This window comes from Streptococcus sp. 'group B', assembly GCF_002073795.1.
Lineage (GTDB): Bacteria > Bacillota > Bacilli > Lactobacillales > Streptococcaceae > Streptococcus > Streptococcus agalactiae.
Genome location: NZ_CP020432.1, coordinates 477,501 through 535,171, shown reverse-complemented (window position 1 = coordinate 535,171; position 57,671 = coordinate 477,501). Strand labels below are relative to the sequence as shown.

General features: G+C 35.1%; 53 protein-coding genes, 8 tRNA genes, 1 other RNA gene and 2 pseudogenes (2 of these 64 cut by a window edge). 11 read left to right on the top strand and 53 right to left on the bottom strand.

All coding sequences use genetic code 11. The annotated features are described in order from the left end of the window. Nucleotides 1-380, bottom strand: the beginning of a protein-coding gene (locus tag A6J68_RS03050) for a ribonuclease Y (RefSeq protein WP_000481839.1). It extends 1,228 nt beyond the left edge of the window; 380 of the gene's 1,608 nt are visible here — the first part of the coding sequence; it begins with the start codon at nt 378-380; its stop codon lies beyond the left edge, outside the window. Nucleotides 381-568: 188 nt separating this feature from the next. Between A6J68_RS03050 and A6J68_RS03045 the strand changes: the two genes are divergently transcribed. Further along, nucleotides 569-1,051, top strand: coding sequence for an S-ribosylhomocysteine lyase (locus A6J68_RS03045; protein WP_000159882.1), 483 nt, complete (start codon nt 569-571; stop codon nt 1,049-1,051). Nucleotides 1,052-1,275: 224 nt separating this feature from the next. Here A6J68_RS03045 and A6J68_RS03040 read toward each other — a convergent pair whose 3' ends face one another. From A6J68_RS03040 to A6J68_RS03015, 5 genes are all read right to left on the bottom strand, one after another. After that, the gene (locus tag A6J68_RS03040; RefSeq protein WP_001287858.1) at nt 1,276-2,763 is read right to left on the bottom strand and encodes a cell division site-positioning protein MapZ family protein; all 1,488 of its coding nucleotides are present in this window, start codon (nt 2,761-2,763) and stop codon (nt 1,276-1,278) included. A 12-nt stretch (nt 2,764-2,775) separates the two neighbouring features. Further along, nucleotides 2,776-3,930, bottom strand: coding sequence for a THUMP domain-containing class I SAM-dependent RNA methyltransferase (locus A6J68_RS03035; protein ID WP_000664851.1), 1,155 nt, complete (start codon nt 3,928-3,930; stop codon nt 2,776-2,778). 82 nt (nt 3,931-4,012) lie between these two features. Next, nucleotides 4,013-4,381: RNase P RNA component class B (rnpB, locus tag A6J68_RS03030), an RNA gene on the bottom strand. A gap of 18 nt (nt 4,382-4,399) precedes the next feature. Then, complete coding sequence (gpsB, locus tag A6J68_RS03025; RefSeq protein WP_000146544.1) at nt 4,400-4,732, bottom strand: cell division regulator GpsB; 333 nt, start codon at nt 4,730-4,732, stop codon at nt 4,400-4,402. A 120-nt stretch (nt 4,733-4,852) separates the two neighbouring features. Continuing rightward, nucleotides 4,853-5,371, bottom strand: coding sequence for a DUF1273 domain-containing protein (locus tag A6J68_RS03015; protein ID WP_000843096.1), 519 nt, complete (start codon nt 5,369-5,371; stop codon nt 4,853-4,855). A gap of 74 nt (nt 5,372-5,445) precedes the next feature. On the opposite strand from A6J68_RS03015, the gene recU reads away from it, so the two are divergent. Beyond that, nucleotides 5,446-6,045, top strand: coding sequence for a Holliday junction resolvase RecU (gene recU, locus A6J68_RS03010; RefSeq protein ID WP_000248792.1), 600 nt, complete (start codon nt 5,446-5,448; stop codon nt 6,043-6,045). Then, nucleotides 6,032-8,272, top strand: coding sequence for a penicillin-binding protein PBP1A (gene pbp1a / locus A6J68_RS03005; protein WP_000628365.1), 2,241 nt, complete (start codon nt 6,032-6,034; stop codon nt 8,270-8,272). The genes recU and pbp1a overlap by 14 nt, the downstream gene beginning before the upstream one ends. A gap of 46 nt (nt 8,273-8,318) precedes the next feature. Here pbp1a and pepC read toward each other — a convergent pair whose 3' ends face one another. The 15 genes from pepC to proB form a co-directional block, all read right to left on the bottom strand. Then, nucleotides 8,319-9,653, bottom strand: coding sequence for an aminopeptidase C (gene pepC / locus A6J68_RS03000; protein WP_001293160.1), 1,335 nt, complete (start codon nt 9,651-9,653; stop codon nt 8,319-8,321). Between the two features lie 112 nt (nt 9,654-9,765). Continuing rightward, complete coding sequence (gene nadE, locus A6J68_RS02995) at nt 9,766-10,587, bottom strand: ammonia-dependent NAD(+) synthetase (RefSeq protein WP_000174855.1); 822 nt, start codon at nt 10,585-10,587, stop codon at nt 9,766-9,768. Then, a complete protein-coding gene (locus A6J68_RS02990; RefSeq protein WP_000276178.1) occupies nt 10,584-12,044 on the bottom strand; it encodes a nicotinate phosphoribosyltransferase in 1,461 nt (486 codons plus the stop codon). The genes nadE and A6J68_RS02990 overlap by 4 nt, the downstream gene beginning before the upstream one ends. 157 nt (nt 12,045-12,201) lie before the next feature. Continuing rightward, nucleotides 12,202-13,116, bottom strand: a complete 915-nt coding sequence (gene trxB / locus A6J68_RS02985; protein WP_000272353.1) for a thioredoxin-disulfide reductase — start codon at nt 13,114-13,116, stop codon at nt 12,202-12,204. Nucleotides 13,117-13,184: 68 nt separating this feature from the next. Further along, nucleotides 13,185-13,409 carry a DUF4059 family protein gene (locus A6J68_RS02980; RefSeq protein ID WP_000478227.1) on the bottom strand — a complete coding sequence of 75 codons (225 nt, stop codon included), beginning with the start codon at nt 13,407-13,409 and terminating at the stop codon, nt 13,185-13,187. A gap of 121 nt (nt 13,410-13,530) precedes the next feature. Continuing rightward, on the bottom strand, nt 13,531-14,274 hold the full coding sequence (locus A6J68_RS02975) for an amino acid ABC transporter ATP-binding protein (RefSeq protein ID WP_000593862.1): 744 nt from the start codon (nt 14,272-14,274) through the stop codon (nt 13,531-13,533). Beyond that, nucleotides 14,274-15,077, bottom strand: coding sequence for an amino acid ABC transporter permease (locus A6J68_RS02970; protein WP_001071297.1), 804 nt, complete (start codon nt 15,075-15,077; stop codon nt 14,274-14,276). The genes A6J68_RS02975 and A6J68_RS02970 overlap by 1 nt, the downstream gene beginning before the upstream one ends. A 94-nt stretch (nt 15,078-15,171) precedes the next feature. Then, nucleotides 15,172-15,984: an amino acid ABC transporter substrate-binding protein gene (locus A6J68_RS02965; RefSeq protein ID WP_000473467.1), complete on the bottom strand. Its 813-nt coding sequence runs from the start codon at nt 15,982-15,984 to the stop codon at nt 15,172-15,174. Between the two features lie 137 nt (nt 15,985-16,121). After that, nucleotides 16,122-17,465 (bottom strand): DEAD/DEAH box helicase, encoded by a 1,344-nt coding sequence (locus tag A6J68_RS02960; RefSeq protein WP_000008544.1) that lies wholly within the window; start codon nt 17,463-17,465, stop codon nt 16,122-16,124. Nucleotides 17,466-17,562: 97 nt separating this feature from the next. Next, a complete protein-coding gene (gene mraY / locus A6J68_RS02955) occupies nt 17,563-18,573 on the bottom strand; it encodes a phospho-N-acetylmuramoyl-pentapeptide-transferase (protein ID WP_000480024.1) in 1,011 nt (336 codons plus the stop codon). A gap of 1 nt (nt 18,574) precedes the next feature. Further along, on the bottom strand, nt 18,575-20,833 hold the full coding sequence (pbp2X, locus tag A6J68_RS02950; RefSeq protein ID WP_000142549.1) for a penicillin-binding protein PBP2X: 2,259 nt from the start codon (nt 20,831-20,833) through the stop codon (nt 18,575-18,577). 3 nt (nt 20,834-20,836) lie between these two features. Beyond that, nucleotides 20,837-21,163: a cell division protein FtsL gene (gene ftsL / locus A6J68_RS02945; RefSeq protein WP_000180568.1), complete on the bottom strand. Its 327-nt coding sequence runs from the start codon at nt 21,161-21,163 to the stop codon at nt 20,837-20,839. 14 nt (nt 21,164-21,177) lie between these two features. Next, a complete protein-coding gene (gene rsmH, locus A6J68_RS02940) occupies nt 21,178-22,125 on the bottom strand; it encodes a 16S rRNA (cytosine(1402)-N(4))-methyltransferase RsmH (protein WP_000180267.1) in 948 nt (315 codons plus the stop codon). 82 nt (nt 22,126-22,207) lie between these two features. Then, the gene (locus A6J68_RS02935; RefSeq protein WP_000221011.1) at nt 22,208-23,461 is read right to left on the bottom strand and encodes a glutamate-5-semialdehyde dehydrogenase; all 1,254 of its coding nucleotides are present in this window, start codon (nt 23,459-23,461) and stop codon (nt 22,208-22,210) included. 9 nt (nt 23,462-23,470) lie between these two features. Then, nucleotides 23,471-24,274 carry a glutamate 5-kinase gene (gene proB, locus A6J68_RS02930; protein ID WP_000820348.1) on the bottom strand — a complete coding sequence of 268 codons (804 nt, stop codon included), beginning with the start codon at nt 24,272-24,274 and terminating at the stop codon, nt 23,471-23,473. Between the two features lie 140 nt (nt 24,275-24,414). On the opposite strand from proB, the pseudogene A6J68_RS02925 reads away from it, so the two are divergent. Then, nucleotides 24,415-25,801 (top strand): annotated as a pseudogene (locus tag A6J68_RS02925) (PTS transporter subunit EIIC). A 207-nt stretch (nt 25,802-26,008) separates the two neighbouring features. Here the strand turns inward: A6J68_RS02925 and A6J68_RS02920 are convergent. The 17 genes from A6J68_RS02920 to A6J68_RS02840 form a co-directional block, all read right to left on the bottom strand. Beyond that, on the bottom strand, nt 26,009-27,613 hold the full coding sequence (locus A6J68_RS02920) for a hypothetical protein (protein ID WP_001104593.1): 1,605 nt from the start codon (nt 27,611-27,613) through the stop codon (nt 26,009-26,011). 3 nt (nt 27,614-27,616) lie between these two features. Next, the gene (locus A6J68_RS02915) at nt 27,617-28,351 is read right to left on the bottom strand and encodes an ABC transporter ATP-binding protein (RefSeq protein ID WP_000589158.1); all 735 of its coding nucleotides are present in this window, start codon (nt 28,349-28,351) and stop codon (nt 27,617-27,619) included. Between the two features lie 19 nt (nt 28,352-28,370). Continuing rightward, nucleotides 28,371-28,676: a bacteriocin immunity protein gene (locus A6J68_RS02910; protein ID WP_000711207.1), complete on the bottom strand. Its 306-nt coding sequence runs from the start codon at nt 28,674-28,676 to the stop codon at nt 28,371-28,373. A 211-nt stretch (nt 28,677-28,887) separates the two neighbouring features. Further along, nucleotides 28,888-30,873, bottom strand: a complete 1,986-nt coding sequence (tkt, locus tag A6J68_RS02905; protein ID WP_000141859.1) for a transketolase — start codon at nt 30,871-30,873, stop codon at nt 28,888-28,890. A gap of 124 nt (nt 30,874-30,997) precedes the next feature. After that, a complete protein-coding gene (locus tag A6J68_RS02900) occupies nt 30,998-32,428 on the bottom strand; it encodes a helix-turn-helix domain-containing protein (RefSeq protein ID WP_001217289.1) in 1,431 nt (476 codons plus the stop codon). Beyond that, nucleotides 32,419-33,756, bottom strand: coding sequence for an FAD/NAD(P)-binding oxidoreductase (locus A6J68_RS02895; RefSeq protein ID WP_000137255.1), 1,338 nt, complete (start codon nt 33,754-33,756; stop codon nt 32,419-32,421). Before A6J68_RS02895 ends, A6J68_RS02900 begins: the two co-directional genes overlap by 10 nt. Before the next feature lie 87 nt (nt 33,757-33,843). Further along, nucleotides 33,844-34,542 (bottom strand): MIP/aquaporin family protein, encoded by a 699-nt coding sequence (locus A6J68_RS02890; protein WP_000350761.1) that lies wholly within the window; start codon nt 34,540-34,542, stop codon nt 33,844-33,846. 11 nt (nt 34,543-34,553) lie between these two features. Then, the gene (glpO, locus tag A6J68_RS02885) at nt 34,554-36,383 is read right to left on the bottom strand and encodes a type 1 glycerol-3-phosphate oxidase (RefSeq protein WP_000396087.1); all 1,830 of its coding nucleotides are present in this window, start codon (nt 36,381-36,383) and stop codon (nt 34,554-34,556) included. Nucleotides 36,384-36,395: 12 nt separating this feature from the next. After that, a complete protein-coding gene (gene glpK, locus A6J68_RS02880) occupies nt 36,396-37,904 on the bottom strand; it encodes a glycerol kinase GlpK (RefSeq protein ID WP_000093530.1) in 1,509 nt (502 codons plus the stop codon). Nucleotides 37,905-38,018: 114 nt separating this feature from the next. Then, nucleotides 38,019-38,282: a DUF1294 domain-containing protein gene (locus A6J68_RS02875; RefSeq protein ID WP_000571497.1), complete on the bottom strand. Its 264-nt coding sequence runs from the start codon at nt 38,280-38,282 to the stop codon at nt 38,019-38,021. An 88-nt stretch (nt 38,283-38,370) separates the two neighbouring features. Continuing rightward, a complete protein-coding gene (locus A6J68_RS02870; RefSeq protein ID WP_000371297.1) occupies nt 38,371-38,628 on the bottom strand; it encodes a DUF896 family protein in 258 nt (85 codons plus the stop codon). Between the two features lie 11 nt (nt 38,629-38,639). Next, entirely contained in the window at nt 38,640-40,679 is a 2,040-nt protein-coding gene (gene glyS / locus A6J68_RS02865; protein WP_000159096.1) for a glycine--tRNA ligase subunit beta, read from the bottom strand. Nucleotides 40,680-40,682: 3 nt separating this feature from the next. Further along, nucleotides 40,683-41,324 carry an FMN-dependent NADH-azoreductase gene (locus tag A6J68_RS02860; RefSeq protein WP_105253158.1) on the bottom strand — a complete coding sequence of 214 codons (642 nt, stop codon included), beginning with the start codon at nt 41,322-41,324 and terminating at the stop codon, nt 40,683-40,685. Continuing rightward, nucleotides 41,324-42,238 carry a glycine--tRNA ligase subunit alpha gene (gene glyQ / locus A6J68_RS02855; RefSeq protein ID WP_000038755.1) on the bottom strand — a complete coding sequence of 305 codons (915 nt, stop codon included), beginning with the start codon at nt 42,236-42,238 and terminating at the stop codon, nt 41,324-41,326. The genes A6J68_RS02860 and glyQ overlap by 1 nt, the downstream gene beginning before the upstream one ends. 312 nt (nt 42,239-42,550) lie before the next feature. Continuing rightward, nucleotides 42,551-43,093: an isoprenylcysteine carboxyl methyltransferase family protein gene (locus A6J68_RS02850; RefSeq protein WP_000022342.1), complete on the bottom strand. Its 543-nt coding sequence runs from the start codon at nt 43,091-43,093 to the stop codon at nt 42,551-42,553. Nucleotides 43,094-43,210: 117 nt separating this feature from the next. Beyond that, nucleotides 43,211-44,359 carry an N-acetylglucosamine-6-phosphate deacetylase gene (gene nagA / locus A6J68_RS02845; protein ID WP_000170466.1) on the bottom strand — a complete coding sequence of 383 codons (1,149 nt, stop codon included), beginning with the start codon at nt 44,357-44,359 and terminating at the stop codon, nt 43,211-43,213. 277 nt (nt 44,360-44,636) lie between these two features. Beyond that, nucleotides 44,637-45,344, bottom strand: a complete 708-nt coding sequence (locus tag A6J68_RS02840; protein WP_000687000.1) for a hypothetical protein — start codon at nt 45,342-45,344, stop codon at nt 44,637-44,639. A gap of 190 nt (nt 45,345-45,534) precedes the next feature. On the opposite strand from A6J68_RS02840, the gene A6J68_RS02835 reads away from it, so the two are divergent. The 7 genes from A6J68_RS02835 to A6J68_RS02800 all read left to right on the top strand — a co-directional run bounded on the left by A6J68_RS02835 (nt 45,535) and on the right by A6J68_RS02800 (nt 51,277). After that, nucleotides 45,535-45,846 (top strand): PadR family transcriptional regulator, encoded by a 312-nt coding sequence (locus A6J68_RS02835; RefSeq protein WP_000613124.1) that lies wholly within the window; start codon nt 45,535-45,537, stop codon nt 45,844-45,846. A 20-nt stretch (nt 45,847-45,866) separates the two neighbouring features. Further along, nucleotides 45,867-46,550 carry a hypothetical protein gene (locus A6J68_RS02830; RefSeq protein ID WP_000359383.1) on the top strand — a complete coding sequence of 228 codons (684 nt, stop codon included), beginning with the start codon at nt 45,867-45,869 and terminating at the stop codon, nt 46,548-46,550. 263 nt (nt 46,551-46,813) lie between these two features. Further along, on the top strand, nt 46,814-47,530 hold the full coding sequence (locus A6J68_RS02825; RefSeq protein ID WP_000755574.1) for an ABC transporter ATP-binding protein: 717 nt from the start codon (nt 46,814-46,816) through the stop codon (nt 47,528-47,530). A gap of 2 nt (nt 47,531-47,532) precedes the next feature. Next, nucleotides 47,533-48,630 (top strand): ABC transporter permease, encoded by a 1,098-nt coding sequence (locus tag A6J68_RS02820; RefSeq protein ID WP_105253157.1) that lies wholly within the window; start codon nt 47,533-47,535, stop codon nt 48,628-48,630. Nucleotides 48,631-48,653: 23 nt separating this feature from the next. Beyond that, nucleotides 48,654-49,262 (top strand): TetR/AcrR family transcriptional regulator, encoded by a 609-nt coding sequence (locus A6J68_RS02815; RefSeq protein WP_000794361.1) that lies wholly within the window; start codon nt 48,654-48,656, stop codon nt 49,260-49,262. 579 nt (nt 49,263-49,841) lie between these two features. Continuing rightward, a complete protein-coding gene (locus tag A6J68_RS02805) occupies nt 49,842-50,333 on the top strand; it encodes an RNA polymerase sigma factor (protein WP_000025251.1) in 492 nt (163 codons plus the stop codon). After that, nucleotides 50,330-51,277: a sigma factor regulator N-terminal domain-containing protein gene (locus A6J68_RS02800; RefSeq protein WP_000598065.1), complete on the top strand. Its 948-nt coding sequence runs from the start codon at nt 50,330-50,332 to the stop codon at nt 51,275-51,277. The genes A6J68_RS02805 and A6J68_RS02800 overlap by 4 nt, the downstream gene beginning before the upstream one ends. Before the next feature lie 259 nt (nt 51,278-51,536). Here the strand turns inward: A6J68_RS02800 and A6J68_RS02795 are convergent, their stop codons facing one another. From A6J68_RS02795 to A6J68_RS02720, 15 genes and pseudogenes are all read right to left on the bottom strand, one after another. Further along, on the bottom strand, nt 51,537-52,217 hold the full coding sequence (locus A6J68_RS02795) for a GNAT family N-acetyltransferase (RefSeq protein WP_025194334.1): 681 nt from the start codon (nt 52,215-52,217) through the stop codon (nt 51,537-51,539). A gap of 74 nt (nt 52,218-52,291) precedes the next feature. Next, nucleotides 52,292-52,843, bottom strand: a pseudogene (locus A6J68_RS02790) (GNAT family N-acetyltransferase). Nucleotides 52,844-52,942: 99 nt separating this feature from the next. Continuing rightward, nucleotides 52,943-53,503, bottom strand: a complete 561-nt coding sequence (locus tag A6J68_RS02785; RefSeq protein WP_001031781.1) for a GNAT family N-acetyltransferase — start codon at nt 53,501-53,503, stop codon at nt 52,943-52,945. A gap of 447 nt (nt 53,504-53,950) precedes the next feature. Next, nucleotides 53,951-54,301: a hypothetical protein gene (locus A6J68_RS02780; RefSeq protein ID WP_000228624.1), complete on the bottom strand. Its 351-nt coding sequence runs from the start codon at nt 54,299-54,301 to the stop codon at nt 53,951-53,953. 9 nt (nt 54,302-54,310) lie between these two features. Then, nucleotides 54,311-54,583, bottom strand: coding sequence for a hypothetical protein (locus A6J68_RS02775; protein WP_000032104.1), 273 nt, complete (start codon nt 54,581-54,583; stop codon nt 54,311-54,313). Between the two features lie 18 nt (nt 54,584-54,601). Then, nucleotides 54,602-56,236 carry a DUF2974 domain-containing protein gene (locus A6J68_RS11395; RefSeq protein WP_000073530.1) on the bottom strand — a complete coding sequence of 545 codons (1,635 nt, stop codon included), beginning with the start codon at nt 56,234-56,236 and terminating at the stop codon, nt 54,602-54,604. A gap of 63 nt (nt 56,237-56,299) precedes the next feature. Continuing rightward, nucleotides 56,300-56,758, bottom strand: a complete 459-nt coding sequence (locus A6J68_RS02760) for a hypothetical protein (RefSeq protein ID WP_001233829.1) — start codon at nt 56,756-56,758, stop codon at nt 56,300-56,302. 309 nt (nt 56,759-57,067) lie between these two features. Next, nucleotides 57,068-57,151 (bottom strand) — tRNA-Leu (locus A6J68_RS02755). 10 nt (nt 57,152-57,161) lie between these two features. Continuing rightward, a tRNA-Gln gene (locus tag A6J68_RS02750) sits at nt 57,162-57,233 on the bottom strand. Nucleotides 57,234-57,239: 6 nt separating this feature from the next. Further along, nucleotides 57,240-57,312 (bottom strand) — tRNA-His (locus A6J68_RS02745). Between the two features lie 14 nt (nt 57,313-57,326). Further along, nucleotides 57,327-57,397, bottom strand: a tRNA-Trp gene (locus A6J68_RS02740). A gap of 6 nt (nt 57,398-57,403) precedes the next feature. Continuing rightward, nucleotides 57,404-57,484: transfer RNA gene (locus tag A6J68_RS02735), tRNA-Tyr, on the bottom strand. 11 nt (nt 57,485-57,495) lie between these two features. Continuing rightward, nucleotides 57,496-57,568: transfer RNA gene (locus A6J68_RS02730), tRNA-Phe, on the bottom strand. Between the two features lie 2 nt (nt 57,569-57,570). Next, nucleotides 57,571-57,644: transfer RNA gene (locus tag A6J68_RS02725), tRNA-Met, on the bottom strand. 10 nt (nt 57,645-57,654) lie between these two features. Continuing rightward, nucleotides 57,655-57,671, bottom strand: a tRNA-Ser gene (locus tag A6J68_RS02720) (it continues 73 nt past the right edge of the window).

Below are 57,671 nucleotides of genomic sequence, written 5' to 3'. Positions count from 1 at the left end.
AACATTTTTTCTTTGTTAGATAGATTTTCATCTTTACGATCAAGAGATGATGCACGATCTGTTAAACGTGCCTCCATCTGTTTCAACTCTTGTCTATCAGATTTAAATTCCTTTTCGATCTCTTCACGATATTTTCTAGCCTCTTCTTTTGCTTCTAAAAGTAATTCTTTTTGGTGAGCTTTACTTTCACGTTCCGCTGCTTTACGGATGTGTTCTGCTTCAATTTCTGCTTTACCACGTAAATCAACGGCATCTTGTTCTGCATTTAAAAGAGTTAGTTCTGCAGCTTCTTTTGATGATTTCATTTTCATTGAAATAGCCACATAACCAATAATCAAACCAATGAGTGCACAAACCATTGCTAATATAATATTAAACATGTTTATACCTCAATTTTTTTCTAGATTTCATATAGAAAGTCCACTTTTAAGTTTATCATAAAAAAGGCGTTTTCACAATTTAAAATTATAGACATTTATGATATGATTAGAATGTTATTTAAAGGGATTAGGAGAAATTTTCAACATCTCCTTTAGTCTCTAGAATGTAATACAAAAGGAGAAAACTTATGACAAAAGAAGTTGTCGTAGAGAGTTTTGAATTAGATCACACCATCGTTAAAGCACCCTACGTTCGTTTAATTTCAGAAGAAGTTGGACCGGTCGGAGACATCATTACTAACTTTGATATCCGCCTTATTCAGCCTAATGAAAATGCTATTGATACTGCTGGTTTACATACTATCGAGCACCTTCTGGCGAAGTTAATCCGCCAACAAATTAATGGTTTGATTGATTGTTCTCCTTTTGGTTGTAGAACTGGTTTTCACATGATTATGTGGGGAAAACAGGATGCTACTGAAATTGCTAAAGTCATCAAATCTAGTCTAGAGGCTATTGCTGGTGGGGTCACTTGGGAAGACGTTCCTGGAACAACCATTGAATCTTGTGGAAATTATAAAGACCACAGTCTCCACTCTGCTCAAGAATGGGCGAAATTAATTCTTTCCCAAGGGATTTCTGACAATGCTTTTGAGCGCCACATTGTCTGATCTAATAAAAAATAAAAGTCAACTTTTGGAATTCCAAAAGTTGTCTTATTAATTTAAACAAAGGATTTTGTTCTGTATCATAGAGAGCAAAATCCTTTTAATTTTTCCCTAATATCCTCATAGCAGTCGTACACATCTAAATGCGAATACAAAAAACACCCTAATCGTTAGACTGATTTTCTAACTTTTAGGGTGTAGACAAAAAACTGGTTTTGCTCTTTATATTAATAATCTAAACTATCAGCTCTTCCAGGAGCGTTACCTACAAAGTAACCTGTCTTGGCATTGATAGAGAACAAATAAGTGCCATCTAATTTAAACATATTGTAATAACCATTACCATTGATAATATTTACAGGTTCAAGAATATAGTTATTTCCAGAGAAATAGCCTCGCGCCTGTGAAGTGGCCACGATTTTCTCTAATACTCCTGGGTTAAATATCCAGGCAGGATTTCCTGTGTCCGCAATAGCAGCATTATTATACGGTACTCGGCTACGGTTACGTTCCAAATTACCTGATGCAGTGCCAGCTGCCTGATTATTTATTGTAGCAGCTGATGAGGAAGATTGACCGTTAGTTACGTTTGGTTGTTCAGTTGTTTGAGTGTCTGAAACCTTATTAGACGAAGACTGTTCTTCTTGAGTTTTTTTAGCCTGTTCTTCGGATTGTTTTACCTGATTACGACCAGTTGAAACGATGGAGTGAAGTAAACTATCTAGACTAGCATTACCAGTATTAAGAGTTTTACTATCTAAAGAGTCAAAATTCGCTCCATCTTTTACTTCTAATTTTTCACTCTTCTTACCATCAACTACAGCAGGCGACTTAAACTTGTCGTTAACAGCTTTAACAGCATCAATTTGACGTTTTAGACTATCAAATTTAACTTTTACTTTACCGTAGTATTTAGTTCCTTTTAAAGCATCAACTTTCTTTTCTAATTCTGACAATTTATCAAATTCGCTATTTTTGAGTTGGGTTTTCTTATCATCAACAAAAAAGTTAGCATAAGCTTTGTTGAAATTATCTAAGTTCTGACTAGCTTTTTTATCTTCTTCTGATGAAGTCGTCGTAGCCTTAGAACTAGAACTTTGACTTGTTGCAGTTTGAGAATTTGTCGAATTATTATTCTTGAAATAGTTGTAACCAAAGATTGTTACTATTAGAAGTAAAATAAGAGCAATCAATGTTCCTACAATACCTCCACGCTTCTTAGAAGAGGATTTATACTCCTCTGAATCAGCAATAGTCGAATCTGGTTCTGTTGCAGTTGGTTCTGCTTCCGTATTCAGAGGAGGAACTGGAGTTACACTATTTTCTTGTTCTTGTGAAGATTCTTCTTTAGGTGAGACAGCATTAGCTTCTATATCTTGTTCTTGAGAGACTGAATTATCCAACTTTTTAGAAAGCTCTTCTGCAGCTAACATCGCTGATAATTCTTCGCGCTGTTTCTTGATAAAATCATCTAAAGATGCCGTATCAAGGTTTGCAAAATCGCTTGATTTTGTCTCAAACTTTTGTGAAGCTACTTCATCACGATGTTGTTTGATGTATTTATCAAGAATACTATCTTCTTCGGTAATACCAGCCTTAATTTCAGAATCTTTTCTAACAGCCTCTTCTACTGTCATTTCTTTAGCATCTTTAAATTCAAGACCATCAGTTTCTTTTTCTGGTTCAAAAAATGGGTGTTTTTGATCTTCTGACATGAGTTCTCCCCGTTATTTTACTTGACGTCTCACACGTTCACCGTAATATTGGTACAAATCAACTTTTAAAGTACCATTGTAAAGCTTACGTTTTTTATCAGCTTGTGAGCCGTATTTTTTTTCAAATCCTTCGTCACTAGTTAGGATAAACTTGCTCCAAGTTTTTAAAGGCGCAAATGTTTGTCCCATCTCATTATACAAAATGTCCACTGCTTTGTCATCCAGGAGTCGTTCACCATATGGTGGGTTGGAGATAATAACACCGTTAATTTTATCTGTTTTTAAATCTTGAAGACGCATTTGTTTCAATTTGATAACATCTCCAAGTCCTGCTTCTTCTGCATTTTTTCTAGCAATTTCTACCATACGACCGTCTAAATCAAAACCTGAAATATCTAAATCAATATCATAGTTTGCTTTACTCTCAGCTTCATCGCGAACCTTTTGTACTTGACTTTGATCTACCCATGGCCACGCCTCAAAGGCAAAATCACGATTAAAACCAGGAGCTATATTCATTCCAATCATAGCGGCTTCAATACAAAAAGTACCTGAACCACAAGTTGGATCAATCAATGGCTTATCAGGGAACCAATTAGATAATTGAATAATAGCTGCTGCCATGTTTTCTTTAATTGGCGCACCACCTTTTTCTGCTCGGTAACCACGTTTGAAGAGACTTGATCCAGTCGTATCAATCATGACAGTCGCTTTATCTTTTAAAATAGAAACTTCTATTTTAAATTCAGCTCCATTTTCTTGTAAGGGAACTCCTTCAGGACGGTGAAAGACTTTTTGAAGTTTCTTAGCAACAGCTTTTTTAGAAATGGCTTGTACACTAGGTTCATTGTGCAATTTTGACTTGACACACTTTGCTTTAGCAATAGGAAATTTTGCCCCTAACGGTAAATAATTTTCCCAGTCAAGGCCATATACACCCTGAAAAAGTTCCTCAAAAGTACGTGCTGGAAACTCTCCTACAATAATCTTTATACGATCGGCAGCTCGTAGCCATAGGTTCGTTTCAATGATTGTTTTGATGTCTCCGTGGAAACGGACTCTACCGTTCTCAACTTGGCAGTCAATTCCTAGGTTTCTGATTTCTCTACCAACAATGGCTTCTAAACCAGCAGCAGCAGTTGCTATTAATTTGAATGATTCTTTCATTTTTCCTCTTTTACACTATCGTATTCATCACAGTTAAAAATTGGCTGAGATGTTATCTCAGCCACTAACCTATTATGCAATTTTCTATAAGCCATGTTTTGTTCCAGAAACAACTAGGAATTGTTTCTTTCGATAATCATCTGTCTACTGCAAAGCAGTCAGGATAGATTGTTCTCATTCCAACTATCCCATGCCCCTACCAAAGTTTGGGTTGCTAGCTTGAGGGGTTTACCGCGTTCCACTTTCTAGATTTCCCTAGAAACTACGTCACTGTGGCACTTTCAAAGCTATTCAGGCATATCCAAAGACTTAGCCCTTTTGCTTGCCGTAAGATAGCTAGCTATCTCCCTAGGCTTATTTTTTCGCCTAGCACAAACACTACTGGCATCACAGCCAGTGCTAGCATGGACTTTCCTCATAGTATATCAATACTACGCGATTATCCAAAAATTGCATATTTGAGAAATCCTTATTCTCTAATTTGTCTTCCAAAAACTTCTTTCTCAAGGCGGCTAATGCGTTTTAAAATATCAAAATTGGTTGCAGATTGGGCAATCGGTTTTTGATTATACATAGCTGTCCCTGAATTTCTTACATTTGAAGCTTCGCTTTCTTTTTTGTCTAAAGCTTGTTGTAGACGTCTATTTTCCATTTGGAGCTTCTCAATTTGCTCAAGATAATTTTCGTAATCTTTGATGACATCATCCAGAAATACATCGACTTCTTTCTTGTCATATCCCCGCATACTAACTTTAAAATCTTGCTCAAAAATATCTTTTGGGCTATAAATAATACTTGCCATTCTATTCTCCAAACCAGTCAAATCGTTTTAATATAAGTCCTATCCTTTATATCAAAGTAAATAATACCTAAATTAAATGGAAAAATCAAGCGTAAAACGTTCTCATATCCGAAAAAACGATCATTCCTCATATATTTCATTTAAGCGATCAAAAGTTAGGAAAGAAATATCATAAGCTTCCTTTTTTTCCATCATTTCTAGCAAAAATTTTAAATTAGTTTCATTTTCAGAATCATAAAAAAGATATGCACCTTGTGTGTTGTTAATGAGAAAATGATTGTATTGTTTAAATTGACCCGGGTTTTCATAGCTTGGGAAAGTATATTTAACAAAGTCAACTTGCTTAAAGAGTGCCAACTTAGCTTTATTAGCCTCATTCCAATTTTGGCCATGGTTCTCAAAGGTAAAAATTGTCGCAATTTGAAAATCATATTCTTTTTGTAAATCAAGAGCAACTTCCAAAGCCCAGTACTCAAACCCTAAATTTCCCATAAAAATAAACCAGTCTGCTCCATTTTCCAAGAAGCGTCTAAAATCCTTATCAATAGCCTTTTTTATAATAGTAATCCGAGGATCCTTATCCTGGAAAATCCCTAATTCAAAATTTTTGTAACCTGTTACAAGAATAGTTGACTTCATTTGTTGTCCATCCTAATTTTATGGTATAATAGTTTTGCTTATCTTAGCATTTTATTTGTAATGCAAGGAGAAAAATGGTTAACTATCCACATCAGCTTATTCGGAAAACAACAGTTACAAAATCAAAGAAAAAGAAAATCGATTTTGCCAACCGTGGTATGTCATTTGAAGCTGCTATCAATGCAACCAATGACTACTATTTGTCTCACGAATTAGCTGTCATTCATAAGAAACCAACGCCAGTACAAATCGTCAAGGTAGATTATCCTAAACGTAGTCGTGCCAAGATTGTAGAAGCTTATTTTAGACAAGCTTCTACTACTGATTATTCTGGTGTTTACAAAGGTTACTATATTGACTTTGAAGCCAAAGAAACCCGGCAGAAAACTGCTATGCCTATGAAAAATTTTCATGCTCACCAAATAGAGCACATGGCAAATGTATTACAGCAAAAAGGGATTTGCTTTGTCTTGCTTCATTTTTCCACACTTAAGGAAACCTATCTACTCCCTGCTAATGAGTTAATTTCATTTTATCAGATTGATAAAGGCAATAAATCAATGCCTATTGATTATATCAGAAAAAATGGATTTTTCGTAAAGGAGAGTGCCTTTCCTCAAGTCCCTTACTTAGATATTATTGAAGAAAAATTATTAGGCGGTGATTACAATTAAAAAGGAATCTGTTATCAAACTATTGAAGTATGCTTTTGGCATTATAATGGGATTTATTATCTTAGCTATTGTAATAGGTGGGCTCCTATTTGCATACTACGTTAGTCGTTCTCCGAAATTAACCGATCAAGCTTTAAAATCCGTTAACTCTAGTTTGGTTTATGATGGTAATAATAAACTTATTGCCGATTTAGGCTCAGAAAAGCGTGAAAGTGTTAGTGCGGATAGCATTCCACTAAATTTGGTTAACGCTATCACTTCTATAGAAGATAAACGTTTCTTTAAACATAGAGGTGTCGATATTTATCGTATTTTAGGTGCAGCTTGGCATAACCTTGTTAGTAGTAATACGCAAGGTGGTTCAACCCTTGATCAACAGTTGATTAAACTGGCTTACTTTTCTACCAATAAATCTGACCAAACGTTAAAACGTAAATCACAGGAAGTTTGGCTTGCGCTTCAAATGGAGCGTAAATACACCAAAGAAGAAATTCTTACTTTCTATATTAATAAAGTTTATATGGGAAATGGGAATTATGGTATGAGAACAACAGCTAAATCATACTTTGGTAAAGACCTAAAGGAATTATCTATTGCACAACTTGCTTTGCTCGCTGGTATTCCTCAAGCACCTACACAATATGACCCTTATAAAAACCCAGAATCTGCTCAAACAAGACGTAATACCGTTCTTCAGCAGATGTATCAAGATAAAAACATTTCTAAAAAGGAATACGACCAAGCTGTTGCAACTCCAGTAACTGATGGCTTAAAAGAATTAAAGCAAAAATCTACTTATCCAAAATATATGGATAACTACTTAAAACAAGTTATTAGTGAAGTTAAACAAAAAACTGGTAAAGATATCTTTACTGCTGGGCTAAAAGTGTATACTAATATCAACACTGATGCACAAAAACAACTATATGACATCTACAACAGTGATACTTACATCGCTTATCCAAACAATGAATTACAAATAGCATCTACCATCATGGATGCGACTAATGGTAAAGTCATTGCACAATTAGGCGGGCGTCATCAGAATGAAAATATTTCATTTGGGACAAATCAATCTGTCTTAACAGACCGCGATTGGGGTTCTACAATGAAACCTATCTCAGCTTATGCACCTGCTATTGATAGTGGTGTCTATAATTCAACAGGTCAATCATTAAACGACTCAGTTTACTACTGGCCTGGTACTTCTACTCAACTATATGACTGGGATCGTCAATATATGGGTTGGATGAGTATGCAGACCGCTATTCAACAATCACGTAACGTCCCTGCTGTCAGAGCACTTGAAGCCGCTGGATTAGACGAAGCAAAATCTTTCCTTGAAAAATTAGGCATATACTATCCAGAAATGAACTATTCAAATGCTATTTCAAGTAACAACAATAGCAGTGATGCAAAATATGGTGCAAGTAGTGAGAAAATGGCAGCGGCTTACTCGGCTTTTGCAAACGGCGGAACTTACTATAAGCCGCAATATGTTAATAAAATTGAATTTAGCGATGGAACCAATGATACTTATGCAGCGTCTGGTAGCCGTGCGATGAAAGAGACTACTGCCTACATGATGACGGATATGTTGAAAACAGTACTAACATTTGGTACTGGTACTAAAGCAGCTATCCCTGGTGTTGCACAAGCTGGTAAGACTGGTACTTCCAACTATACAGAAGATGAGTTAGCTAAAATTGAAGCAACTACTGGTATCTACAATAGCGCCGTTGGTACAATGGCTCCTGACGAAAACTTTGTCGGCTATACTTCTAAGTACACAATGGCAATTTGGACTGGTTATAAAAATCGCCTTACACCACTTTATGGTAGCCAACTGGATATTGCTACTGAGGTTTATCGTGCAATGATGTCCTACCTAACTGGCGGATACAGTGCAGATTGGACAATGCCAGAAGGGCTCTATCGAAGTGGAAGCTACTTGTATATCAATGGGACAACTACAACCGGCACTTACTCTTCTTCTGTCTATAAGAATATCTATCAAAATTCTGGACAGTCAAGTCAAAGCAGTAGTTCAACATCCTCTGAGAAACAAAAAGAGGATAAGAATACAGCAGATGATGCCAATTCATCATCCCCACAAGTCGAAACACCTAATAATGGTAATGCTACTACCCCTAATAATTCCAATCAAACTGTGCCAGGAACTGGACATGGTAATGGTAATAACAATACAGCACCTAACGGTAATTAAAAAAACTGGATAATATATCCAGTTTTTTAATTTATAATTACTATTACTAATTAGCTAGTGCTCCCATCGGATCCCACGGCGCTAAAGTAATTGGCTCTGCGTTGTAAGCCTCTAATTCTTCTTTAGTAAGCAATTCTTTACGAACGACTATTTGGTAAGTATATTCATCCATCCAAGCATCTGAAGCTACAAAATAACCATCCTTACCAACTTTCTCTCCCCAAGAGTTCTCAACTTTCCATTTTAAAGGTTGTCCAGATTCATCAAGGTCTACTCCCGTTAAGACCATAGCATGTGTCATTAAACTTTCACTATAATCTAGGCGGCCCGCTTTGTCTTGGCTAAGTTTAATATCCATAGATGAATTAAAATCATAAGTCGTAGTTGCTAGGATACCCTTTTGACGATTTGATACTTGACCTACGTCTGAACCAAACCACACAGTTTCTCCTGATTTCATTTGCGCAATCGCTAACTCTTTAAACCGTTTCATATCAAGGTTTAAATATTTAACAGCTGGGCCTCCGACAACATTTCCAAGCATCTCAACTGTATAGGATTGTCCATAAGGCTTATCTACAGTTGGAGCATTGATAATAGAAACATAATCTGATATGTCAAGATTAACATATTTTTGATAAAATGCTTTCGGTGTAATATTTTTATCAGACTGATAATGATTGTCTTTATCACGATAAGCAAAATCAAAAGATTGCGGTGGCAAGCCAAGGTTCATTGCTAAAAAGTTAAAAATTTCTTGAAGCAATTCTTCCTTTTTATTTTGAACAGTTGCCCCATCTGCTCCCTGCGCTATTAATTCTCGTAGAATCTGTGCATCTTGGCGTAAAAGTTTATTCAAATATTGATTTAGTTCACGACTAGCACTTGATGAAACAGATTCAGGATAAACTGTTTTAGGAACGACACCATATTTCTCAAACAGAGCAACCACCATGTCCCATTGTCCGCCATCTTGTTGAGGTACATCTAATAGGAATTTTACCTTACGACTACTCAATTCCTGATTTGCAGTCGCAATAATTTGTTCCATAAACCAATTTGATTTTTCATACTTATCCCAGAAAAATGTATGTGCCTGAGATAATTCAAAGTTCTCGAGTTTAAAATCTGAAATCAGTTTATGACGAAATGTGTTCAGTGCAGCAAACATCCAGCAACGTCCTGATTGTTTCTGATTAGAGACTTCATCTTTGGTCAAATCAATTGAAAAGACATAGTCGTTCTCAATCTCACTTTGACGAGTCTCTAGAGACTTCAATAAACCATTGTGAGTTACTGCATTTTCAATAGCGCTAAATTTTGTATTTGCTTGGTAATCAGCTAATAACTTATCTGTAAATGTTTGAGTTAATTCTGACATAAATTCCTCCTTTTATACTTAGCTACTATTATAAACATTCTGAATATTTCTGCAAGTCTGAAAGTAATTTATTAGAGAAACAAAAATAGCTAGAATATTCTAGCTATTTTTCTTATTTCCAGAAATCATCAAAAATTGTGATTGGAAGATGACGTTTATGTTGACCCTTATACCACCAATTTTCAATGATACCTCGAGACTTGTCCGAAACTACCTTCCCTTCAAGATAAGCATCAATTTCTTGGTAGGTTACTCCAAGTGCTATTTCATCAGCGATTCCTGGTTTATTTTCTTCTAAATCTGCGGTTGGAATCTTTTCGTACAAGTCTTTATCAGCACCAAGTTCAGCTAATAACTGTTTTCCCTGACTTTTATTAAGTCTAAAGAGAGGTAATAAGTCCGCACCTCCATCACCAAATTTGGTGAAAAAACCTGTAATATTTTCTGCAGCATGATCAGTACCAATAACCGCTCCAGCATATTGACCTGCAACTGCATATTGACTAATCATTCTTTGACGAGCTTTAATATTTCCTTTATTAAAGTCTGTAATCTCTACTCCTGCTGCATTAAGAGCTCTAACTTGGCCATCAACAGCTTCTTTAATATTAATGGTCAAAGCAATATCTGGCTTGATAAAATCTAATGCTTTTTGTGCATCTTCTTCATCGGCCTGAATACCATATGGTAAACGAATAGCTATAAATTGATAGTTTTCCCCTGTATCAGCACGCAACTCTTCAACTGCTAGTTGAGCTAGACGTCCTGCTAAAGTTGAATCTTGCCCCCCTGAAATACCCAGTACATAGGTCTTTAGAAAACTATGTTTTAATAGATAGTCTTTTAAAAATTCTACGGAACGACGGATTTCTTGACTTGGATTAATAACAGGTTTTACACCGAGTTCTTTGATAATTTGATCTTGCAAAGTCATCTTACTTCTCCTTTTGCCAAAGCTTCTTTACGGATACGATCAATCAGGTCCATTTTATTTTGCCAAACATCGCGTGCCAAATCAACTGGGTAATCCTGTGGATTCAGAACACGTTTATACTCATCCCAAAGCTGATCAAATTCTTTGCGTCCGTACTCTTGAATTTCTTGAAGGCTTGGTAATTGATAAACTAATTTCCCTTTGTCAAAGATATCTACCAGTAAGGGTACTGCGTCAAAATCACGGACTGTTTTATTGATATAAGTATAAGTTGGATGAAACATGTCAATTTCATCTAATTGTGTCACATCAGTGTCTGCAAATGTGATGTAATCACCCTCAGATTTCCCTTTAGCTCGACTGGTGATACGCCAAACTTGCTTTTTCCCAGGTGTTGATACTTTTTCCGCATTGTTTGATAGTTTAATTGTATCTCGCATACTACCGGCGTCAGTCTCAATAGAAACAATTTTATAAACAGCACCTAGCGCAGGCTGATCATAGGCTGTAATTAATTTTGTTCCGACACCCCAAACATCAATTTTAGCTTTTTGCATTTTTAGGTTGAGGATTGTATTTTCATCTAGATCATTCGAAGCATAAATCTTTGCATTAGGAAAACCGGCGTCATCTAACTGCTGACGAACTTTCTTAGACAAATAAGCTAAATCACCTGAATCAAGGCGAACTCCCAAGAAATTAATCTTTTCGCCCATCTCTTTTGCAACTCGAATAGCATTAGGCACACCTACACGAAGGGTATCATAAGTATCCACTAAAAAGACGCAATCTTTATGAGTTTCTGCGTAAGCTTTAAATGCCTGGTAATCATCGCCATAAGTTTGAACTAAAGCATGTGCATGCGTTCCTGATACTGGAATATTAAAGATTTTACCAGCACGAACATTACTCGTTGCGTTAGCACCACCAATAATCGCTGCCCTAGTACCCCAAATGGCTGCATCCATTTCTTGAGCACGTCGTGTCCCAAACTCTAATAGCGGTTCATCTTCAATAACAGAACGAATACGAGCTGCTTTTGTAGCAACAAGTGTCTGGTAGTTGATGATATTTAAAATCGCTGTCTCTACTAACTGACATTGTGCTAAAGGACCTTCAATTTGAACTAATGGTTCATTAGCAAATACAAGGTCACCTTCCTTAGCTGATTTGACAGTCAGTTCCATTTTTAAATTTTTTAAGTAATCTAAAAATTCTTCAGGATAACCTAACTCTTCTAAATAGGATAAATCACTATCAGAAAAGCTCAGATTTTCTAAATAACGAACAATACGTTCTAAACCTGCAAAAACAGCATAACCATTTTCAAATGGAACCTTGCGAAAGTAAGCTTCAAACACCGCTTTTTTATTGTGAATACCTTTATTAAAATAGACTTGCATCATATTAATTTGATATAAATCAGTATGTAGTGTTAAACTATCGTCTTTATACATCAGACAATCTCCTTTTAATCATGAGCCTAGGATAAGGCTATATGTCTAACATTATAGCATATTTCTATCTCGGTAGTTCAGTTTATCACCTTACTTTCATGAAAATAAAAAGAAAGACTAATCGTTTTTCGATAGTCTTTTCTACTTTTAGTATTTCTTAGAAATGCTCAGTTATATAGTTATAAACACCCTGTCCAGCGATAGCACCTTCACCAACAGCAGTCGCAATCTGACGTAGATCTTTTTGACGAACATCCCCAATAGCATATAGTCCTGGAATTGATGTTTTCATATTTGTATCAGTTAAGACCCAGCCAGTCTCGTCCGTAATACCTAATTCTGAGACCATGCTAGAATGTGGTTTCAAACCAACGTAAATGAAAACACCTCCGAAAGTCATCTCTGAGATTTCTCCAGTCTTTAGATTTTCAACAGTTACACCAGATACTTTAATCTCATTTCCTTTAATCTCTTTGACCACTGAATCCCATACAAATTTTATTTTTTCGTTAGCAAAAGCTCGGTCTTGAAGTACTTTTTGAGCTCTCAATTGATCACGTCGGTGAATAATAGTAACACTTTTAGCAAATTGAGTTAAGAAGACAGCTTCTTCAACAGCAGAATCACCGCCACCCACAACTAAAAGATCCTGATCACGGAAAAATGCACCATCACAAACCGCACAGTAAGAAACGCCACGACTAGTATATTCCTCTTCACCCGGAACTCCTAAAAGGCTGTTTTTAGCTCCGGTAGCAAGGATTACTGTTTTGGCTTCATACGATTCATCTTCGGTGATAACACGCTTTACATCACCATCGTTCTCAACTCTTTGAACTATACCATAAATATGCTCTACTTCAAATTTTTCCAACGGCTCATACATCTTCATTGATAATTCTGGACCTGAGATATGATCGTAGCCTGGATAGTTCTCAATTTCAGCAGTATTATTCATCTGTCCACCTGGAGCACCTTGTTCAATTAACCCAACTTTAAGGTTTGAACGTGCAGCGTAAAGCGCTGCTGTCATACCACCAGGACCTGAACCTATTATTAAAGTATCATACATTACTATTTCTCCTTTGAATCTTATGGTTTTATTCTATAGCAAAGCGTCTATATTTCCAACTAATCTGACTAAGCTTTTATCATTAAAATGATAGCTACAAATGCAAAGGCAAGTATTGGAGCTGTCATAAGAGCTATCAGAAGGACATCATAAAGAACAGATTGGCGTTCTCTAGCTGTTTTATCTATGTTTTTCTTGGCACGCCAAAAGACCCAAAATATACCAACTAAAATAACAGTTATGCTGGCAAGCCCTAAACCTTGTAAATAAACTTTTGCTATTTCTAAAAACATCTCTATCCAACAAGCGATTGTCAAAACATATCGCAGCTTTCTTATATACTTAGCCTAACTCAAGAATAATTAAAAATGAAGATTAGACATTCTAACCTTCATTATATCAAAATATTTTAGCTTATAGGTACGATTTGTTATAACTAGCGAAGAATTCTTTTGTACGTTCTTCTAAAGGATGGTTAAATAATTGTTCAGGCGTCCCAGACTCTAAAATACGACCTTTTTCCAAAAATAAAACTTTATCTGCTACTTGGTAAACAAAATTCATATCATGACTAACAAGCACCATGGTTTGCCCCTGCTTAGCAGCATCTGCAATAGATTTTTCAACTTCTCCAACTAATTCTGGATCAAGTGCTGATGTCGGTTCGTCTAAAAGAAGAACATCAGGTTTCATGGCTAATGCGCGTGCCAAAGCAACACGTTGTTTCTGTCCACCTGATAAATGTCTTGGATAATATTTTTCACGATCTGCAAGTCCGACCTTTGCCAGTTCGTCTCTTGCAATCCGTGTTGCCTCTTGATCTGACATCTTTTTGACAATTTTCAAACCTTCTTTTACATTATCCAAAGCTGTACGACGCTCAAATAGATTGAATTGTTGAAAAACCATGGCTAACTTACGGCGTAATGTTAGTATGTCATCTTTACTGATTGATTTAAAATCAACCTTAAAATCATCAATTTCAATTGTTCCATAATCAGGCTCTTCTAAATAATTCATACTACGAAGAAAGGTTGATTTTCCTGCACCTGAAGCACCTACTAGAGCAACAACTTGACCTTTTTCAATATCTAAATCAAGTTTGTCTAACACTTTTTGACCAGAAAATGATTTAGTCAATTGTCTCAATTTTATCATTAGCGTACTCCTCCTGGAATCTCATCAGTTAAATGGTGTGGAGCCTTAATTGCCATTTTTCGTTCAATAGCATTTCCCAATTGTTCAATTAAGAAACTAACCGCCCAGTAAACAAGTGCCACAGAGATATAACGTTCAAAATAGCGATAATCGCTACCACCCATAATTTGTGCTTGGGCAAACATTTCAACAATACCAGCATTAAAAGCTAAAGAGGTTCCCTTAGTTAGACCAATTAACGTGTTTATCAAAGTAGGTGTTGCGACTACTGCTGCGTTTGGAATAATAACACGACGATAAACTTGCGCTGAGGTCATCCCTAAACTACGTGCTGCCTCAATTTCACCTTGATCAACCGACAAAATCGCCGCTCGTATAGTTTCACTTGTATAAGCCGCTTCATTAAAAGCAAATGCAGTAATAGCAAATACAGAAGCCGGTATAGCATTAATGTTCCAATCAAAACCATATTTTTGGTTTAAAAATTTCAAGAAAAGTGGAATTCCATAATAACTCAGCATTAATTGAACAAGTATTGGAGTCCCACGTAAAAAACTAACAAATAAAGCTTGAATCGGATATAAAATTTTGACACGGTTAATTTTCACTACTGCAAAAATCAAAGCTAAAATGAGTCCAAATAAGGCTCCTGCTACTGTCAATAATAGCGTTATGGGTAATCGCTCTAAAATTGAGGGTATTGCATCTAAAACAGCCTTCCAACTAAATAATTTCCCCGCTGGAACCTGACTAACCAAATTATTATACCAAGACCATCCACCCGTCAAGATAAATTGATTCATTCCTTCTACTTTCCTTTTCTAAACTTTCTTATCTTCGTTATTCTATCACGCAAACTCTCACATGTAAAAAGATAAAACTTATAGTCTCACTGATTTATTTATCAATGTTTGAAACGTAATCTCCACCGAAATATTGTTTACTTAAACGTGCCAAAGTACCATCTTCTTTCAAAACTTTAATACGCTTATTTATAAATTTCTGTAGAGTTTTACCTTTTTTATCTTTTGGTAAAAGGAGGTATTCTAATCCATCCTTATTATTACCAATTTTACCTTTCAAAGGAGAAACGCTTAAGTTTAATGATTGATCTTTTACAATATAGTCAGATGAAATGGCATCATATAGGATAAAGTCAATTTTTCCACTCTCAATATTTTTTAATCTGCTAGTAACACCAGTTGTCCCAGAAACATATTTGATTTTTATTGGTTTTTTATTAGGATGATTTTTATTCCAATTTTCTAGAACCTGTGCATAGTTAACGCCAGATAAAACTTCTGTTGATTTTCCAGAGAGGTCACTTAATGATTTGTAATGGCTCCCCTTCTTCCCTACTACGGCATAATTTGAACGGGATATAGGATCTGAGAAGAGATATTTTTCTGCTCTTTCTTTATTATATGAAAAATCATTAGCTGATAAATCAAATTTCCCTGCATCAATACCTGTTGAAATAGTATCAAAAGGAACTGTCTTGAAGGTTACTTTGTACTTACTACCTTTAAAAACAGCTTTGACAACATCAACGTCATAACCTTTGAATTTCCCGTCTTTTTGATAAGTAAATGGTGCCGTGTCAGAATCTGTAGCTACTTTAAGTTCTACTTTCTCTGACGCCTGAACTGATACTGCTAGGCTGGCGGTTGCGGCTATAGTTGCAATAGATAATATTATTTTTTTAAACATAAGAATTCTCCTAAAATATCATATTACTAGTCTAACACTCTAAAATCTATCTGTATAATAGTATTTCCTTATCAGGTGATAAAGATTTTATATCAATAAAAAAGCCTGAAACGAACTGATTTCAGACTTTAATAATTTTAAAAACTTTGTTTTTTAGCTTTGCGCTCCGCACGCCCCTTAGCACGATTACTTGCTCTACGCTCTTTGCGACGCTTTTCTTCAACTTTCCATTGAATTTTTTTCTTGTAACCTGGTTTTATTTTTTTCTTTTTCTTTTTCACAAGTCCAATCATTTCTGTATCTAATTTTTGATAGGACTTTTCACGGTTATTACGACGATCACGGTCGTATGTATCTTGAAATTCACCGTTTTTAATGACTTTAGGAATAAAATTAATACCTAGTTTTTCAAGTTCACGAATATCAGAATCGTCACTTGGCTGATATAAAGTTATAGCAGTACCAGATAAGCCATTACGGCCTGTGCGACCGACACGGTGGACAAAGAAAGATAGGTCTTGAGGGATGGCATCATTGATAACATGGCTAACACCTTCAATATCAATACCACGCGCTGCTAAATCTGTTGCAACGATATATTCAAATTCGAGGTTTTTAACCTGATTCATAATACGTTTACGTTCACGAGGTGCAATCCCACCATGAATTTTAGCTACTTTTAAGCCATTACTAGAAAGATACGAGTGTAATTCGTCTGCACGCTCTTTCGTATTAACAAATATCATTGCAAGGTAAGGCTGCATTAGTTTAGAGAGTTCCAAAATTTGTGCATTTTTATCACGTCCTTTAGTGGACAAAAGCCAGTTATCGATGGTATCAGCGATAACTGTTGCTGTTTTGATTTTTTCCATTACTGGATTGGTCAAATATTTCTTTAAAAATGGCTGTAATTTTTGTGGAATCGTTGCTGAAAAGACTAAAATTTGAACATCCTTGGGTAAAGACCCTGCAATCTTATCAACGGTATCAAGGAATCCCATATCCAGAGTCATATCTGCTTCATCAACCACAAAAGTATGCGCCTTATGAATAACTAAATCACCTGACTTCACCAAATCATAAATACGTCCTGGGGTTCCAATGACAATATGAGGTTGGCTTACTTTCAACTTTTCAATTTGACGTAATTTGTCAGTACCACCAACATAGTTAACCACCCGTATTTCTTGCTCTGAATGCTCAGCAATTTGTTTAGTTGCCTGATAAATTTGTGTTGCCAACTCTCTACTTGGTGCAGTAATAACAACTTGAACATCATCACTACTTTCATCTAGCTTCTCAAAAATAGGAAGTAAAAAGGTGTGGGTTTTACCAGAACCAGTTTTCGATTCCCCCACAAGATCGCGGCCTGAACGAACAACTGGAATCAATTTAGCTTGAACATCAGTTGGATCGACGAATTTTAACTCATCGAGAGCCCTCTGAATGTATGGTTTAAAATTAAAATCTTTAAATGACATGTCTATTTCCTTACTATTATTATGTTCATTATACCATTAAAGGCTACAAGAAAGCAAAAGGGAATCTGGCAGTCCATACCACATCCCCTAATAAAGTTTAAAGATATAAAATAGCAAGTGTAATAGCGCTCATGAAAATACCAATAGCCCATAAAAAAGCATCTACTTTCCATTCGCTCCATTTATTACCTTTGCCAGACACACCACCTAATTCTAAATGGTGATGAAATGGTGTCATGCGGAAGATACGTTTCCCAACACCAGTTTTCTTCTTAGTATACTTAAAGTATGCTACTTGCAACATCACTGAAGACGTCTCAAAAACATAGACAAAGCCGATAAAAAGCAAGGTCCATTCCTGACGTAAGGCAATTGAAATGGCTGCTAACATAGCACCCAATGCAAGTGAACCAACATCTCCCATAAAGACTTTAGCTGGTTTATGATTAAAGACAAAAAAGCCAAGTAAAGCACCAATCATGATAACGATAATCAATAAAATATCAAATTGCGTTTGATTATAAGCAATGATTCCATAAGTAATCAAACTGATAACAACCGAAATAGAAGCTAGACCATCAATTCCATCTGTTAGGTTCACAGCATTTGAAAAACCAACAACCCAGAAAAGAACAAAAAAAGCGTATAAGTATCCTACTTCAAGGTTAAAACCAAAAATATTTATCGCAGATGTGCCACTTGGTAACACATGGACAAAATAAAAAATTAGACCCGCAATTAGTTGGAGCGACATTTTTTGCTTTGGAGTCAAGCCCTCATTGATTTGTTTAAAAATTTTCAAAAAATCATCTAAAAAACCAATAATTCCATAGATGAGAACAACAGATAAAATACCAAAAGTTGCACCTAAATTACCACTATTTTCTTTAGATAAAATAATACTAAAAATAAGTGAGACAAGAAGAGCAACAACCAAAAATACCGTTCCTCCCATTGTCGGCGTACCTGCTTTGGCTAGATGTTGTTTGACATCTTCATGCATTTGTTGCCCGCCAATTTTCTTCAATTGGTAAAACTTAATGAAGCGTGGAATGGCAATAACTGTCAGGACAAATGCTATGACACCTGCCATTATACTTAAAAACATGTTAATCTCCTATTGTAATTTTGATTTTTTTAATTTTATTGATGGATTTTCCAACATCAATACTTTGTTTTCTTACTTTACCTGAGGTTGAACCTTTATAGGTCACTTTTATACCTGTCCATTTAGCAAACTGTTCAACGTTTGCTTTAGACCAACCATACATATCAGGTAATTCAGTCAGTTTATTTGTTAATACTAGTAGCTGTTCATTCTCAGCAAGATTAGCTCCTGGTCTTTTAGATACTTTAGAAACTTTACTACCATTTCCTAAAATAATTGGCTGAACCAGATTACGACGTAATTCTTCCGCTACATGACCTGGATTTTCACCAACTATTTTTGATAGTTTATATTTTGTCTGATGTTCTGAGTCATTCAATACCGGTTTTAATATCGTTTCTTTCATTGCTGTTGCTTGTTCTAAAACAGGATTAACAACATCTTTCCAGAATGTGATACTAAATTTTTCGGGTTGTTGGATGGTAACATACATGATGAAGTCAGGATTTTCCGATGGCACCATAGCCACAACTGAGTTAATAGTATCATTTTTTCCTTGCAGATAACCACCACCACCTTCCTGGGCGATTTGGGCAGTACCAGATTTTACTGCAACTGATTGATTCCCCACCTGAATAACTGGGGCACCTGCTGCGTATAATGTACCATAATAAGGATCTGTCCCAACAGTAACCATATAATCACGTGTTTTACTAGCTGCTTCTTTGGAAACTGGTTTTCCAACGACTTCTTTTCGTGCTGTACGAGAAGTCCCTGTATTTGGATCATAAATACTGCTAATAAACTGTGGTTGTAACATAACACCATCATTCGAGATAGACGTAAATGCGCGCAACATTTGAACTTGCGTTACACCAATACCTTGACCAAATGAGCTCATAGCGATAGTTACTTCATTGTCAGATGGGAACAAACCTCCACTTTCATGAAGCATCCCAAAACGTGTTGGGTAACCAAATTTAAACTTAGAAAGATAGTTTAACCATTTATCTCGTCCCATTTTTTGTTCCAAGGTTACCATACCAACGTTACTGGAATGTGCAAACCCTTGTGGAAAAGTCATATAACTACCAGATGATAACCCTTCATTGACATCCCAATCTCGAATAACCGCATCTGCAATTTTATATTGTGCACTGTTATACACTTCAGTAGAGTTAAAATGCTTAGAATCAATTGCAGAGGCTAGAGTCATTACCTTCATTGTTGAACCAGGTTCAAAAAAATTATCATATAGTAGTGTGTTATAGGTACCCAAATTTTTCTTATCGTAACCTTTAAGGGTAGAAGGATTATAAGTAGGACGCTGACTCGTTGCTAGAATTTCTCCCGTTTTAGCGTTGACAACTGTAGCACTCGCAAATTTTCCTTTGGTTTTTTCTGCGAAAACATCCATCTGAGTCTCTAAAACAGTCTGAATAGGCTCTGATAAAGTTGTGTAGATATCCTTACCATTAACCGCCCTACGTTCTGTTGTTGCAGTACCTAAAAGAACATTCCCACTACGGTCTTTTTCGTATGTTACTTTGCCATCAGTACCTGATAATACCTTGTTAAGTGCCGCTTCAAGGCCTGTATTACCAACTAATTTTTTTCCATCTCCATCATCCTGAGGAAGAGTAAATCCTATAAATTGTGAAGCAAATATCCCATTTGGATAAATACGCCCCGGACTGGTAGAAAAACCAATTCCTTTGATATCTGACTTTTCCATCGTTTTCTTGATGTCAGCCATCTTGGTATAAGACAATCCTGAACCTGAACTTCCAAAGGAAACTTGAAACAATTTCTTTTGATTGAGTTGTTTTAGGACAAGATTTTTCTTCATGCCCAATTTATTCTCTAAGATACTAGCTACTTTTTCATACTGAGAAGGTTGTACATATAGTTTTTGACCTGTAGCTGTCGTATAGTTCTTTGAGATAATAGCGTAGAGACTATAGGTCGTAGCATCCTCAGCGATAGGATTTCCATTACGGTCGTAAATTGTCCCACGCTTCGCCTGTACTGTCATACTTTGTTGATAGACTTTCTTGGCTTCCTTGGATAAATTAACCCCAAATTTACTATCTGTACCAACGATGATGACAAAGTTGATGATAAAAATGAAAAATAGGAAAATGGTTAAAATCATCAGATTTTGACCTACTCTTTCCCTATTTTTCTGCGGCGAACGCCTATCTCTTATATGGATCACATAATCAAGGAAGATTTTTTTTAGCTTTTTAAAAAAAGTCACAGACTAGTCCACCTTCCGATAAATATTGTCGTTTTGAATTGTTAAACCAGCATCTTTAGCAATTTTAGTAATTCGATCACGATTAGAAAGCTCATTTACTTCTTGTTTAGCATTGTCAAATTCTGTCTGTTTATCGTTGATTTTACTATTTAATTGATTTACTTCTTGTTTAACTTGTAAACTATTACTTTGCAAGTAAATAATACCGACTGCCATGATAATAGCAGTAATTACAATAGCGCCATAAAAAGCTTTCTCAATGCGAGAGAAAGTCTTGATGTGACGTTGTAAGGTTTGTGTTACTGCTTCAGTTCGTTTTTCATTTGTCATAAGTTTCTTTCTTATTATCGAATACGACGCGCTACTCTCAATTTCGCTGAATGGGCACGATTGTTCGCTTCTAGTTCTTCTTGACTTGGTAAGATGGGTTTACGATTAACGAGCTCCATCTTAGGTTGTAAATCATCTGGTATAAAAGGAAGACCTTTAGGTACTTCTACTGTTGATGCTTCTTTAAAAAGTTGCTTAGTAAGACGATCTTCTAAAGAATGAAAAGTGATGACAGATATACGACCATCAACAGCTAATAAGTCCATTGCTTGTTGTATAGATTCATCTGCAGCTCCTAGTTCGTCATTGACTTCAATACGAATAGCTTGAAAAATTTGTTTAGCTGGGTGACCTTTTTTCTTCAGTTCTTTGGCAGATTTAGACGATTTGATAATCTCAGCCAATTCTGTTGTTGTAGATATTGGTTTTTCAGCTCGTACTTGCTCAATTTTTCGAGCAATTTGTTTTGAAAATTTATCTTCGCCATACTTAAAGAAAATCCTTACTAAATCATGATAACTATAAGTGTTCACAACGTCATAAGCTGTAAGGCTCTGCTCTCTATTCATTCGCATATCAAGGGGGGCATCTTGTTTATATGAGAAACCGCGTTCACGCTCGTCCAGCTGTGGGCTTGATACACCTAAATCATAACAAATACCATTAATTTCCGACACTCCTAATGCTTTTAAGTTAGAAGATAGATTTCTGAAATTATCTTTGATAAAGGTTACTTGACCGGTATCCACATATTTCTTTAAACGTATATGAGCAATGTCAATAGCCTTCTGGTCTTGGTCAAATGCGTAAAGGTGCCCATCTGGGCCTAATTGTGAAAGAAGATATTCGCTGTGTCCTGCCCCACCTAAAGTAGCATCTACATAGGTACCATCCGGCTTAATATCAAGCATATCCACAGTCTCGTGCAAAAGCACAGTAATATGATGAAAATCGTTTGTCATAACTTTAATTGTACCATAAATCCTAAACTTTAGAAAAGTAAAAGAGAGACCGATAAATGCAATCTCTCCTATTATAGGTCAACTATTCCCTTACTTGACCAGTTCCATTAATATAGTATTTTGTACTTGTTAAAGCTTCTAATCCCATCGGTCCACGCGCGTGTAATTTTTGAGTCGAAATACCAATCTCTGCTCCGAGTCCAAAAACGAAACCATCTGTAAAACGTGTTGAAGCATTAACATAAACTGCCGCTGCATCTACCATATCCTGAAAAATTTCTGCCCTACTGATATTATTAGTAATGATAGCTTCTGAGTGATGACTACTGTATTTATTAATCCAGCTAATTGCTTGTTCAAAAGAATCTACTACTTTTACTGACATAATATAGTCTAAAAATTCAGTAGCATAATCAGTCTCACTTGCAGCAACAGCATTTTCTAAAAGTTGTAAAGCTTCCTCATCGGCACGAAATTCAACTGACTGGTTCGATTCTTTGAGCATTTTCTCCAATTGAGATAAAAATCCCTTAGCAATAGCTTGATGAACAACTAACCCTTCAGCAGCATTACAGACACTAGGGCGTTGGGTTTTAGCATTAATAACAATCTTAGCTGCCATATCTAAATCTGCAAATTCATCAATATAGATATGAACATTTCCAACACCTGTTTCGATAACAGGAATCTTTGACTTTTCCTTCACCGTTTGAATTAATTTTGTACCACCTCTTGGAATTAAGACGTCCACGTAGTCTGTTGCCTGCATTAACTCCTCTGCTACAACATGACTAGTATCTTCAACTAATTGTACTATATCTGGGTTGTGGCCTGTATCTTGCAATGTTTGGCGCATACAATTAACCAAGGCAGTATTTGAAAAAATAGCATCTTTACCACCACGTAAAATAATAGCGTTCCCTGTTTTAAAAGCTAAACTAAAGGCATCCACCGATACATTGGGACGACTTTCAAATATCATTGCAATAACCCCTAAAGGCACTCTTTTTTTAAGGATTTTTAAACCATCTAAATTTGTATAACCACTAACAACTTGACCAATCGGATCTGCCAAATCTGCTACCTGATAAATACCGTTTGCTATCGCCTGTATGCGGTCTTTGTTTAGTCGTAGACGGTCCACCATAATTTCTGAGATACCATTATCTTTTGCCTTAGCAACATCGCGAGCATTCTCAGTCAAAATGGTTTCAGTATCAGCCACTATGTTTCTCGCTAAGTCCCTGAGTATCTCATTTTTACTAGCTGTACTTAATCGTGCTACTGATTGACTAGCTTTTTTAGCATTTTGCCCTAATATTTCAATATACGTCATAACTCAATCTCACTTTCCTTGAGCAAAATAAGTTCCAATATTATGCCCATCTAACACCTTTAAAATATCACGAGGATTGGCGCCATTCATCAATATCATTTGTCCATTGTTATCAAACACCATTTGTGCACTTTTAATTTTACTAAGCATGCCACCAGTACCAAACTTACTTCCTGCTCCTCCAGCTGACTTAATGATGTCATCGGTGATCTCAGAAACATGACTACGTAAAACAGCATCATCATAAATATTAGGATTTTTATCAAAAAGACCATCAATATCTGACAGCATAATTAATAAATCTGCTTTAGTAATTTTAGCAACGACAGCAGAGAGACGGTCATTGTCCCCAAACTTCGTTTTATGATCCATCTCATCCACGCTGACAGCATCATTCTCATTGACGATTGGCAAAATTCCCATAGAGAGCAGACTCTCAAAAGAGTTTGTTACATTTTGCAAACTCTCTGGAAAAACCACAACGTCACGTGTTAATAAAATTTGGGAAACATGAGTTTGATAGTGCGAAAATATCTGAGAATAAAGACTCATCATGGCTACTTGTCCTACGCTAGAAACTGCTTGTTGTTGTGATATTTCTTGAGGACGCTTATCCATTTTCAAAATGTCTAAACCAAACCCCATAGCTCCAGATGATACTAAAATCACCTCCATACCTTTATTCATAAGACTAGAAATAACAAATGCTAAATGGTCTATTTTACTTAAATTAATTTTCCCACTTGTCTGTACGAGGGAACTGGTTCCTACTTTAATAACAATTCTTCTAGTTGTCTCAAAATGTCTTTTCATAAAAAAATTATATCATAGACCCTTTAGGAATGCTATCTGAAAACATCATTGAAAATTCACAAGCATTTCCAAGTGTTTTCTTTTATTACTATGCTATAATCTAGAATCGGAAAACGTTTTATAAGTATTAAGGAGATATTATGTCTAGAGAATACATCACCTTGTCAAAAAATATCATCAAACACCTTGGTGGGCAAAATAATATTAACAATGTTTACCATTGTCAAACACGCCTTCGCTTTAGTCTCAATGATCCGACGAAAGTAAACCTTGAGCAATTAAAAACTTTAAAAGAGGTAAAAACTGTCGTTATCAGCGGAGGGCAACATCAGATAGTGATCGGGACTCATGTCGCAAAAGTGTTTGAAGAAATTAACTCCCTCATTGAAACTAACTCAACGACTAAAACAGAACAAACCAAAAAAGCCAAAGCAGTTAGTCGAATTATTGATTTTGTTTCTGGGACTTTCCAACCGATTTTACCAGCTCTATCAGGCGCTGGTATGATTAAGGCATTGCTAGCTTTATTACTAGTATTCAAAATCTTGACACCGTTATCTCAAACATATATATTACTAAATCTTTTTGCAGATGGTGTTTTCTATTTTTTACCTATCTTAATCGCCATCACAGCTGCTCAAAAATTGAAGGCTAATCCTATTTTAGCTTTGGGAACTGTTGTCATGCTCCTTCACCCTAATTGGGCTAATTTAGTAGCTTCTGGTAAACCAGTATCCTTATTCCATACGATCCCATTCACACTTACTAACTATGCATCAAGTGTCATTCCCATTATTCTAATTATTTGTGTTCAGGCTTATATAGAAAAATATTTAAATCAAATTATTCCTAAATCACTACGTTTAGTGCTTGTTCCTATGTTAATATTTCTCAGCATGGGAATTTTGTCGTTCTCTATATTGGGACCAATGGGTACTATCGCTGGCCAATATTTAGCTGTTATTTTTACTTTTTTTATCCAAATACGCCAGTTGGGCACCTGCTTTTCTAGTAGGAGCATTTGCTCCTATCCTAATCATGTTTGGTGTTCATAGTGGAATTGCTGCATTAGGAATCACACAACTAGCGAAATTAGGGGTTGATTCTATTTTTGGACCAGGCATGCTCTGCTCAAATATCGCACAAGCAACTGCAGGTACAGTGGTGACTCTTATAACAAAAGAAAAAAAGCTTAAAGAAATTGCTGGACCTGCTGCCATAACAGCTTATATGGGAATCACCGAACCTATCTTATATGGTGTCAACCTTCCGAAACGTTATCCTCTAATAGCCTCACTTATTGGTGGTGGTCTTGGAGGACTCTATGCCGGTATAATGAACGCTCACCGCTTCGCTGTAGGCTCTTCTGGTCTACCAGGTCTATTTCTTTATATCAGTCATACTTCAACACATCTTTTTATTACCATACTTATTGCAGTTATCATTACTGTAAGCACAACTGCTATATTGACATTCATTCTAGCACAATATTACGAAAAACAAGTTAGCATCAGACAAAGAGACTAGGTTATCCCTAGTCTCTTTGTCTGATAAGATATAATAGATAGCAATAAAAATCAAATATTTTAGAGCTAAAACTAGCGTTATTAAACAAAGGATTACAGTGGCTGCCTTCCAACCGTAAAGTCCACAACAAGCCTTTATTTTATCCGCTATAACTATCTCAGTTATTAAGCATTATTCTTACTGTATGATTTTTCTAAAATCTTTTTACTAAACAAGCTTCTTCCAAAAATTTTTTAGCAGTAAGTATTGGCAAATTGATAATATGAGCAACCCAATGATAAGGATTATGATATTGACAGCTACAGTATTCCATACCATTGACCAAAAAATACTTATTCCAATAAGAAAACTACCTATTATCATCATTCCAAACAATGAACCAACTAACAGCCATTGGCCTAACCCTCTATTAAATAGTTGCGTAACCTCTTGCCAATTCAAGAACAAATGTTTATAGTCACGTCTATAAATAAACTGGCCTTCGATAAGTCCCATGAAGACTAGACCTAAAATGAAGCTCAATAAAACGAGGATTGATAGTTTAAGTAGAAAGAATCCTACCAAGAAATAAATAAAAGTAGGAACTGCAAGTTGTAATGTTATCAAAGTTACAAATTTATGCTTTAAGAAATACGAAAATGATATAGGCAAACTTTTTATAAAGTAGAAATTACTTTTTTCTAAAGAAATACCTACCCCTACAATGCTAGCTGGCATCACACATAAACTACCTATTAATATTCCTGCTAGAAAAGCTATCCCAAAATAATTTTCATTAAAAAATCGACCAATCTCTTTACCATTATTCAAAATTGGAACAATGAACATTGCTAGATATAATAGTGGCATTAAAAATGTATTTGTCAATAATGTCGCATTTTGTAAACTTGATAAATGGTGTTTAACAAGAGTTTTATTAATTGACTCACGTTTACTAAAATCGATTTGACGATGGACTTTTCTCTGCTTGACCTGTCCATACAACAACTCCTGATAGTAGCGTGGCATAACCCATTTATAAATAGCACCTATCAAGAATAAAATGATTAAGAGCGGGAGATAATAGTTGAGAAGACTCTCCATACTAAACGGCGCTGTAACAATATCATAATAACCTCTGACATAAGAAATTGGAGCGATATCTTGTAATTTCCCTTGTACCATCTTTTGACTGGTCATATTCACAAATAATAAGGGAACTATCGCTCCAAATGTAGCTAGTGAAATTAATATAGTAGAAATAAGTTTCCGATTAGCACTTCGAATAATGGCACGGCCTATTAAACTATTAATATACAATGAAATCACCGTTACCGATAAAAATAAAATAGCAAAATTTATGATTGCTAGGAGGACCGCAAGTGGGCCACCTATTATACGCCAATAAGCCACAATCATTAAGGTTAGGATTGGCATTAGAAAAGTTACAGACATCCCAAATGTTGCAAAAATTTTAGCAACATAAAGCTCTTCAGATTTAATAGGCAAATAAGCATATTGTTTAACATCGTCACTCTCATAGAAAACACTGTACATCGCAATAAAAGAGTAGATAATGGATACTAGTGTAAAGATACCAATGTAGAACGTGAAATAGCCCGGATATTCTTTAAAATCAAGTGATACAAAGAGAAATACATAAATTATTGAAAAGAGCAAAATCTGAAATAACTGATTTCTAAACATGGATTTATAAGCTGAAAATTCTTTTTTAGGATGCTTTTCTTGCTTTTTTCTTAGTGCCGATAGAGTCTGAGGGTTTGAATAAAGGATATTAATTTTTACGAGTTCCCAGATACGTGACCAATTCATACTTTATCCCTCCCTATTAGCTTGACGTCCTGCTAATTCCAAATAGATAGTTTCCAAATCTTTATCTGGATATTGCATTTTTAACTCACCTAAGCTACCGACAAAGATTAATTTCCCTTGTTTCAAAATACCTATTCTGTCGCATAACTGTTCTGCAACTGCTAAGACATGTGTTGAAAAAATAACTGTTTTTCCATTTTTAGCATGTTCTTTCATCATTTCTTTCAAATCAAAAGAAGCTTGAGGATCTAAACCAGTTAATGGCTCATCTAGAATCCAAATGTCAGGATTTGGAAGAAGGGCACCTATAACAATGACTTTTTGACGCATACCATGTGAAAAACTTTCAATAGGATTATAGCGCTGCTCCTCTAGTTCAAATATGTCTACCAATTTTGTGATACGTGCTTCAATATCTTCTGGGGCAACATCATAAATTTTAGCTAAAAAGTACCAGTATTCCTCTGCTGTTAAATTCAAGAAAATATCTGGCGAGTCCGGTACATAACCTATTTTTTTCTTAATTTGGTCACGATGTTCTGTCAAAAGTAGGTCATCAATATAGACTTGGCCATAAGTTGCATCAATAATAGATGTTAGAATACTAATTGTCGTTGTTTTTCCTGCTCCATTGTGACCGATTAATCCAAAAATCTCACCATCTTTAATGGAGAGGGTTAAATCACTGAGAGCTTCTTTTTCCCCGTATACTTTCGAAACATGTTCAAACTTAATCATAAAAATCTTCTTTTATCTCCTAATGATTTCCAAATACTTTAGAAAGCAATCCCGTTGTTACCTTATTTTGCTCATATCTCTCAGACAATTTTTTAGCAGATTTTTTTAATTCCTTAACTGTAGCTAATGACTCGAAAGATTTTTCTATCTCATTATTTTCCAATTGCTGAGTTAACTCATAAGCAACACGAGGTACATCGCTAGTTTTTATCAAACCATTCGATGCTGATAATAGTATTGATGATAGCACTGCATCTTCACGGACAGATATATCATTGTAAGTATGCTGTATCTGCCGATAAAAATCACGACACTCCTTCTTCATAAACAAACCTTTCTAAAAAGATAATTAATAATAGTTGTATTATTTTATATATACAATAGTTTTATCAATTATACTGCGCTATGGAATGTTTGTCAAACGTTTTCAAAAAAGAGTGCTTTCCATCACTTATCAGTCTATCAAAACTATTCTCAAATCCATCCTATATCTTACAAAAAGAAGTTGAGGTATTTTTCCCAACTTCTTCATGCTCTTAAAGTTCTTTATATAGCGATACAGCATTCTCAACTGTAAAGCCATACTCTTCGAAAATTCTGTTACCTGGTGCTGATGCTCCCCAAGTATCAATAGTAAGTGTTAGCCCATTTAAACCAACATATTTACCCCAACCGAAGCTTGATCCTGCCTCAATAGCAAGACGTTTTGTAACAGCTGATGGAAGCACTTGCTCTTGATATGAAGCCTCTTGTTCATCAAAAATGTTTTGTGCTGGCATAGATACGACGCGAACATGGATGCCCTCTGACTCAAGTTTGTCTTGAGTATCTAAAGCTAATTTAACTTCTGAACCTGTTGCAATGATGATACCATCAAGTTCACCTTTAGCTTCTGATAAAATATAAGCACCTTTATTAACCCCTTCTTGGGCTAATTCTGATGTTCCTTCAAGAACTGGTAAGTTTTGACGTGTTAAAACAAGCATCGTTGGTCGATCTGTCTCTGATACAGCTCGTTGCCATGCAGCGTTTGTTTCATTACCGTCTGCGGGACGGATAACGTTCAAATTAGGCATTGAGCGCACTGATGCTAATTGTTCTATTGGCTCATGAGTTGGCCCATCTTCTCCAACAGCAATAGAATCATGTGTCATAACATAGACAGTTGGCAAGTTTTGAAGTGCAGCCATACGTACTGCTGGTAACAAGTAGTTTGAGAAGACAAAGAATGTACCCCCATAAACACGAGTCCCACCATGAAGCGCAATTCCATTCATTGCAGCAGCCATTGCAAATTCACGTACACCAAACCAAATGTTACGCCCAGCGTAGTTACTTGCTTGGAAATCTGTTTCTGCTGCTACCATTGTGTTATTAGAAGCTGAGAGGTCTGCTGACCCTCCCCAGAGGTTCGGTAATTGAGTCGATAATTGTTGAATAGCTTGTTGGCTTGAAACACGACTAGCCACTGATGAACCTAGGTCATGAGCTTTCAATTCAACTGTCTCAGCTTGGCCAGCAAAAGCTTCTTTGTATTCAGCTGCTAATTCTGGATACTCAACTTCATATTTAGCAAAAAGATCATTCCATGCCTCTTCTGCCTTCGCACCACGCGCTTGAAGATCTGAGGCAAATCGAGCTGCAACTTCAGCAGGAACAGTAAAGTCTGGATATTCCCATCCATAAGCCTTCTTGGCAAAAGTAATACCTTCTGCACCAAGTGGCGCTCCATGAACTGAAGATGTTCCCTGTTTCTCTGCGCCAAATCCAATAATAGTTTTAACTTCAATAATGGTTGGTTTATCAGTTTCAGCTTTAGCAGCTTCAATTGCTGCAGCAATCGCTTCTAAATCATTACCATCTTTAACTAAGATATGTTGCCAACCATATGATTCAAAACGCCCTTTAACATCTTCTGTAAATGATTGAGACGTTGGACCATCAAGTGAGATATCATTTGAATCATAAAGAAGGACCAATTTACCAAGTTTTAAGTGTCCAGCAAGACTGGCAGCTTCTTGGCTAACACCCTCCATCAAACAACCATCACCATGAAGTGTATAAGTGTAATGATCAACTAAATCAAAGCCTGGTTTATTAAATTTAGCAGCCAAATGAGCTTCAGCCATTGCCATACCAACAGCATTAGCAATACCTTGCCCTAAAGGTCCAGTTGTTGCTTCTACACCATCAGTATGGTTAACTTCTGGATGTCCAGGTGTTTTTGATCCCCATTGGCGGAATTGTTTTAAATCATCAATTGATAAATCATAGCCAGCTAAATGAAGTAGGCTATAAAGAAGAGCTGAACCATGCCCAGCTGAAAGTACAAAACGGTCACGGTTTGTCCAATTGCGACTTGTTTTTGGGTTTACATTTAAGAATTTATTCCAAAGCACATAAGCCATAGGCGCAGCTCCCATAGGAAGACCTGGGTGCCCAGAATTTGCTGCTTGGATAGCATCAATAGAAAGCGTGCGGACTGTATTAACCGCTAATTGATCAATGGTGTCAAATGTCATGATAAAACCTTTCTGTTTTTAACAACTAAATTTAAAATTGTTCGTCTTTGATATTATAACATAAAATACGTAAACGTTTTAACAATTTCTGGAGGAATTAAAACCATTCAATTAAGTAATGGGATTAATTGTCATAAATAAGTGAATCTATTTCCTGTAGTTCTCGCTCTGAAGCACCTTTATTAAGGCAATAGGTTAGTTTGGCTTTATAAGGTCTTGAGCGACTCTGATAAATAACCATATCAAATCCCTTTCCTTCGTCATAAGGTTCGACTTGAATAGAATTATTACCAGAGAAATGTTGTCGAATGCGATATTCCAACAATGACTGTTCCACAGCATTACCTGTCATATCTAGGCCAATCCTAAAGGGCATTTTTTGACTATTTTTCGAGAAAATAAGCAATTCCAACAAATGTAAAGTCAGCAAAGAACAACCATCTTCTGTTAAAGGTCTAATTCGATTAACATTTGCAATAATCTTCTTTGAAATATCATGCAACTTATCCCTCATATTATGATCAATAAGTCGATACGTTTGTTCTAAATCAGGTTGTTCAACTAAAATATGACCTTTAAAGAAATAATAATGGCTATATAACTGACCAAGTTGGTAAATAACCTGATCTGATGTCTCGTCAGCTAAAATACTCTCCTTTTTAAAGTAGATGATTGTTTCGGTTACACAATCAATAATCGGGCCTCCAAATCCCATGATGTATTCCATTGTATTGATTGGTAAAATATTTTGTGAATGTAGAAAAGCAAAAGTTGCCAGAACTTCTCCTTCCCTATACTCAAGAGCAAAACGACTCATATACAAAACTAAGGCTGCGTCTAACCGTTTATAAAAAGCATTACATTGATAATGTTCCACAATGGGCTTGAGATTATCAGATAGTTTTTCCATAGCAAGGAGACGATGATGACAAATACTAAACCAAAGCCCCAGATTTTGCTGAGCTTCTCGAGTTAAAGTATGTTGAGCCAAGCGCTCTATTAATAGAATTAATGAGTCTAAGTCTAATTTCTTTATCATATTTTGGCACTTGTCATAAGACCATAGTTGCTTGAATAATTCATAATAAAAATAACGCCATTGCAATTCATCACCAATCTGTTTTCCTTGTGAAATAGCAATATCAAATTCCGCTAACAATTCATTGAGATGAGCAAGATGACGATTTAAAGTAGCCTCACTAACCATCAATTCTTGAGAAAGACCAACGATTGTGAACTGACGCTGATTAAATAAAGATATTAAGATAGTGTATTTAATACTATCTTTCATCAGAGCTTTCAACACTTCTTGATTGGATAAGTTATAATCCTCTTCTAAAAATAACTTATCCTTATAATAAACGATTCGACAATTAACTTTTTCTTGTTCAAAGTAGCTATTAAGATTATTGATATATTTAAGCAAAGTTGCTCGACTTAAACCAGTTTCTAATAAAGCTAACTTCAGTGCTATTGCCTGAGGAGAGCCTCTTAAAAAAGAAAGTAGCCGATATTGAACACGCCTTTCTTTTTCCATTAGAGCTTCTATTCGCATAGCCCAATCCTCTTTTCATAAAGGTTGATAGCTGCTTGATGTAACATATAAGCCATCTCAGATTCTCTAGCTGTATAAATGAAATCTTGAAAAGCCAAATCAAAATCTGTCATGTCACACGATATAGCTTGAACAAGCTGATTGGCAGTAGCCAAACAATTTTCCTTTGAGATTAATTGAGCCCCCAATAAATGGCCCGTTTTTTGATTAGCAATCAATTTTATCCTTAAATCATACTGTTCTTTAGGGAAATAAGTAACACTAACGGTATCCTCGTAAAGACCAGCTTCCAGCTCAGTTAATCCAATGTTAGCTCTATAATAGCCAAAGTGTTTAGATCCTGTAGCGCGTGTTATTTTTAATTTTGGAACAGCATGTCCCGATAAATGGTATGCCAACATTTGTGCCGAACGGATTGCTTGGTTAATTAAGGGCATATAATAAGCACTATTAAGACCTTTAAAATACGACCAAATCAAATCGCCAATAGCATAGATATTAGGGTCACTCGTTTGGAAATAATCATTTACAACAACACTATTATCAACACTTAAATCAACCAACCCAGTTAAAAGACGACTATCCGGACGAAAATTAACAGCTAATATGACAGTATCAACTGTAAAGGTGTCTCCTGTTAGCGTTCGCAAACAAAGTTTTTCTTCTCGGGTTACAGTAATTTTCTCAACCTTTTGATTTTGGAAAAAATGTAGTTTTGATTCAGCCATCGCATCAAGTAAAGGAAGGGACATATCAGGATCTGTATGCCTGAAGTCTGGTCTTTCTTGAGCTTCTAACAAAGTGACCGCCTTCCCTGATTCATGTAAACTATAAGCAATATCTAAACCGATGATACCTGCCCCAACAACTGCTACCTTATGACTTTTATCTAATACCTGCTTAGCATTTTGACTAGTTGCATAAGTTTTTGTTGTTAAAACACCTTGCGCATCAGCCCCATCAATATAAGTTGATTCTGCTTGGGAGCCCATGGCACAAATCAATTGATCATAATAGACAGAAGAACCATCTGATAACATTAATTCCCTATCTTCTTTATTAATTTTCTCAACTTTTAGACCAAATAGACAGCGTATATTCTGCAACCGTTGCTCTTCTTCTGTCTGCCACATGGCCTGATTTAAACCACTAATTTCGTGACGATAATACCAATTTAAGCCATTTGGAACATAATCTGGATGAATTTCTTTATCAATCAAAACGATATCCCAATTAGGATTTAATTGGCGTAATTTCTGCGCACAAGTCATACCAGCAAAAGAAGCTCCTAAAATGACAATTACTTTATTTACATATTTTTCTGTCATAATTACTTATTATAACAAAAGAAGTTATTTTTGAAAACGGTAACAAAAAACTGAGACCATAAAGTCGGTCTCAGCATCAAAAATCTCTTACATCATAGCAAATATTAAGGCTGCTAAAATAGCTCCTACCATAGGTCCTACTATCGGAATCCATGAATAAGTCCAATCAGAATCACCTTTGTTCTTCATCGGTAACAAGGCATGCAATAAACGAGGACCAAAATCACGTGCAGGATTAATAGCATAACCTGTTGTTCCACCGAGCGATAGACCAATCCCAACCACTAACATACCAACACTCATCGTACCAACTCCTGGAGGCATATTGTATTTTCCGATGGCAAAAATAGTAAGTACAAGAACAAGTGTTCCCAATACTTCACTTAAAAAATTGGAAAAATTATCCTTCAAAGCCGGACCAGTTGCAAAAGTTCCAAGGATATCTGCTTTATTTTCTGCAGCCTCATAATGGGGTCTAAATTGCAAATAAACAAGAAGTGAACCTAGCATTGCACCAATAATCTGTGCAATCATATAAAGAATAGCTGTTCCCCAAGCTAAATCACCTTTGATCGCAAAAGCTAATGACACAGCTGGATTCAAGTGGGCAGGGCTAATATTGCCAGATACCAACGCTGCAATAGCTACAGCAAGCCCCCATCCAAATGTGATAACAATCCATCCAGAATTATGATTCTTCGTTTTAGGCAAAACAACACCTGCTACAACACCATTACCAAGTAAGACTAAGAGAGCTGTTCCTAAGAATTCTCCAAAAATATCCATTATTATCTCCTTCAATTATCCTTCAAAGCTGCCAAGTCATTGTCTTTTAGAGTCTCATGTAATTCTTCTTCATAGAAAGTTTTGTCTTGATCAGACCATTGATAATGTTTAGCCATCTCATCAATAACAGGCTGAATCAAAGAATCTAAATTATCTCTCATGAAAAGCATATGATTCGTACGTCTTAAGAAGAAATCCGTTGGGCTAAGCGCCATTTCATAATCCATAGCATAGTGAAGTGACAACGTTTCTACCAAGCTCAGACCTTCTGCTTCTGTAATTTGGCGTGTCAATGCAAATAATTTTGGTGCATTTGACCCATAAAGGTTAGCAATATAACGTGCATCCTCAATACTTAAACCACTTAGTGTGCCCAATTGAGCATAAGCTTCAATTTCAGAATCAACATTAGATGGGTTAATCTCTCCTCCTGAAACAGGATAGGTTTTAGAATTGATTAGTTTAAACTTGCGATTATATTCTTTATCCAAAATGTTAATAATAGTTTCCATGGCACCTTCTGCCATTTTTCGATAATCAGTAATTTTACCACCAGCAAGTGTTAATAGGCCATTATCATCACGCTCAAAACTTGATCCTCGAGAAACAGCTGATGGGTCCAATTCTTTTTCAGAAGTACTAGATTCTACATGAGAAATAGCTTTTTCAACATCCTCACGATGATTTTTATGTGCAATATAATCTTTAACGGAATCAATTAATTCTTCAAAACTTTCATCGCTTAGTTTTCCACTATTGCCTCCATTATAGTCAGAGGCACTATTCCCTGATAGTAGTGGACGCAGACCTGCCCATGAACTCTCAATATCATCAATAGTAAGCTCTGCTTCTGGGAAGCGTTTGTTTACAATATTAAGGAGGTAGTCAACATCTTCTTTAGTTACCGTAGGATGTTCTAAGTCTCCATGGTAATCAGTATCTGTGGTTCCAAAATAAGTCTTATCTTCACGTGGCAAAACAAAAATCATGCGACCATCATTTAGACCTGTATCAACATAAACAGGTTGAGAAACATTTAATTTTTGGCGATCTACAACTAAGTGAACTCCCTTAGTTGGACGTAATTGATGAATTTGTTTACCTTCATTGGAGAAGTTGCGAACGGTGTCACTCCAAGGTCCAGTTGTATTAATAACAAGTCTAGCTTTTATATCGATAACTTGGTCAGTCAACAAATCACGCGCACGTACTCCTATAATTTGATTGTTGTCATCAAATAAGAAGTCCTCAGCTTTGACATGACTGGCAATATAAGCTCCATCCCTATTAGCACGTTTAATATTTTCAATCACTAGGCGTGCATCGTTATTACGGAAATCTAAATAGACCCCTCCGCCTAGCAAACCTTCTTTTTGTAAATCAGGCTCACGCTTAAGAACATCTTCTGCGCTTAAAACTTTATTGGCTGCGGGTGTGTTTGTCACACCTGCTAATAAATCATATAAATCCATAGCCACTTTAAGGCGAAACATACTAAAAGTAGAACCCGGCTCATCGTAAACCGGTAAAAGCATTGGATCTGGCTTAGGAATGTGTGGTGCAATTTGCTGCACGACTGCACGCTCTGATACTGTATCAGAAACAACTTCTACATCAAATTGCTTCAAGTAACGAAGACCACCATGGACCAATTTTGTTGAGCGACTACTTGTCCCTTCTGCAAAATCTTGCATTTCAATAAGTCCAGTATCTAATCCACTAGCTGCTGCTTGTAAAGCGACACCAGCGCCTGTGATACCCCCACCTATGATAAGTAAATCCAGAGTACGATCTTGCATTCTTTGTAAGGCTAAACGTCGTGTTTCTCGTGAAAATTCCATCTCTACACCCCCTTAATCCTCTTGAGCAAATACTTGTGTCGCTTTGACAGCTTTTCTCCACCCTTTATACAGTTTTTCTTTTCGAGACTCATTCATTGTTGCTTGGAAAAGTTGTCCTGTTGCGTTCAGTTCTTTTAGTTCATCCATACTTTCCCAATAGCCAACTGAAAGTCCGGCTAAGAAAGCTGCACCCAAGGCAGTAGTTTCAAGGTTCTTCGCACGAGCAATATCAATCCCTAAAATATCCGCTTGGAATTGCATTAATAAATTATTCATTGCAGCTCCACCATCTACACGAAGTTGTTGGATATCAATTCCTGAATCAACTTGCATAGTGTCAATAACGTCTCGTACTTGATAAGCAATTGACTGAAGTGTAGCTTTAACAAAATCTTCTTTACTTGTCCCACGAGTTAATCCAAATACTGACCCTCTAGCATTTGAATCCCAATACGGTGCACCCAAACCTGTAAAAGCTGGAACCACATAAACCTCATCGTCACTTGTTGATGATTGAGCAAGGCCTTCTGACTCACTTGACGTTTCAATCATTCTAAGACCATCACGTAACCATTGAATAGCGCTTCCTGCAATGAAGATTGATCCTTCAAGTGCATAATGAACCTTACCATTAATGCCGTAACCAATCGTTGTTAATAGATTATTTTGAGACAGTTGCATCTCTTCGCCCGTATTCATGATAATGAAGGAACCTGTACCATAAGTGTTTTTTACCATACCAGGTTCAAAGGCCAACTGTCCAAATAATGCTGCCTGTTGGTCACCAGCCATACCAGAAATTGGCACCTCTCCACCATAAAAATGGAATGGAGTAGTTTTCCCATAAACTTCAGAATTAGATTTTACTTCTGGTAACATTGCTTTAGGAATATTCAGTAACTCTAAAATTTCATCATCCCATTTAAGTTCTTTAATATTATAAAGCATCGTACGAGCAGCATTTGAATAGTCTGTAACATGGACGAGACCGTCAGTTAACTTCCAAACTAACCAAGTATCAATTGTTCCAAAAAGCAACTCTCCTTTTTCAGCACGTTCCTGTGCTCCAGGAACATGGTCTAAAATCCAACGAACTTTTGTTGCCGAGAAGTAAGCATCAATGACAAGACCAGTTTTTTCATGAATCATATTAGTATGACCTTCTTGCTTCAATTGATCAGCAATCGGGGCTGTTTGTCGCGATTGCCATACAATAGCATTATAAATTGGAAGACCTGTTTTTTTATCCCAAACAACAGTTGTTTCACGTTGATTGGTAATACCAATAGCCTCTATCTGTCCAGGTTTGATGCTTGATTCAATAAAAGCTCCAGCAATGACAGATTGAACAGAATTCCAAATCTGATTAGCATTATGCTCTACCCAGCCTGCTTGAGGAAAAATTTGGGGAAATTCTTTTTGGCTACTCGCAATTTTTTCACCTTTTTTATTAAAAATAATTGCTCGAGAACTTGTTGTTCCCTGGTCAATCGCCATAACGTATTTTTCTTCTGAAGACATAAACTTCCTCCTTAAAAGTAAGCGTTTTCTTTTTGTAATTCTATTATACCTAAATCAGTCTATCCTGCACTATCAAAAATTTAATATGCCCCTAAAATTTTTGATAAGATATCATCAATAACACCAAATTAGCCAAATAATAGCTAAATCAATAATCATTCCGATATACCAAACTAGTCTAAAATACCATTTAGTCGTTTTATGTCGAAAAACTTCTCCACCTAGGAATGCACCAAATCCCCCTAATAATAAACTCTCTATCAACAATGTTTTCTCACTAATACGCCATGCCCCTCTAATTGCACGCCTTTTATCAATAGCATAGGTTGCAAATACTAAAATATTCCATAACAGTAATGCTAATAGTAATTCAATCATTATTTTTTCCTTCCTAATAAAAAAGGCGAGACAAAGATTATCTTTTGCCCCACCCAAGTGTTGACTTTAATTTAAAATTGTCTCACCATTAAGAATTTGGATCATCCAAACTACGACCATGTAGTCCTTTTTCTCTCTGGACTTGACGAAGTTTTTCCGGGGTAACATCATTGCCCTCATCATCCACTAATTTAATTCCTTCAACGTGGTGACGGACTGATCGGCGGAAACCTTCAATATACTCTTCACGGAGCTTTGCTTGTTCAACCTTCTCTTCTCCGGTCAATCCAACTGTTTTTTTCTTTTTTGAAAGCTCGTTAATACGAGCAATTTTTTTAGGATCCATAAAATGCCTCCTTATTTTGTGTTTAATAAGTTAAAAGCAGCGACTGTTCTTGCCTTTGCAACAAGGCTATTGAGTAAAGCCAGACGATTTTGTTTCATTTTTTCATCATCTGTCATTACCATTGTATTATCAAAGAAATCATTAATAATTGGACTAAGTGCGAAAAGCTTATCTAAGTTGTCATGCATATCCTCAGTCAGTTCAAGTGACAAAATAGCTTGATATAGCGCCTTCTCCTGATTATTTTCAAACAATGAAGAGTCCACCGATACAGAATGAGTAACTTTTTCAGCTAAATTAAATGCACGTGACAAACTTTCAACGGAAACTTTATATTGAGCATCCTTGCTCTTTTGCACCAATGCTTGGCTAGCTTCTAGAATAAGGCTAACAATATAAGTGTCTGATTCTAAAACGGCTTCTCGAATATCTTTAGGGACCTTAGAGCCAATCATCTTTTCAATACGAGCTGAAATAAAGGCCATGACCTCTTTTTGATTAGCATAATCTAAACTAGCAAACGATAGACCATAAAGGTTAGTTACTAATTCATCAAGTGGGATATCCCAACCAAAAGCTTCCAAAATACGGACAATCCCCTGAGTAGCTCGACGAAGAGCATATGGATCATTTGAACCACTTGGAATCAAACCAACTGAGAAGAATGAAAGTAAGGTGTCAAATTTATCAGCTAACGCTAGAATTGCACCAATTCTGGTTTCTGGAAGCTCTCCATCGGCCGATGTCGGCATATAATGTTCACGTATCGCTGCTGCTACTGCGGGCTGTTCCCCTGCAAGTAAGGCATATTTCTCACCCATAATACCTTGTAATTCATCAAACTCATCAACCATTCCAGTTAAGAGGTCAAATTTATAAATACTTGCAGCTCGAAGCACAGCTAATTTTTCTTCATCAGAAAGACCTGCCTTATCAGCCAAATGTTGTGAAATAACTTTTACACGATCCATATGTTCATAAAGTGAACCAATTTTTTCATGGAAAGTTACTTGTTTTAATTTCTCAACTAAATCTGCAATATTAAGTTTCTGATCTTCTTGCCAGAAGAATTCACCATCTTCAAGACGAGCCACTAAAACTTTTTCATTGCCTTTTATAACATTTTCGATATGCTCAGCATTTCCATTACGCACAGAAATAAAGTTTGGTAACAATTTTCCATCCCTGTCGCGAACAACAAAATAGCGTTGATGATTTTTCATTGAAGTGACTAAAACTTCTTCAGGTACATCAAGGTATTTCTCGTCAAATGAACCCAAGAATGCTGTCGGATACTCAACTAAATTAAGCACTTCATTTAGTAAATCTTCGTCAATTTCAACTGAAATATTTTTCTTTTCTTCGATAGCATGAATTTGATTAACAATCATTTGCTGACGTTCTTTTGCATCAGCAATAACAAATTGTTGTCGCAAGTCATCTTCATACGAACTGGCAGATGAAATTTCAGTGTCAGAACCCAAGAAACGGTGTCCTCGACTAATACGCCCTGAATGAATATCAAGGAAGTCTAGCTCTAAGGCTTGATCATCTAATAATACCACTAAAGTGTGAACTGGACGAATATATTCAAAACTATTATTTGCCCAATGCATGTTCACTGGGAAAGTCAATTCTGTTAATACCTCTGTCACACTCGCTAAAACATCAATCGCACTTTTTCCAGTTTCATGCTTAGTGACATAAACATATTCTTCTCCCTTAACTTCACGAAATTCGATATCATCAACACTTAAACCTTTTCCGCGAACAAAACCTTGGGCTGCTTTAGAAAAATTCCCTTCTGCATCCAAAGCAATTTTCTTAGAAGGACCCTTGAAATCTTCTGTTAAATCTGTCTGCTGGTCTGCCAATCCTTTAACACGAACAGCCAAACGACGTGGAGTTGAAAAAGTTTGAACAGTTTCAAATGATAAACGATGATCCTCTAAAAACTTGACCATTTTTTGGCCCAATTGCTTCTCACTCGGTGTCACAACATAAGCTGGCAACTCTTCAAGTCCAAGCTCCAATAATAAATCTTTAGTCATTTCCTACTCCTTACTATAAAACGCTTCAAATGCTTCTCTTAAATCCTGATTCATCTTATCAAGAACAACTTGCCTATCTAAAATATCGGTACCTTCTGCACGAACAACACAGAAATCATCAAAAGCCATAAAATCTTTAAAGATAGCTTTTAAATAATGAACAGGAAATTCATATGGACTATATTGTCCTTTAGAATAAATAGAACCCGCAGATTCTAACATAAGCAGACGATAGTCATCTGTCATTAATCCGACCGAACCATTTTCAGTGTACTTGAAAGTCTCACCTGCAATAAAAATATTATCAATATAAGTTTTTGCTCTAGCAGTCACATTGTAATTGTGCATTGGAGAAACAAAGACAATACGGTGATGTGACTTAAACTGTTCAAGTAAATCTTTAGAGATTTTAGCTTGAACAATCTCATCGGCTGTTAATTCCAAACCCTTTCTTTGTTTAGACCAAATCGAAAGTAGTACTTCTTTCGTAATTTCTGGCAAAAAACAATCATATAAATTTAAAATAGATAACTGATGGTTAGGGAAATGCTCATTATAAAGTTCAATAAACTTTTCTTGTAGAATAGTTGTAAATGAGTACGGATTCGAAAAATCAGGATGACTATTAACAATGAGTGTGTTCATTAGTCTTCCTCAGCAAGTAATTTGATACGAGTTTCCTCATCCAAAAGTGGGAAACCAAGTTTTTTACGTTCGGCAACAAAGGTTTTAGCAACAACACGTGCTAAATTCCGAATACGTGCAATATAGCCTGCACGCTCAGTAACAGATACTGCTCCACGTGCATCTAATAAATTAAAGGTGTGTGAACATTTAAGGACGTAGTCATAAGCTGGATGAACAAGTCCTTCTTCTAAAGCACGTTTTGCTTCTCTTTCAAATTTCTCAAAGTTTTCAAGTAACATTACTTGGTCTGATATCTCAAATGAATATTTTGAATGCTCATACTCTGGCTGAGTAAAGATTTCACCATATTTAACACCTGGTGCCCACTCAATATCATAAACAGAATCTACCTCTTGAATATAAGAGGCTAAACGCTCTAGTCCATAAGTAACTTCAGAAGTTACAGGACCTGTTTGAAGTCCACCTACTTGTTGGAAATAAGTAAATTGTGTTATTTCCATTCCATCAAGCCAAACTTCCCAACCTAATCCAGCTGAACCTGTAGATGGATTTTCCCAGTTATCTTCAACAAAACGGATATCATGCTCAAGTGGATTGATACCTAGTAATTCCAAAGACTTCAAATAAAGTTCTTGAATATTTGACGGCGAAGGCTTCATTACCACTTGAAATTGATGATGTTGGTAAAGACGGTTTGGATTTTCACCATAGCGGCCATCAGCTGGACGACGTGATGGTTCAACGTATGCAGCATTCCAAGGCTCAGGGCCTATAGCACGTAAGAAAGTATAAGGGCTCATTGTCCCTGCTCCTTTCTCATTATCATAAGCTTGCATTAACATACAGCCTTGGTCATTCCAAAACTGTTGTAAAGTTAGAATAATTTCTTGAAAAGTTAATTTCTTAGACATCATTTTCCTTCTTTCATACTTTATTACAGCTGTTGGGAAGGTGACAACAATTGACTTAAAACGGACAAATGATAAAAACCACGTCCTACACCACCTATGCCCAACAGCACAGGGGCGTCAAAGACGCGGTTCCACCCTAATTTATTACTTCATTTTTGATTGTACTTTTACTCACTAAAAAGTGCCAATATTCATCCTATTCTACCCAACTTTCACTACCTTGAGCTCGCTAAAAAAACAGCTGATGAACACCTCTTCTTACTGAGACAGTATAACAAAAAATGACTTTTATGTCTACTATTTATCTTATTCTTAAGATACCCTAGACTTTTTGATTCCATTTGGAATAATGATCGTTTTTAATAATAAGTTTTCTTCACGAATTCTTAAATAAATAACAAAAGCATAAATTGGCAAGACAAATAATGCTGTATACTTAGCATGACACAATAAAGTTACACCTAAAAGTTCAGGAGCAATATTTAAGAAATAGTTAGGATGCTTAACAACCCTAAATAGCCAGTGATCTACAAATTGATGATTTTTATCTACCATTAATTTCACTGTCCAAATACGACCAAGTAAACGTGTTACTGTATGTAACATAAACACAGAAAAAATCATCAAGCTAAGCCCGATTACGCTAACAAAATTAAAACTTGCTTTTGTTAGAACAGCCTCAGTTACAGATGAAAAATAAATGATAATATGAAGAACTGTGATTGCTTTTGAAACACCTACACCATATTCTTTAGCACCATTTTTTCTTAAGGCCTTTTCATTAGCTATAGATAGCTTTAAATAAGCTAAACGAATGATAAACATAGCGGCCATTAACCCAATAATAATTGACATTGTAAACTCCTATTGTTTTGTATTATATTACAACATTATAAGAAAAATAGTTTTATTGTCAAACTATATTTCATTAAAAATTAATAAATTAAAAAGAACTAGTAAAAACTAGTTCTTTCAAGATTGCCAACGTTTTTCTCCATCAAGGTATGTTGCAACTAAATCTAGATGTTTATCTAATACAATAAAATCCGCTGCATAGCCTTCTTTTATCTGTCCACAGACATTATCAATGCCTACAGACACTGCTGGAACATAACTCGCCATACGCACTGCCTCTTCCGGAGTAGCAATTCCCCATTCTACAACATTTTTTAATCCATCTTTGAGCTTAAGAATAGAACCAGCTAAATTCCCTCCATCTTTCAAACGCGCAGTTCCATTAGACACAACCACGGGCAATTCCCCTAACATATAATCTCCATCAGGGGCACCTCCAGCTGCCATACAATCTGTTATTAATGCCACATGATTATGGCCTTTTTGTGTCATTAAAATGTCACAAGCAACAGGATCAACGTGATGACCATCGCAAATGAGTTCAGCATAAGTATTAGGTAAATTATAAACCGCACCAACCATACCTGGTTCTCGGTGTGTCAAACCACGCATACCATTATACGCATGTACCCAAACTGAGGCACCCGCCTTCACTGCCTTTTTAGCTTCTTTATATGTCCCATTAGAATGACCTAAAGCTACCGTAACACCTTGCTTTGTGATTGCTGAGACAAATTCCTCAACTCCCTCACGTTCTGGTGCCAAAGCAATTTTTGTAATCAAGCCTTTTGCAGCCTTCTGCCATTGAGCAAACTCTTCCAAGTTTGGATTTCTCATATAAATCGGATTTTGAGCTCCTTTATATTCCTCAGTAAAATATGGTCCCTCAAAATAGATGCCTTGAATTTTTGCTCCTTGTTCTTTGCCCGCTACTGCCGCAACTGCTTTAGACGCCTCTTCTAGTCGCTTTGTATCTGAAGTTAGGGTTGTCGGCAAGAAAGATGTGACTCCAGTAGATAGTAAGCCAGCACTCATTCGCAAAATTCCTTCTGAATCACAATCCATAACATCAGCGCCAGCAAAACCATGAATATGTGTATCAACTAAACCAGGTGCTATTTGGTAACCTGAATAATCTAAAATCTCCTCTTGTCCAGAAATATTTTCTATCCATTTACCAAAGTGATTATCTTTTATTTCTAAATAACCGTTTTCCTTTACATGATCAGCATAAAAGAATCGGTCAGCCTTGATGTACTTCGTCATCTTCTTCCCCCCATTCACTCTCATTATAACGCTTTAAGGTATTTTTGTAAATGGTATATACCTATTTTTTAAAAAGTCATGGTTTATTCTAAGAAAGAACTATACACTTGTTATAAACCACTTCACTTGGTTGTACTTTTAAGGTTTTAATTGCTGTTGCTCATAATTCTTTTCCTTCTCCAAAACTATCAATTGCTAATTCTCTTATAGTTTTTGATGAGAATGGCTAATTAAAAAGCATAGCAAAAAAGTCTAGTAAAACTAGACTTTCAGGATTTTACTGAGCAACACCCGTCCCATTAGTAGCAGGTACAGTACCAGTTCCTGGAGTCGGAACAGTATTGTTAACCCCTGGAGTAACTGGTGTATTATTCGTTTGCGGTTGCTCATAAGTTGGTGCTACATCCTGATTAACGTAACTAGAAGTATCCTGACTAGCAGGATTAGCTGTCCCTTGTTCTGTAGTTTCAGCTACTGAACTAGAGGGAGTTTGATTCCCAATCAAACCATATTGTGTCTTAACAGTATCAATACGTTTTTGTAAAGCTTCTTTAGATTCTTTGACAGTTAACTTTTTGACTGCTGCTTCAGCTTTTAACACATTTTCTTCTGAAGGGGCTTGTTCTAGAATTTCTACTAAATCTGTAGCATCTTTGGTAGCTTTCTTATCTGCTTCGTCTTTAAGATACTTATCTTTTGCTTTCTTAAAACGTTTTTGCAAAGCTTCTTTTTTAGAAGAATTGGACAATTTATTTAAAGCAAGTTCGACATCCTTCAATAATTTTTCTGAAGGTTTCTTCTCAAATTTATCTAACATATCTTGTGCCTCAGTTAATTGAGAATCACTGACATGGTTAACACTGCTTTCTACAGTATCCATTTGAGTAGTGCCATGATCTTTAAATAAGAAAAACGTAACAGAAGCAAAAATTAATAAAATAATACTAGCAATAAGTGCTAAAAGTTCTTTTTTATCTATTTTCATACTCACTCCTAAAGTTTCTTCACATTATTATAACATAAACTAAAGGACATAAACAAACCTATTTTAGAAGAATCATCGTCTATCACTCTTATTTTCTACCGGTAACTTAGTTATATTTGACATCTCAACTACTTTGTATTACAATGTAGTTAACCAGTAACTTGTATTACAATATAGATAAGGATATAATATGATTCCATCGCAAATGCTAAAAGGATTACTTGAAGGAGCTATCCTAAAAATCATACAGCAAGAGGAGACTTATGCTTATGAAATCTCAAAAAAATTAAATTCTTATGGTTTTGGGGAAATTTCCGAAGGGACAATCTACCCCATTATCTTAAGGCTACAAAGCAATAAATATATAAAAGGACAACAAAAGCCTTCCCCTCAAGGACCTAAACGTAAATATTATACGTTAACCAATGAAGGCGTGGAGCAATTAGCCCAATTTAAACAGAATTGGGAGTCACTTAGTAAAGCATTAAACAAACTACTCTAAAAATTGGAGAGGAAACTAGCATGGATAAACTGAAAAAATTACAAAAAGAAAATACGCTATTAGAAGGAAGAATTGATAACTCTAATAACCAAACCTATACAGATATGATTGTCTATTTGCGAGGTGCTAGCATTAGCCCCTACCACCAGGAGCTCATTCGAAATGATATTGTCAATATGTTATTAGAAGCACAAGAGCGACAAGCAAGTTTAGTTAGTGTATTTGGAGAAGATAGGCACGACTTTATAAACCAAGTTATTAAATCTACACCTAAAATCTCTAAGAAAGAAGAAACATTACAACGTTGGGATTTAGCCATTTTACTACTAACTATCCAAATGATTATCTTTTTAGGAGGATATCTCATTACTGAAGCACTTCAACAGTCAGTACCAGATCTAATCCCTATTACTCTATTAGATGTTCTTTTTGCAATCTTTATCAGTATTATTGCTGTCAAGATAACTGATACCATAATATATGCTACATATAACTTCGATAAATCGAAAGAAAAGAAATATTTCTTTCGATATATGTTTCTAATTCTTTCGCTTATCATAGCTTATATCCTTATAGGAAAATATTGTCATCTTCCTTTCATTAATATCCCCCTTTGGATTTATTTAATTATACTGGGACTTAGCTTCTCTCTTCATATCATTGTTAAAAAATACCTGAATAAACATTATTATATTGAATTTTAAAAGAGGTATAACTATATAAAAAATAAAACGACAAGGATATTCTTAGTCGTTTTATTCTGTGCCCATTTTCACGAATGCTCTCCATGCAACTGATTTTTAAGATAAAAAATTAGTTATCTCAAATAAGCCATTTTATTGACTATTATAGTATATTAACTTCCTGTCAATTCTTTTATTGACAAGCCTGTCTTTACACACTATAATATATGATATCAAATTGGTGAGTAAACACTCACTCACTGAGAGAGGAGCAAAAAGTTATCATGAAAAAAGTCATCGATTTAAAAAAACTACAAAAAGCATACGCCTCAGAAACTGTTTTAAATAATATTAATTTGGAGGTGTTTAAAGGAGAAATAATTGGATTAATAGGACCCTCTGGAGCAGGGAAATCTACCTTGATTAAAACTATGCTTGGCATGGAAAAAGCAGATAAGGGAACAGCTCTTGTTCTTGATACTCAAATGCCAGATCGTAATATTTTAAATCAAATTGGCTATATGGCTCAATCTGATGCCTTACACGAGTCTTTAACTGGCTTAGAAAATTTATTATTCTTTGGAAAAATGAAAGGTATTCAAAAAACTGAATTAAAACAGCAGATAACTCATATTTCTAAAGTAGTAGATCTAGAAAACCAACTTGATAAATTTGTCTCAGGTTACTCAGGAGGTATGAAAAGACGGCTTTCTCTAGCCATCGCCCTACTTGGAAACCCCACAGTTTTAATCCTAGATGAACCTACCGTTGGAATTGATCCATCCTTGAGGAGAAAAATCTGGCAAGAGCTAATTAATATTAAGGATGAAGGACGTTCTATCTTTATTACAACCCACGTTATGGATGAAGCAGAATTAACAAGTAAGGTTGCACTACTATTACGTGGAAACATTATTGCCTTTGATACTCCATTACATTTAAAAAAACAATTTAATGTGAGTACTATTGAGGAAGTTTTCTTAAAAGCTGAAGGAGAATAATCATGAGAATTATTGCAATAACTGAAAAGGTTATAAAAGAACTGTTTCGTGATAAAAGAACACTTGCTATGATGTTTTTAGCACCTATTTTAATTATGTTTTTGATGAATGTTATGTTTTCTGCGAATAGTAATACAAAAGTTAAGATTGGAACTATTAACGTTAACACGAAGGTCGTTTCAAATTTAGATAATATTAAGCATATTCAAGTGAGATCATTTAAATTTAACTCATCTGCTAAAAAAGCACTCAAATCAAATAAAATTGATGCTCTTATTTCGGAGGACAATAAATCTTATACTGTCTTCTATGCGAATACAGATTCTTCAAAGACGACTTTAACAAGACAAGCTTTTAAAACCGCTGTTAATACAATGAACAGTAAGGAACTGATTTCGCAAGTTAAAATTTTAGCTAATAAGAATCCGAAACTAGCACAATCCTTACAAACTCGCTCCAAATATATCAAAGAAAAATATAATTACGGAAATAAAAATACAGGCTTTTTTGCAAAAATGATACCAATACTAATGGGATTTATGGTCTTCTTCTTTGTTTTTTTAATTTCTGGAATGGCTTTATTAAAAGAGCGTACTTCTGGTACACTTGATCGACTCCTTGCAACTCCTGTTAAACGTAGTGATATTGTATTTGGATATATGTTATCATACGGCATTCTAGCAATTATTCAAACGATAGTTATCGTTTTATCAACTATTTGGCTACTAGATATTCAAGTTGTAGGTAGTATTTTTAGTGTCATCATTGTCAATTTTATTTTGGCTCTGGTTGCCTTATCATTAGGAATCTTAATGTCTACTCTAGCAAAATCAGAAGTTCAAATGATGCAATTTATTCCCTTAATTATAATGCCTCAATTATTCTTTTCAGGAATAATCCCTCTAGAAAATATGGCAAGTTGGGCTCAGACAGTCGGTAAAATTCTACCGCTATCCTACTCTGGTGATGCACTTACAAAAATAATTATGTACGGTCAAGGATTACCTAACGTTTCTTCAAATCTTCTGGTACTTCTTCTATTTTTAATTATTTTAACCATCGCAAATATCTTTGGACTAAAACGATACCGTAAAGTATAATACCATTTGAAAAGGAACTAAGTATGAAAAATAATATTATTTTTTCTATTGAACAGTATATTAATGACCAAGAGATGCCAAAAGGAAAACAAAAAGTTATTTTATCCGCTATAGAGCTCTTTGCCTCACAAGGCTTCCATGGAACTTCCACTGCTCAACTAGCTAAAAATGCAGAAGTTAGCCAAGCAACTATATATAAATATTTTGAAACTAAAGACAAGCTTTTGGTCTTTATTCTCGAGTTAATCGTACAAACTATTGGACGCCCCTTCTTTACAGAATTATCTACATTTTCTACTAAAGAGGAACTAATTCATTTCTTTGTACAGGACCGTTTTAAATTTATTGAAAAAAATAATGATCTCATTAAAATATTGATGCAAGAATTATTAATCAATAGTGAAACATCAACTATTTTTACTAAGCTAATAAATTCAACTGATCCAAACATTACTAAAATTTTCAACTGTTTAAGTGAAGGAAATTCGTTGAATAAAATGGAAATACTTCGAGCAGTAATCGGACAGTTCATTACTTTCTTTATTCAATTATATATCCTTAATATAAAGCCTGAAAATCTAGAGGAAGAACTAAAACAAATAGAAAAACAAATATTAAAATTACTGAGCTAGATAATACTTCTAAATTTAAAGAAAGCATTCAATCTACTCTACATCTCATTAAAAATACCATCGTATACTCTACTCTATCAAAAGATACATTTAAATAATTCACCATTATTTCTTGTTCATGTTCTTTAAGTAGGCTAACTGTTCTTTTTTATCATATTTTTACCTTTCTTCACTTCTGATTGCTTGCTATTTTTTACTTCGTTTGACTGACTTTTAGATCCCCTATTCATTTGACAGCCTACTAGTAACATCCCAATAATAGATATGGGAATTAACCATTTTATATATTTTTTCATCATGCTCTCTTTTCTTAAAAACTACTTCTTATGTCAAGTACCTAATAAAAATAATTATTTTTTACAAGATTTTAAAACCAATGTTAGTCTAACAAAATTTTTACGATTTCATATTATTATTTAGAGCTAACATATGAACTAAAAACAAGTTTATTATTTTATCTTTAATTTTTACCATCACCTGATTTTTAATATATATAAATTATTTTTTTATGTAACCAAAGCTCTCTTTAATTCGTTATATTAATGAAGAGGGTTTAATATAATAGCGAAAGGAGGTAAAATGTCAATTTTAGATGACTATGAAAAAGAATTACTAGTTATTTCACATCAAATAATAGCTTACCTTATTAAGTCAGGTGTTAATCCTAGTCAAGCACAGGATGTTACTCAAGACGTCTTTTTACAAATACTAGAATCTGATTTCTCCCTTCCACTTGATAAAATAAAAGCTTGGATGTATCGTACTACAATTAGGAGGTATATTGATCTTTATCGAAGAAATAAACGCTATAACGAAATCCTGCAAAAAGAATTCTTTATAGAAAATAACTTGTATTACACCGAATCAGAGAAGTTTTTTGAATTACATGAAGCAATATTACACTTGAAGAAGGATTATCAAACTTTAATAGATTTATATTATTTTAATGATTTTTCAATTAAAGAAATATCTGAAATTACTGGACAATCACAAAGTACAATTAAAATAAGACTTATGCGAGCTAGAAGAGAAGTTAAAAAATATTTAGAAAAGGATAATTTTAAAATATGATAAAAACAAAGTTTAGTGATCCACTGGAACAATTAGCCAAAAAAAGGAAAAGGAAAACATTATTCAAGACAGTAGTATTGGCATTAATAACTGTACTATTAGTAGTTGGAATAGCTTTTAAAGGATTTACATATTTAACTTCAAAAAATGGTCAAAAAACATATCATAACTTTGAACTACTTTCTGAAATAGCATATCCAAATATTTCCTATGATAGTCTCTATTACCAGCCAAGCGGTCAGTTTACTGGTAAAGTACATGCTGATAGATTTAAAGATATCGATGGGGTTCAAATTCCATATTCTAGTTTTGAAGAAAATTATAGTATCTCAGGTACTTTTGGCACAAATGCTGATGAAAAATCAGAAAAGAATGGCTTGTATGATCGAGGTACTAGACAAAAAGTTCCACAATTTTTCAATAAAAATGTTAAGTATAAAAAAGGAGAAGCCAAAACAACTCCAACAAATGATTTAAAATATGTAAATAAATTGAATAATGATCTTATTGAAATTGCAATAACTTTTGATAAGTCCTATAGTTACAAAGAAATAAAAACAATGATACCAAATAATATAAAACAAAATTGGTTATGGATAGGTACAAGCACAGAATTAGATACATCATATTGGCCAACAAAGTATCAATTCGGTACAGATCCTGAAACTTTGAATACACCACAAATATTCATAGATAAAATAAAAGAAAACTTAAAAGGTAACTCAAAAGTATACTTTAATAATATAAATATCTACTCAGATTTAGAAAAGTATGCCAAAAAATACGACAAGGTAAATAATAGCGACAAATTAAAATTTTCGGGAATAATATTAACAGGTAAAGCCGAAAACTTTAAACAACTTAAAGAAAAAGAATGGATACATGCTTCAAGTATAGGGGCAAACATAGAATATAAGCCCTATTATAAATTAGATAAAGAATGATAATTAATTGTTAAAAAATTTGTTTGGTAATTTTACGTAACTTTTACAGCTAATAACTCATAGAAAAAAAGACAAGATAATAATCTTGACTTTTTTCTTTGATGCCCGCGACCAAAGTCGAGCTAGCACGTCCGTGAGGACACCCGATTTTGAGTCCTACCATGCACCTTTAAAAGTTAATAAACATTTATTTAACAAAGTTTAAGATGTTAGCTAAAAAAACATGTAATTTTGAAATTTTAGTGATTAATGAATGACTCTATTTTGTCTTCTGCTCAATGCTTGATAGTGATCTGATTTGATACTCATTTACATCAAAGTTTGAATCATCTAGCCATCTTTCAAACCGTGTTTTTTTCTCTGGCCATTCTTTATCTAAAATAGAATACCAATTTGTATCTCTGTTACGACCCTTATATACAACAGCTTGTCTAAAAGTTCCTTCAAAAGTAAAACCAAGTCGTTTTGCAGAATTATTAGATGGTGCATTCAAACTATCACATTTCCACTCATAACGGCGGTAACAGAGTTCTTCAAAAACATATTTCATAACCAAATATTGAGCTTCTGTTGCTATCCTTGTTTGTTTTAGTTTTGATGAATAAACCACCCATCCCATTTCAACAACTCTATTTTTTGTATCAATACGCATTAATGAAAAAGTCCCTAATGCTTTACCAGTATTATTATCAACAATAGCTAAATAATAAGGATCTTCTGATTTTAATAGAGTTTGGAAAAAGACATCAAATTCATTCTTACTATTAAATTTGCTAAAAGACATATAAGTTAAACTATCTTCAGTAGACAATTCTCCATAAACTTGAAATAAGTCTTCAAAATGATCTGGATTTATTTTTTCTATTCTAACTGTTTTCCCATTAAGTGTATCAATCTTCGGATTTTTACCTTCCGTAAAATTTTCAACGACATCACCCACTAGTTGATTAAACCTATTGTATCTCATTTAATTTTTCTGCTTTCACAAATTTTTATTGTCGTCTATTTAAAATATTATTCCTTTAAAATAGAATAATATGCTCTGGTTTTCCACTCACCTTTTGGATTTTTTTACAATATGACGACGTTCACCTTCTTTTTGCATTCTTAGGCATTCCATAACATTTTCAGATTTTTTATTATTAGTTCAAATCGAGCATAAATTCTTTCCAAATCTAGTTGTTCAAATCCAATTGACATCAATTTTGAACAAGCTTTTATCATATAACCTTTTCCACTATAATTTTTATTTAATATATAACCGAATTCTGCTGGAAACTCGTCTCTAATTTCTAATTCTATAATACCAATCATTTTATTTGATTCTGTTTCAATCATCGCATAGATTCCTAATAATGATTTCATACAGACATTCGCCAAAATCAATGTGCTTCTTCTGTGGTATTGGCTTTATATCGTTGCATATGAAATACAGTTTCAAAATCAGATGAAAATTCTAAAAACTCATTTACATTAGATAAATCAACAAGCTGAAGTCGCTACCTTTCCATTAGTACTATGATTGCACATTGCTAAATTACAATATAGTGTATCCAAATTATTCATTTCTAATCAATATTCCTTCCTTAATTATCTATAAACCACTTCAATAATCTCCAAAAATACAATATTATAAGCTTTAAATTTCTTTGTAAGTCTATAAAATTATTCTAAATTATTATTATGTAAATTTATACTATAAATCAGTTTATCTGTCCATTTTCCATTCTCAAATGAAAAATCTTTTCGAGTTGTCTCATAGGTTAATCCCAATCTTCTAACCAACTTTTCCGATCGTTCATTCCCAGGAGTAATCTGTGCTTCAATATGATGAAAACCCAATTTTTCATAAGTACTATTAAGTAATGCCAAGATTGACTCAAATGCATAGCCATTACTCCAAAATTGATTATGAAAAACATATCCCAATTCTCCCCATTGCATATCTGCTCTTGCAAGGGTAACAATATTTAACATTCCTACGTGCTCACCGCTTTTTAGAAAAACACCAAATATATATACTATGTCACTTTCCCATTCTTTCCTTTGTAAATTTACTAAATTTTTAAACCAATTAATGTCACACATAGACATATCAAGTATCCCATCATCAAATGGAGTTAAAGATGGTCCACGATTCATAAAACTAGTATACCAACTATCATAATCACTTTCTTCTAGTGGCCTTATAATAAGTCTCTCTGATTCTAAAAAAAATTTATTCAATTTTTATTTCCTTTCTTCCAGAGTAAATAAATAAGTGTGTTTTAATTAAAATTTCCATAATATTACCTCCTTGAAAAGTTATTAACTACATTATAAAAAATACAATAATAAAAAACAAATATAAGTAATTTTAGGTAACTTTTCACAATAAATTATCTAACAAAACAAAAAAGACAAGGTCTAGAAACCTTATCTTTTAAAGTATACCGGCGGCTGGGGTCGAACCGACACGTCCGTGAGGACACTGGATTTTGAGTGCTACTGAGCACTTTTTAAAGATAACAAACATTGATTTAACAAGGTTTGAGTATTAGACATTAACTTAAAAACCAAGTAATTTTGAGATTTTAGTGATTTTGTAGTGACTGTTCGTCGTGAAAAATAAATACTCATTTTACTGCAAGATTCTTTATTTTTCATATTTATATATATTACTTGAAAAAATTTTTATCCTTTTTTTGCTTCGTTTTGCTTAGCCTTCTGATACAATTCATCTACTCTATCATTATAAACTCTTCGAAGCTCTATTTCCTTTTCTTCAAGCTTTTCCATATATTCATTGAATTCTGATATGAATGTATCCTTATTATCATCCATATTATATAGGTGTGCATGAGCTTCTTGGGGTAATTCCCAACCTTGACCTAAAGTTGCTTGATAGACAGACTCTTTTAGGCTATCTGTTCTTGCCATAAACAAGTGAAAGTCATCCTCTAGTTGCTCTCTGTTACGATAAATGTTTCTGAGATTTTGATCATACTCTTGATCGAGTTCTTGCAGTTTTTTTGTATCTACCATACTAGCCTCCTAGTTGACTGGATTATCTAACTCTGGTTTTGGAAGTTGTGTCAAGAAATCAGATGCTGCTTGAGCTGACTGGCCTTCAAGACCATCCGTGATATTGGCGTTATAGGTGGATGCATAGTTTTTTAGGTCTTGGGCATCTGTCTCTATGGTTGCTTTTAAATTTGTTCCAGTATCCGTAATAGTGCTTTTTGCTGTAGCAACTATTGCCTTAATAGCTATTCTTTCTTGTTCTTTCAACATTTTATTCAAGGGCAATTTCAATTCTTTGGACATTCATTTAATCTCTCTATTTTAGGATAAGTTTGTGACAATATCACCAGCTAGTTGCTCATCTTGAGCTGTTAAATTTTGTGCAACTGTTACTAAATTGGTCGTAAATGTGGTCATTTTTGTTTTATAGTGATCAAGTGCTTCATAATCAGAAGTCTCTACGCTATCATTCCAAACTGTTGACATTTTTATATCTGAAACCAGAGCATCAACTTCTGATTGGCCAAGGTGCATAGCCATTATTTCAGCTGATGAAATAGTGGATGTCGATATTTCTACAATCGTATCCTTAGCTTCACTAATATGTTTTTTTGTTGCAGAGACTTTTTCTGAAACATCTGCTTCTGCTAATTGCGTTGCCATATAGAGCATTTGAGTTCTAAGTAAAATCCGTTGACTGCCTGATGCTGATTTGATCCTACTATGGAAGCTTGCGATGTTTTTGCGATCCCACTCGAGGCCATCTTTTTTAGCTTTGGAAATTATGGCTTTGTAGTCTTTTTGGAAGTTATCGTACAGTTTTTTAGCTTCGTTTACAGTGACACTGATACCACAAGCTTTTAATGTTGCAATTAGTCGAGTCAGGTCCCCAGTCAGAGCGCCTTTGAGTACTGGTCCTAGCTTATCCGAATCATAATGCTCTCCTAAAAGATTCTTTATGAATTTTTTTTCGAGTCTAGCTAAGTCTTGACCAGATGTTAATAATTCTGGATGATAGCTTTCAGAAGCAACTAAAGGATTTCCGCTACTATCAATTTGGAAGGCACCAAAATCGTGAGAAGATTGCTCATCAAAAGTACCCGTATATTTACTAGGAACAATGACATTTACTTTCCCGAATTGGTCTTTCCATGGCTTTTCACGATTAAGCATACTAACTATATCAAAGGGATTGACATAGTAGGTAACATGCTTCCCAGCTTCTTGGATTTTTTTAGCAGAAATGCCTTCCATTTTTTCCAAGCTTCTTGATACATCAGGGCCATCGAAAAGGACTACTTGACCAACATTCTCCAATTCTGCATAGCTAAGATTAACTACTGCTTGAGATGATACAATTGTACCGAGTGAGTGACCAGTAATATCCATAACAGCTCCAGGTGCTTTTCCTTTTAGCTCGGCAATTTTTTCTTTCATTGCCTTATTAGCCAATTTCGCTTGTGGAATATACTTGTTAGAGACAGCAAACATTGCATTGTTACTAACCCAATCGTTTAGTGTATCTAGACCAATCCCATCACTACCACGAATGGCTAGATAAGTGTGCTTTGTAGTGCTATCTATTTTTTCAGTATCTGACAGGTAGTAAGCATTAAAACCTGCCTTATCGTCAGTAAGCACACCTTTTTGATAAGAATGAGTAACATAATGCTCAGTGTGATAGCCTCCATTGACATCTGGAATGAGGACCTTTACATTTTCATCAATAGATTTTAAGGACTTATCTGGTTGCAGGTAGACAATACCATCATTGGGGAGGTTAGTGCCACCCTGTGTGATTTGACCTTTGTTATCTTCTGAGGGTTGAGAAAATTTTACTTCTGTTACTGAGTCAGTCTCAAATAATTCAGGAAATGAATTAGGTCGACTATTATATGCACTTTCTGCTAAAGAGCTATGTAAGTTATCAAAATTATCTAAGTTCCAATTACTCAATTATTCTTCTCCTCTACCTTGCTTGTGGTAAAAATTCTATTACTTTATATAGGATGATTCAAGCTATTCATAAATGTGCCAAATACCATTTTTATGTATATATGGCTTATTTAGCATTCCCATTGATTTGATATTTGGGATATCATTTTTATGAGCTAAATAAAAATCAACTATTAATTTTGAATTTTGTAGATGATTAAACTTTCCTCTCAGTGAAAGATTATAATCACCCCCTTGTGGAGTTCCATTCCCGCTTTGTTCTACTTTTACACTTGACCAATCGAATTGAACGGACTCAATTTGGTTGTTATGTAATTTTACATAATCTATGATTTCTTGCTCATGCTCTTTGAGATAGGCTAATTGTTCTTTTTTTGTCATTTTTTTATCTTTCTTCACTTCTGATTGCTTGCTATTTTTTACTTCGTTTGACTGACTTTTAGGTTCACTATTCATTTGACAGCCTCCAAGTATCATCCCAAAAATTGATATGGGAATTAACCATTTTATATATTTTCTCATCATGTTCTCTTTTCTTAGAATATAAATTTTATATATCAAGTATATAATGAAATTAACTATTATTCACCAACATTATAAAATTAATTTTAGTATAACAAAATTTTCACGTATTTTTATAGTTTTAGTCTTAACATGTAAACAGAAAATCATTTGTATATTTTAAATGCCCTAATTAAATTAATAATTAATATTTATTATTATATAAATTCTTCTACAATGAAAAAAATAAATATATATTACAAGTAACTTTTCACAATAAATTATCTAGTAGAAAAAAGACAAGGTCAAGAAACCTTGTCTTTTAAAGTATACCGGCGGCCGGGGTCGAACCGGCACGTCCGTGAGGACACTGGATTTTGAGTCCAGCGCGTCTGCCAATTCCGCCACGCCGGCTATCTTAAAACTGGGGTAGCTGGATTCGAACCAACGCATGAGGGAGTCAAAGTCCCTTGCCTTACCGCTTGGCTATACCCCATGAAAAGGCGAGTGATGGGAATCGAACCCACGAATGTCAGAGCCACAATCTGATGTGTTAACCACTTCACCACACCCGCCATATTAGAAAAAACACGGGCAGTAGGAATCGAACCCACACTGAAGGTTTTGGAGACCTTAGTTCTACCTTTAAACTATGCCCGTTTACTATGGAGAGAGAGGGATTCGAACCCCCGAACCCGAAGGAGCGGATTTACAGTCCGCCGCGTTTAGCCTCTTCGCTATCTCTCCTAAGGTATAAATGGCGCGAGACGGAATCGAACCGCCGACACATGGAGCTTCAATCCATTGCTCTACCAACTGAGCTACCGAGCCTATTGCGGGAGCAGGATTTGAACCTACGACCTTCGGGTTATGAGCCCGACGAGCTACCTAGCTGCTCCATCCCGCGATATCTTTAAAGGAGGATGTGGGATTC

Coding starts and splice junctions, on each gene's coding strand:
- A6J68_RS03045 (WP_000159882.1), top strand. CDS start 569: ATGACAAAAGAAGTTGTCGTAGAGAGTTTTGAATTAGATCACACCATC.
- A6J68_RS03040 (WP_001287858.1), bottom strand. CDS start 2,763: ATGTCAGAAGATCAAAAACACCCATTTTTTGAACCAGAAAAAGAAACT.
- A6J68_RS03035 (WP_000664851.1), bottom strand. CDS start 3,930: ATGAAAGAATCATTCAAATTAATAGCAACTGCTGCTGCTGGTTTAGAA.
- gpsB (WP_000146544.1), bottom strand. CDS start 4,732: ATGGCAAGTATTATTTATAGCCCAAAAGATATTTTTGAGCAAGATTTT.
- A6J68_RS03015 (WP_000843096.1), bottom strand. CDS start 5,371: ATGAAGTCAACTATTCTTGTAACAGGTTACAAAAATTTTGAATTAGGG.
- recU (WP_000248792.1), top strand. CDS start 5,446: ATGGTTAACTATCCACATCAGCTTATTCGGAAAACAACAGTTACAAAA.
- pepC (WP_001293160.1), bottom strand. CDS start 9,653: ATGTCAGAATTAACTCAAACATTTACAGATAAGTTATTAGCTGATTAC.
- nadE (WP_000174855.1), bottom strand. CDS start 10,587: ATGACTTTGCAAGATCAAATTATCAAAGAACTCGGTGTAAAACCTGTT.
- A6J68_RS02990 (WP_000276178.1), bottom strand. CDS start 12,044: ATGTATAAAGACGATAGTTTAACACTACATACTGATTTATATCAAATT.
- trxB (WP_000272353.1), bottom strand. CDS start 13,116: ATGTATGATACTTTAATAATAGGTTCAGGTCCTGGTGGTATGACAGCA.
- A6J68_RS02980 (WP_000478227.1), bottom strand. CDS start 13,409: ATGTTTTTAGAAATAGCAAAAGTTTATTTACAAGGTTTAGGGCTTGCC.
- A6J68_RS02975 (WP_000593862.1), bottom strand. CDS start 14,274: ATGATAAAATTGAGACAATTGACTAAATCATTTTCTGGTCAAAAAGTG.
- A6J68_RS02970 (WP_001071297.1), bottom strand. CDS start 15,077: ATGAATCAATTTATCTTGACGGGTGGATGGTCTTGGTATAATAATTTG.
- A6J68_RS02965 (WP_000473467.1), bottom strand. CDS start 15,984: ATGTTTAAAAAAATAATATTATCTATTGCAACTATAGCCGCAACCGCC.
- A6J68_RS02960 (WP_000008544.1), bottom strand. CDS start 17,465: ATGTCATTTAAAGATTTTAATTTTAAACCATACATTCAGAGGGCTCTC.
- mraY (WP_000480024.1), bottom strand. CDS start 18,573: ATGTTTTTAAGTATAATGGCAGGTGTCATAGCATTTGTCCTGACAGTT.
- ftsL (WP_000180568.1), bottom strand. CDS start 21,163: ATGACAAATGAAAAACGAACTGAAGCAGTAACACAAACCTTACAACGT.
- rsmH (WP_000180267.1), bottom strand. CDS start 22,125: ATGACAAACGATTTTCATCATATTACTGTGCTTTTGCACGAGACTGTG.
- A6J68_RS02935 (WP_000221011.1), bottom strand. CDS start 23,461: ATGACGTATATTGAAATATTAGGGCAAAATGCTAAAAAAGCTAGTCAA.
- proB (WP_000820348.1), bottom strand. CDS start 24,274: ATGAAAAGACATTTTGAGACAACTAGAAGAATTGTTATTAAAGTAGGA.
- A6J68_RS02920 (WP_001104593.1), bottom strand. CDS start 27,613: ATGAATTGGTCACGTATCTGGGAACTCGTAAAAATTAATATCCTTTAT.
- A6J68_RS02915 (WP_000589158.1), bottom strand. CDS start 28,351: ATGATTAAGTTTGAACATGTTTCGAAAGTATACGGGGAAAAAGAAGCT.
- A6J68_RS02910 (WP_000711207.1), bottom strand. CDS start 28,676: ATGAAGAAGGAGTGTCGTGATTTTTATCGGCAGATACAGCATACTTAC.
- tkt (WP_000141859.1), bottom strand. CDS start 30,873: ATGACATTTGACACCATTGATCAATTAGCGGTTAATACAGTCCGCACG.
- A6J68_RS02900 (WP_001217289.1), bottom strand. CDS start 32,428: ATGCGAATAGAAGCTCTAATGGAAAAAGAAAGGCGTGTTCAATATCGG.
- A6J68_RS02895 (WP_000137255.1), bottom strand. CDS start 33,756: ATGACAGAAAAATATGTAAATAAAGTAATTGTCATTTTAGGAGCTTCT.
- A6J68_RS02890 (WP_000350761.1), bottom strand. CDS start 34,542: ATGGATATTTTTGGAGAATTCTTAGGAACAGCTCTCTTAGTCTTACTT.
- glpO (WP_000396087.1), bottom strand. CDS start 36,383: ATGGAATTTTCACGAGAAACACGACGTTTAGCCTTACAAAGAATGCAA.
- glpK (WP_000093530.1), bottom strand. CDS start 37,904: ATGTCTTCAGAAGAAAAATACGTTATGGCGATTGACCAGGGAACAACA.
- A6J68_RS02875 (WP_000571497.1), bottom strand. CDS start 38,282: ATGATTGAATTACTATTAGCATTACTGTTATGGAATATTTTAGTATTT.
- A6J68_RS02870 (WP_000371297.1), bottom strand. CDS start 38,628: ATGGATCCTAAAAAAATTGCTCGTATTAACGAGCTTTCAAAAAAGAAA.
- glyS (WP_000159096.1), bottom strand. CDS start 40,679: ATGACTAAAGATTTATTATTGGAGCTTGGACTTGAAGAGTTGCCAGCT.
- A6J68_RS02860 (WP_105253158.1), bottom strand. CDS start 41,324: ATGAACACACTCATTGTTAATAGTCATCCTGATTTTTCGAATCCGTAC.
- glyQ (WP_000038755.1), bottom strand. CDS start 42,238: ATGTCTAAGAAATTAACTTTTCAAGAAATTATTCTAACTTTACAACAG.
- A6J68_RS02850 (WP_000022342.1), bottom strand. CDS start 43,093: ATGTCAATTATTATTGGGTTAATGGCCGCTATGTTTATCATTCGTTTA.
- nagA (WP_000170466.1), bottom strand. CDS start 44,359: ATGACGAAGTACATCAAGGCTGACCGATTCTTTTATGCTGATCATGTA.
- A6J68_RS02840 (WP_000687000.1), bottom strand. CDS start 45,344: ATGAAAATAGATAAAAAAGAACTTTTAGCACTTATTGCTAGTATTATT.
- A6J68_RS02835 (WP_000613124.1), top strand. CDS start 45,535: ATGATTCCATCGCAAATGCTAAAAGGATTACTTGAAGGAGCTATCCTA.
- A6J68_RS02830 (WP_000359383.1), top strand. CDS start 45,867: ATGGATAAACTGAAAAAATTACAAAAAGAAAATACGCTATTAGAAGGA.
- A6J68_RS02825 (WP_000755574.1), top strand. CDS start 46,814: ATGAAAAAAGTCATCGATTTAAAAAAACTACAAAAAGCATACGCCTCA.
- A6J68_RS02820 (WP_105253157.1), top strand. CDS start 47,533: ATGAGAATTATTGCAATAACTGAAAAGGTTATAAAAGAACTGTTTCGT.
- A6J68_RS02815 (WP_000794361.1), top strand. CDS start 48,654: ATGAAAAATAATATTATTTTTTCTATTGAACAGTATATTAATGACCAA.
- A6J68_RS02805 (WP_000025251.1), top strand. CDS start 49,842: ATGTCAATTTTAGATGACTATGAAAAAGAATTACTAGTTATTTCACAT.
- A6J68_RS02800 (WP_000598065.1), top strand. CDS start 50,330: ATGATAAAAACAAAGTTTAGTGATCCACTGGAACAATTAGCCAAAAAA.
- A6J68_RS02780 (WP_000228624.1), bottom strand. CDS start 54,301: ATGGTAGATACAAAAAAACTGCAAGAACTCGATCAAGAGTATGATCAA.
- A6J68_RS02775 (WP_000032104.1), bottom strand. CDS start 54,583: ATGTCCAAAGAATTGAAATTGCCCTTGAATAAAATGTTGAAAGAACAA.
- A6J68_RS02760 (WP_001233829.1), bottom strand. CDS start 56,758: ATGAGAAAATATATAAAATGGTTAATTCCCATATCAATTTTTGGGATG.